Here is a 56316-nt window from a genome sequence, read left to right as displayed (position 1 = left end):
ATTTTCACCTTTTCGAGCCTTCGCAGAGGAAACATCGGCTAATAAAAGCCAGTTAAAGTCTTGCGGTGCGGTGGTTTGAGCCGACAATGTATTTTTGACCCAAGCCAGTGCGGATTCAGGATTTTGTTCCAGGATGCGATCGATATTGTAGTAGGAGATTGAGTCATAATCAAATAGGCGATCGGCATGAACTAGCAGTTTATATTTGCATTCACAATCTGACTGGCAATTTTTTTAGCAGTTCATTAACAATAATTTGAGCGATCGGACTGTTTTGAGAAAGAGTTTGCAAGCGTTTTAAAACATCAAGACTCATATCTAAATTTTCTTTGGCTGCATCAATCGATCTTAAAGAATCTGCCGCCGTGAGAGTAAGCTCATCATCCGGTATCTCAAGCATTTCTAGCAACAACGGAATTGCTTGTTGAGAGTCAGCATCGGAAATAATTTCGGCACAGCGCAATTGCCATTCTTGGGAACGATTACACCAACAAGATTTCAGTTCTTCCCAATCAGCAGGTGTAAGTTTTTGCACTTGTTCAATAGCATATATAACAGCATGATCTGACCAATTATCCGGCGAAAATTCTTGATTTAAATATTCATCTAGCTGTGCGAAACTCATCTGAGTAATATTGTGGAAGCTGGCATCGGAATCATAATTTTTACCAGTGCAGTGCTGTCCCCGCTCGCGATCGTCGTCGTGACTTCCGGGAGATTATCCCGGTGCGTCGCTATTGAATCGTTGTCAATAGCCAAAATAGTCACAGCGACGCACCCTACTTTAATTATAAAGCATTATATTATAGAGGCTGTGTAAGTCCCGATCGTCCAATTTGTTCCTATATTTACTAAAAAAATAGCGCCTGAGTTCCCCCAGACGCATACCATAAAATCTACAAATTGTCAACCCTAACTTAACCGTTTAAGGCTTCAGCACCGCCGGAAACTTCCAGAATTTCCTGGGTAATTGCCGCTTGCCGCGCCTTGTTATAAGTCAACGTCAAACTACGGATCAAATCGCTAGCATTCTCACTAGCATTATTCATCGCCGTCATCCGTGCAGCCAACTCGCTAGCAGCAGATTCTTGCAAAGCCCGCAGCAATTGGTTGTTCAAATACAAAGGCAAAAGTGCCTCCAGAATTTGCGCCGGATCTTGCTCGAAAATCATGTCGCGTGGCAAACTCTTCATAGGTGTACCAATCTTCTCCCGCGATACTTGAAACTGTCCGCCTTGCGATGTCAAGCGGAAGATTTCATCATCTGGAGTTTCCAAACCTTGAGGATCGAGGGGTAACAAGGTTTGAATTACTGGACGCGAACTAATTAGTGACACAAACTTGGTGTAAATTAGCTCAACTCTGTCCACAGTTCCCGACAGGAACAAAGACAGCAATTCGTCAGCAATTAGCGCTGCTTCCGGTGCTGTTGGGATTTGTTCTAAGTTAGTGTAAGTAGCATCGATCGGCTGTTCGCGACGTTGGAAATACTGAGTAGCTTTGCGTCCTACTAACACGAATTTGTAGTTTAAGCCTTCAGCTTTGATTTCCTTGGCGCGATTTTCGGCGTATCTAATGATGTTACCGTTGTAGCCACCGCACAAACCCCGATCGCCCGAAACAACCAAAATTCCCACTGTTCTGACTTCGCGTTTTTTCAGCAGCGGTAAATCCTGGCTTTCAAACTTCAAGCGTTCTGCCAAACCGTATAATACTTCTGCCAAGCGATCGGCAAAAGGACGAGTAGCAGTCACCTGTTCTTGAGCGCGGCGCACCTTAGCAGCAGCCACCAAGCGCATTGCTTCTGTAATCTTTTTAGTGTTCTTGACCGACTTAATGCGATCGCGAATAGTTTTCAGATTTGCCATAACTTTCTCCTTTTTCCTTAGCTTTTATTTCTGAGTAATTAGTTTCTAGCCATCAGTTTTTAAATTTAGCTACGGTAGAGACGGCATTTTCTATTGGTATCAATTTTAAGACTGAAACCAGATGTCTCTATCGTTTTTCTCAAAGTCTCGATCCCCCTAAATCCCCCTTAAGAAGGGGGACTTTGAACGATCTTGTCCCCCCCTTATTAAGGGGGGCTAGGGGGGATCTCCGGGTTTAAAACACGCCTAGGGGGGATCTGCGACTTAACTAATGACTAATCACTGATGACTAATGACTAATTACGCAGAAACCAAGAAAGTTTGCTTGTATTCTGTGATGCCTTCTTTCAGCAGCTTCTCAGCTTCATCAGTCAAAGCCTTACCGCCTTGAACGATTTCGCCGTACTTCGGCTTGCTAGTCCGCAAATAGTCGCGCAAACCAAGAGTAAACTTGGTTACTTTGTCTACATCGATGTCATCCATGTAGCCGTTAATACCGGCATAAATCACAGCAACTTGTTCGTTCATCGGCAGAGGAGAACTTTGCGCCTGTTTCAACAGTTCCCGCAAGCGTTGACCGCGGGCCAATTGATTTTGAGTAGCCTTATCCAAGTCAGAAGCAAACTGAGAAAATGCTGCCAGTTCTTCAAACTGCGCCAATTCCAATTTCACCTTACCGGCTACTTTTTTCATTGCCTTAGTTTGAGCCGCAGAACCTACCCGCGATACCGAAATACCGGGGTTTACTGCTGGACGCAAACCAGAGTTGAACAAGTCAGAAGAAAGGAAGATTTGACCGTCGGTAATCGAAATTACGTTGGTAGGAATGTAAGCAGAAACGTCGCCTGCTTGGGTTTCAATGATTGGCAAAGCTGTCATGCTGCCTTCGCCCAATTCGTCGCTCAATTTAGCAGCGCGTTCTAGCAAGCGAGAGTGCAGATAGAAAACGTCTCCAGGATATGCTTCGCGACCGGGAGGACGGCGTAGCAACAAGGACATTTGGCGGTAGGCCTGTGCTTGCTTGGAAAGGTCATCGTAAATGACCAAAGTGTGCTTGCCTTTGTACATGAAATACTCAGCTAAGCTGGCGCCTGTGTAAGGTGCCAAATATTGCAGGGTTGCGGGGTCGCTAGCGTTGGCTGCTACGACGATTGTGTAGGCCATCGCGCCCTTTTCTTGCAGGACGTTGACGATGTTAGCTACGGTAGAAGCTTTTTGACCGATCGCCACATACACGCAAATTACATCTTCCGATTTTTGGTTGATGATTGTGTCGATCGCGATCGCAGTTTTACCAGTTTGGCGGTCTCCAATAATCAATTCCCGCTGTCCTCTTCCCACAGGAATCATCGCATCAATAGCGGTAATCCCTGTTTGCATCGGTTCGTAAACAGAACGGCGAGAAACGATACCAGGTGCCGGAGATTCAATCAAGCGAGACTCAGTAGTTTTGATTTCGCCTTTACCGTCGATTGGACGGGCCAAAGCATCAACTACGCGGCCCAACATTGCTTCACCAACGGGGACTTCAGCAATTCTGCCAGTAGCAGTAACTGCCGAACCTTCTTGAATGCCTAGGCCTTGGCCCATCAACACTGCACCCACGTTATCTTGTTCGAGGTTCAGTGCAATACCCACGGTGCCGTCGGCAAATTCTAGCAATTCGCCGGACATAGCTTTATCCAAGCCATAAATCCGGGCAATGCCGTCGCCTACTTGCAAAACAGTACCGACGTTAGAGACTTTTACATCTTGGTCGTACTGTTCAATTTGCTGGCGAATAATGCTGCTAATTTCGTCAGGTCTGATTGCTGCCATGTCAGTTATTATTTGTCAGTTGTCAGTTGTCGGTCAGTCGATTTTAGATTTTAGATTTTAGATTTTAGATTTACTCGCAGCATTGAATCTGGGAGTTTGAACTCTTAGTCTAAAATTTTGATCTTTCCACGACTTTAAGTCTAGTGCTTGTACCCATTTTTGGGCGGGTGGATGTTTTTGGCAAGAAAGAATTGAGATTTGGCAGTAAGTATTTGGGACTAACAACTCAAAAACAGAAATTCATTGATTTCTGCCTCCTGTTTAATTCTTCCCTTATTCTTTCTTCCTTCTTCCTTCTTCCTTCTTCCTTAAATCAGGAACTCAAGCGAATTCCGAGACGGCGCAATTGTCCCCGCAGGCTAGCATCAATTACTTGAGAGCCTACTTTAATTACCACACCGCCGATTAAATCTGCGTCTATTTTTGTTTCAATTTCTACGCTACGAGCGCTGGTCATCGCCTGCACTTTCTCGCGAACAGTCTGCTGTTGAGCGTCTGAAAGTGGGACTGCCGATGTAACTTCAGCCAATACTGTTTGGTTGAGTTCTCGGAGCTTTGCCAAGTATTGTTGGCCAATCCCTTCTAAAAAAAGAATTCTTCCTTTGTCTACTAAAAGCTTCAGAAAGTTGTGCATCAAGGGGCTCATTTCTTCACCCGCTATTTGCTTAATTACAGCTTTTTTAGTATCCGCTTTGATCAGCGGATTGGCTAAAAATTGACGTAATTCTTCCGAACCTTCTAGCAGGCTAAGCAAAGAACGAATGTCTTCGCCGAACTTTTCTGAGAGATTGCTGGACTGAGCCAGTGACATCAAGGCAGATGAGTAAGGCTGTAAGACTGCTGTGCTAACGATACTCACTTTTTAGCCTCCCAGTAACGCAATGCTGCGATCGATTAAGTGGTTTTGGGCGTTGTCGTCCAAGCGAGTTTTCAACTCACCTTCCACTTTTGCTAATGCCAAAGATACAACCGTCGATCTCAGTTGGGCGATCGCTCTTTCCCGCTCCGCTTCCAACTCTTGACCTGCTGTTGCTTTCATGCGTTCAACTTCCTGCGCCGCTTGAGCTAGAATTGCTTCTTTTGCTACGATCGCATTTGCTTCAGCAGCGGAGCGAATTCGTTCCGCTTCTGCTTGAGCCTGAGTCAATTTTTGCTGTTGTTCTGCTAAAGCTGCCGCTGCATCTTTTTGGCGAGTTTCTGCATCTTTAATCGCCTCTTCGATGGCGGAGCGTCTTTCGCCTAGGATATTTCCTAAGAAGCCGCGCCCGAAGTAAAACAGCAATCCAATAACAATGCTCAGGTTAATCAGGTTGGTTTCTAAAATATCGAAATTTAAACCGAAACCACCTTCTGTGCTAGCTTCTGTGGCTAGCAATAAAACAGTCCCCATGATTCTCTTCCATAATTGCGCGTGCAGGTTGGATGAACCGATTTAAGATTTGAGAATTCACCCAAAATCTAAAACTGTTCGATCGAGCTATTTGGCCAGTGCTGTGCCCAATAGCTTTTCAAGAATTTGTCGGCTCAGAGTATCTACCTCTAGTTCTAGCGAGCGCATTGCCTCTTGTTTTTGCTGCTCAATTTCTTGGCCTGCCTTTTCTCGCGAAACTTGAGCTTCTTTTTGAGCCTCAGCTACTTTTGCCGACGCGATTTTTTTGGCATCCGCTTGAGCCGTAGCAATTACTGCCTGAGACTGTTTGCGAGTTTCTCCCAGTTTTTGGTCGTATTCCTGCGCTAATTTCTGGGCTTTTGCCAAGCGTTCCTGAGCTGACACTTGAGTGGTACGAATGTATTCGTCCCGATCGTCCAGAACCTTAGTCATGGGCTTATAGAAAACCGCATTGAGGACTACCGTCAAAACTAGGAACTGCAATGCCATAAATGGCAAAGTTGCATCAAAATCAAACACTTTTAGTTCCTCCTTGTTTTTGGGGCGGAAAGACATCCGCCCCTTTTTTGCAATCCTTCAATATTAAGCGAAGGGATTAGCAAACAGCAGCACCAATGCAATAACGAGACCGTAGATGGTCAAGGATTCCATGAATGCTAAGCTCAGCAGGAGAGTGCCGCGAATTTTGCCTTCTGCTTCCGGCTGACGCGCAATACCTTCTACTGCTTGACCTGCGGCATTACCTTGACCGATACCAGGTCCAATCGCGCCTAAACCAATAGCTAGACCGGCGGCGATAACAGAAGCAGCAGCAATTGTCGGATTCATGATAAATTTCCTTAATCTTTGTGTACAGAGTTCAAGAGAGATGTTGGGTAATTGGTCATTAGTCATTAGTCATTAGACCGCTGGCTTTTGACTGTTCGCTATTCGCCTTTACCCAATTTTAGAGAGTTAATCGTGATGTTCGTCGCCGTGTCCTTCCAATGCTTCGTGAATGTAAGCTCCTGCCAAGGTGGCAAATACCAAAGCTTGAATCGCACTGGTAAACAGACCCAACATCATTACGGGCAAAGGTACGAACAGGGGAACTAATAACACCAACACCGCCACCACTAATTCATCCGCTAAGATGTTACCAAATAAACGGAAGCTCAGGGAAAGAGGTTTGGTGAAATCTTCTAAAATCGCGATCGGTAACAAAATTGGGGTCGGTTCGATGTACTTACTAAAGTAACCCAAACCCCGCTTACTGAAACCTGCATAAAAATATGCCAAAGAAGTCAGCAATGCGAGTGCTACCGTCGTGTTGATGTCATTAGTCGGAGCAGCTAGTTCGCCCGCTGGCAACTTAATTAGCTTCCAAGGAACTAAAGCGCCCGACCAATTCGATACAAAAATAAACAGGAACAATGTGCCAATAAATGGCAGCCAAGGACGGTACTCTTTCTCGCCGAGTTGATTTCTAGCCAAGTCTCGAACGAATTCTAAGGCGTACTCCATGAAATTTTGCATTCCGCTCGGAATTCTCTGCACATTGCGAGTTGCCGCGAGGGAAGCTATCAGGAGGAGAGCAATCACAATCCAGGAGGTAATAAATACCTGTCCGTGAACTTTGAGACTGCCTATGTGCCAGTAGAAATGCTTTCCTACTTCCAACTCAGCGAGGGGAAAAGCATTAAAGGCATTTAAGACATTTAGCATTTCCATTCACAAGAAGTTCACACAGTGGAGGGTTCACCGACTGCCTGACCCATTGGCAGGGTCGGTAACAAACAGGCTTTGCAGCATATAAAAGACGATCGCGCCCTTATACGTCAGAAATCCCAAAAATATGGGCAAAATCTGTAGCTCTTTCAACTGAGTTGATACTACAATCAACCCAATAAATACAGCTAACCTATTTTTGCTCAGACTCGTTTTTTGCGGGCCGATGCGTTCAACGTCTTTAGCCAACATTCTCAAGTAAACCACACCGGCGATCGCCCCAAGCATATAATTTAGGGCAATGTTGAGTGAATAAAAAATCCACACCGAGATAAAAATTATTCCCGTGAAAGCGAGAGTGACCACAAACAACTGTTGTTGAAGTTTGTAGAAATCTTGCATAGTGTCGGTGGACTCCGGTTCGGACGAACCTGTCTGAGAGATGTCCCCCGTTTCAGCGATGGATGCGCGAGATTGATCTGACAAGGTTACTTGACTTTTAAAGCAGTCGGTGTTAGTTGACTCCCACTACAATTAATTCGGTTGAAACCGTCTTGTAGCGACAAGTGTGACAAAAGCTACAGCTCGTACACTTCAGATCGAATAATACCACGCGCAGGTAACATAACTTAAAAAAAAATGAATTTTTTGATTGGTTTCTGAGAAAAGTCTGGCTGAGTTACCGAACCCAGGTAAGCGTGCCGAACCTTTCCGAAACCAGAAGCTAGAAGGGTTTTATGCAGACAGCCGGAGATTCTCTGAATATTTATCATGTTGTCGTTGTCGAGCGACTCGGAAATCTTTTTGGTCGATCGACATAATTCTACATCTCCCACCGCCCGATCGCACCAACTCACACTTTATATCGCCTGAAGCGCACAAAATCTTTCTTACTTAGTATAAAAAAACGGGAGCTTTTTGGCGAATATAAAGATTTGTAACAAAGCCCAACATTTTGCATAAAAATCGAGTTTTGCACCAGATAGGTCAATAGAACAACAAATTTAACATCGATCTCGGTGCTTACTGTGAAAACTCAAAACCTAATTACATCAACGCTAACAGCCTTTGTGGCAGCAGCAGGTTTCAGTGGCAGCGCGATCGCCGGTACGATTCGGCACGATCGATCCGACGCCCAGTACATAAACTTCGCCAACCAAAACCAATTTGCCAGCGTCGGCCGCCTCGACATGAGATTTGCTAACAACACGTTCACCCTTTGTTCGGGAACCCTGATCAGTGCCAACTGGGTACTAACCGCAGCGCACTGTTTTGAAAACGGTCAACAAAGTCTTGCTGGTGCAGGTTTTTCAATTGGCGGGCGCAGCTATTCAATCAATTTGGGACTTCAGAACGGAGGATGGGCCAGTAGCAACCGGAACGCGAGTGCAGGCGCTGACATAGGCTTGTATCGGCTCAGCAGTTCAATCTCGAACATTAATCCGGCCACCCTGTACTCCGGTACTAACGAAGATTTGCAAGTCGGCAGCTACGTCGGGTTCGGAAATACAGGCAATGGCTTAAGTGGCGAAAATGTAGGAACATACAAAACAAAACGAGCTGGTCAGAATACGATCGGCCTGGGTAGTCGATTAGGTTATTCCAACGGAATACTCGTGTCAGATTTCGACGATCCTCGATCGGTCGATCCCTCACAGCCATTGACTCGCCCTCTCAACCTAGAATACCAATTAGCCCGGGGCGATAGCGGTGGAGCACTGTTCATCGGCGGACTCCTGGCCGGTGTCAACTCTTTTATTACCAGCCAGAACAACCAGAGGTTGGCTGACTACGGCGATATTTCTGCTACTACTCGCGTCTCGTCGCAATACAACTGGATTCGGAATGCCATCAGCGGATTAGCTGGAACAGGAGTGCTCAATAGCTTACCTAGAACTAGCTCAAACTTTGGCCCAACTACTCTCGCGGAGCTCGTAATCGATCAATCCGACAGTATCGGCGACTTGTCACAACCACTGGAAATAGTACAGGATACTTGGGACAACTCCGAAGCAGTACCGGAACCGACAACAGTAGTCGGCGGATTGCTTTCCTTGGGGGGTTTTATTTTAGCCCGCCGCCGCCAAAAGTTAGCTCAAAAACAAGCTTGAAGCTAGGAGTAGGTGGACGCAGTTAAACGTAAAATCCGCGGCTAGAACCTGCTAGAAGCCGGACTTATTCAATAATTCCGGCTTCTCATGCAACGAGGTGAAATTCTCGAACAGCGGGGAGAAAGTTTTTATTCTCGTGGCTCGATCGACTAAGTTTGATTAAAGCAAACCGCTGTAGCGGCTGCAAACCGCTCCACTGGGCATCGGTAACAGTCAATCCGAGCTCTTGCGCTTTTGCTGTGACGGATTCTGGTATGGTTGCAGCATCCATCCACGGGGGATTTTGGTCGATCGCCAAATCGGTTCCGCATTTTCCAGTATGTTGGATTAATATTTGGTTTAGCTGTTCTCGGTAATCTTGAATTTCTGCACTTGTCACACAAGGAAGCTCTACAAGTGTTTGGCGTTCTGCTTGAGTAAAATGATTCCAATCTTGCAACTTGAGTTTGATGCCGCAAGTATCTAACTTGAGGCGTACTTGCATTGGGATGCAGCGCAGGGCTTCTACAAAGTCAGCTTCAAATTTAAAAAATGTCATAGATATATGGATTTGCAAATTAGATTTTTTTTATTAACCGCAGAGGGCGCAGAGAGCGCAGAGTAAGAGATGAGGGAGAAATCGATGTCGTTTTTTTGCTTCTTGGGTGCATCTCATTTTTGCAAATATCTTCGTAGGGGCGAAGCATTCCGGCAGACGATTTATTAGCTATCGCCAGAGATTGACTACCGGAATGCTTCGCCCTTCCCAAATTGAGATGCACCCTTTTGCTTTCTATCAATAATTGCAGAAAATCGAGTCCGCATTTATAATTAAATAATATTACAAATCATTGACATGAATCCCGTAGACTACCTTCGGATTAGTTTGATAGACCGCTGCAATTTCCGCTGTCTCTATTGTATGCCGGAAGGTAGCGAGTTGGACTATGTGTTGCAGCAGCAGTTGCTAACTCACTCGGAATTGCTAACTTTGCTGCGGGAAGTTTTCATACCTGTGGGATTTACTAAGTTTCGGTTGACTGGTGGGGAACCGCTGCTGCGCCCTGGGGTGGTGGAGTTGGTTGGGTCGATCGCATCTTTGCCCGAAACACGAGATTTGTCAATGACAACTAACGGCTTTTTGTTGGCGGGAATGGCGGAAAATCTCTACAGTGCTGGTTTGCGCCGGATTAATATTAGTTTGGATTCCCTGGAACCGGAGACTTTTGATCGGATAATTGGTAGTCGGGGACGATCGCGCTGGATGCAAGTTTGGCAGGGAATTCAAGCGGCTTATGAAGCTGGATTCGATCCGCTGAAACTGAATGTGGTGGTGATTCCCGGTGTGAATGATGGCGAAATATTGGAGTTGGCAGAATTAACTATTAACCGGAATTGGCACGTTCGATTTATTGAGTTTATGCCGATCGGCAATGGCGATTTATTTGGCGATAAAGGTTGGGTAGCATCGGCAGAATTGCGGCAACAAATTAGCGATAAATATGGTTTAGCCGAGTCGGGAGTGCGGGGAAATGGGCCGGCGGATGTGTTTCAAATTCCGGGGGCGAAGGGGACTTTAGGATTTATCAGTCAGATGTCGGAGTGTTTTTGCGATCGGTGCAATCGGATGCGTTTGTCGGCTGACGGGTGGCTGCGGCCTTGTCTGCTGAACGAAACGGGGCAAATTGACTTAAAAACTGCTCTGCGGAATGGGGTGTCTACGGTTGAATTGCGCGATCGAGTGCAGCAGATATTGGAGATTAAACCGGAGATTAATTTCAAGCAGCGGGATTCGGGAACTACTCAAGGAAATTACAGCCGCACAATGTCTCAAATCGGCGGCTGAACTAACCGACATAGAGCGCTGAAGAAATAAAATACTTAAGGCAATACTTGAGTATAATTGTCACAGTATTCGATTCTCAACAAACTCGATGACCATCAAGCCGATTCGGTGGGTTGGCCCTGCCCGCGAAGAAATCCAATCTCTTCCTGAAGAGGCCCGAAAAGAAGCCGGTTTTTCACTTTGGACTCTCCAGCAGGGCATACAACCACCAGACTTTAAACCGATGTCGATCGTAGGTAAAGGCGTTGAAGAAATTCGGATTCGGACAGAAAATGCCTATCGGGTTTTCTATATTGCTAGATTTGAAGAAGCTATTTATGTACTCCACGCCTTCCAAAAGAAAACTCAGAAAACAGCCCAGAAAAATATCGAAGTTGGGCAGAAACGCTACCAAGAGTTGTTACAAAATCGTTTAAACTCAAGAGAACCGGAACAATGAGCGAAAATACTATTACCCAAGCAGTCGATAATATCTTTCTAGACCTCGGATTCTCATCTGAAGAAGCTGATAACTTACTAATCCGATCGCAACTAATTCTCGCCCTGACTCATCAGATTAAAGAGCGCGGTTGGACTCTCGATCAAACGGCTCAACATCTCCAACAGTCCAACGATCGAATCAAAGCTCTAACTCAAGGTAAAATAGGGCAGTTTTCCGTTGACAGTCTGATTGCAATGCTCAATAAAGTAGGTATGACTGTCAAAGTCGAAATTTGCCCCAAGGTAGCTTAGGTGAAAATTATGCAATTTGGCGCATTCTACAACTAAAACTCTCCTCCCAAAACTTGTCCAGCCGTCAAGTTCAACTGCGGAAAAGTCGGCGATATCAGCGCTTGTTCCCCTTGAAAAAACCCAACTTCGACATACTCACCTGATTCTAGTCGTAGTACCGCTACTATCTGCTCTTGAGGGTCAACAATCCAATATTCAGGGATACCCCGCGCTGCATATTGAGCTCGTTTACTAATGTAATCGCGATCGCGCCCAACTCTACCTGGACTAACAACCTCGACAACCAACTGAGGAGGCGGCATATCAAGGGTGATAGTTAGCCTAGATGCTGTCAGCAAGATGTGTTCGGGGCGCAAAACCACTAAGTCGGGGTAGCGGTTAGCTGCGTCGCCCTCCCGCAGGATCGGAACTTGGATTTCGCACAGGTGAAGTTTGATACACCGCCAAGGGATGCCAGTATTAACAAGCACTAAAAACAGATAGCTGACAATGGCGTTGTTGGGTTCGGATTCTGGCGGCAATGTTACTAAGTCTCCGTTAATTAGTTCATAGCGGTTGTCGGTGTCGTCCTCGTAGGCGAGGTATTCTTCAAAGGTAAGTTTTGACTGGTGGACTTGTATCATCTTTTGCCTTCCAGGATTGCTAAAGTTTTTAAGGCCATGCTTAAGTATAATTGTGACATTATTCGATTCTAACTCAAGGTAAAATTGAGCTATTTTCCGTATCTTCATTTCCTGTCAAATTAATCGGGCCAAAATCATCAGGAACCTCATCAAAAGATTGAATCTGCAATAGGCGCATCATCAGTTTCCACTGACGGGGTGTTGGTTTTGCTTCCGTTTCACCCGAAATCCAACGCTGGTAAGTACGCAGCGGAATCCCGCAATGCACGGCAAATTCAGCCTGAGATAGCTTTGTTCGCTCAATTCTCAAAGCCTCGATCGGCGATGCGCTCTCTTGTGGTCTTGTATCTTTTTTCGTCAAATATTGGCGCGTCATATTGACGTATTCTCCGAAATAACTCTATCATATCGGGTACGCCTTGGCGCAGTGCTCGAATCACTACACCAAAGCGATTCCCCCAATGTTGTCAACTCAACACTCGGAGTAATATCAATAATGCCAAAAAAACCAACTTGGTTGCGTTATGACCCAGATGAGGATATTTCCCGTCACGCAGCCGCCGATGATGAATGCTGCTACGAAATGGAGGCTAAATATGGATGGACACTCAAGAGGATAGAAAAACTTCAGGGTGACACCTTGAGGGCCGATTGCGTGTTCGAGGGTAAGACAGAATTTCCTCAGCCGTTTCACGAACAGGAAGATGACGACGATGCGTAAATACATTGTTTTTAGAGCCGAAGGGCGGCAACCGGGATGGGAAGATAGAATGCTATCTCACACTCATTCTCTGACTCGCATTCTTGCTGAATACTTTGATTCGTCCGATCGCCCGATCCCGCAACCAGGATACAGGCCAACTGAGTTTGTCAGGGTTGAAGCCGAACACGAACCAAATTTCCACGGTTGGAGTACCCATTACAAAACCGGAGATTGGGAAGTTGCGAGAGTGGAAACCTACACCTCTGATACTGAAGGTAGTTCGAGCGAATTCGGCACTGAAGGTAGTTCGAGCGAATTCGGCATGGTAGTTATCTGCTATTGTCGCTACAATCCGATCGGCTCACAGCTCAAACCAATGCCCGATCGCGAGGTGTCGATAGATAGTTTCGGTGGAGACAGGGTAGCCTACGAAACTTGGTTAGAATCTCAAAAAGATCGGCAACCTGCTGAAGTATAGTTAGGTAAATAGAAGAGCGATCGCTCACTCTTTGATTGACCAATTTCAGTCAAGGAATCTCGCCCTTCCACCAACCAATCTAACTGAAGGGCGATGATTGATTTTCAATTTGGGATTGGCGATTCGGTATGTCGGGCGATCGCTACGCACCTGATGGTGCTAACTAACAGTAGATACATTATTTCTGCGCTACAGCATACAAAACATTTACATCTAGTGCAGAAACTTCATTTGTCCGCAGAAATTGCAGATTTACTTGTCGCACGCGTTCCCTGGTAGCTGGATCGAGTTGGTCGATCGTACCCCGGAATCCTGCACCTAAAACTATTGTCCACCAATCCTCTGGAGAAGTCAGTTGGTGAGTGCCAACTTCTTCAAAAACTTTTACGTTTGTTGCACCACCTGATTCTAGTAGTGCTTGCAGCGAAGCAGAATTATTAATCCGATCCCACGGCGTAAATTTCCGATATAAATCTGGTCGTTCAGCCTCAATTGTACTCCAAAACATTTGATTGGCAGGTTCAAATACCTTTTCCCCCCAAGAGGTAATTGCGAGTTTCCCGCCTGGGCGAAGCATACGCCAAAGTTCTTGAACTGCTGCTAGCATATCTGGAACAAAGAAAATCCCGAAAACACAAACAATTGCATCAAAACTGGCGCTGGGGAAACCTAGATTTTCAAAATCGCCATATCGAAACTCAATATTTTCAAGCCCTTGTTGTTGTGACTTGTGACGTGCCAGTGCTAGAAGTGATTCGGCCAAATCTATTCCCAACACTTGTCCGTTAGCGCCTGCACATATGCCTGCTGGAATCGCAGAAGCGCCACTTCCGCAACAAACATCCAAAATGCGATCGCCCGGACGCAGCGAGAGTCGATCGATTGTTTGCTGTCCAAAGCGATTCCAGAAAGATAAAGCTGGAGCGTCAAAGCGATCGGATGCTGCATTAAAAACATTTTCTATTTTGGCGATCGTCTCTTGTTTGTTAAGCATTGATTAAACTGCTCCTTATTTTCAAGACTTGATTCTGTTTTCAGGATTTAATATATGTTGTCACATTCTGATAAGCTGTCGCGCATTTAAATTGCATATTCGGGACGCTGCTCAGAGCAACGTCCCACAATACTTTGATTATTTCTTGACATACATTTTAAATACAGAACAGCTTAGTAAACCAATTCTAGCATAACTTATTTTAGGAATGAGAATTAAATAACTTACAATTTTAATTATTGTGGGATGGGCGTCCCGCCCATCCCACTTTTAAGAGTGTAAGTTATTTAATTTTCGTTTCTTAGTAGCTGTAGGGTGCGTCGCCGTCGAAAATTTCTAAGAAAATAGCGACCATCTCTGAGTGACATACCTCACATAATCGTTAAAAACGATAACATTTTTTGGACGACAATATATTTGAGAAATTGTACTATTTTATCTTGGATATTACCTGAAGTTAATAACTGAAATTAGTGAGGTGCGTCAGTTCGGAAATTGTCGATTTTTAGCGGAAATTATCCAAGCTGACGCACCCTACGACTTAACGGTGTGTCAGTTCGGAAATTGTCAATTTTTAGCGGAAATTATCCAAGCTGACGCACCCTACGACTTAACTGGATTCTTTAATGGAGTAAGATGAAATGAACCGCGAAGACACGAAGGACACGAAGGAAGAGAAAGAAGAAGATGCAGTTCTTGCTTCGCGCTCTTCGCGTCTTCGCGGTTCGTTCAAATAATTAAAAAGCGCTATTAATTCGGTGTTAGCAAAATAAGCTGTTTTGATAAGATCGATCGCACTTCATCCAATCCCACCTCAACATCCGCCAAAATCTCCCCTATGCTTTTGCCAGACGGGCTTCCCTCTTTCTCCCCCCCTTGGTAAGGGCTTCCCTCTTTCTCCCCCCCTTGGCAAGGGGGGGCTGGGGGGGGTAAACAACCTTGCAAAAACTCAAATTCAGCACTTGACAAATTGAGCAATTGGTAGTTGCAATCAAACACTTGTTGACTCGGCCAACCGTGCATACAAACGCTCAACTCTGGAATTGCCGCCAAAAGTGCTTTATCATCCGACCAATCAATTTTATTAACAGGCTTTTTGCCCAAGAAAAACTCGTAATGAGTGATTTCCGTATCCAACAATTCAATTAATCGATAAAGCTCCCGTTCCGTCAAACCCTGAGCTCTTTCTATCAATTCCGGTGCTTTGCCCAAAAGTCTTTCTAACTGCCAATATCCCGGATTTGAGAAACCGATAAATTCTAATCCAGAAGCGTCAATTAACTCGAACAAAGTCTCGATGTTGTAGTCAATTTCCTGCGGGTGAACGTACATATCGGCAAAACATTCGTCTCGCAGATTTTCTCCCGCCCAACGCTGTTTTTCGTACTTGACAAGGCGGTTGGTTTCTGGTAGCGAAGCAAAGATTTCACGGCCGACTTTCACACCATCGGGATAGTCGCCTTTTTGAGTTCCTTGGAGAAGTGCGATCGCCCTTTGCATCAATTGAATTTCCCAGCGGCCCAATTCAGCATACACAAAAATGTGCATCAAGCCACCAGGAGCTAACTTCGCCGCCAGTGCTTGAATGCCACGAATCGGATCGGGCAAATGATGCAACACGCCCACGCAATTGATCAAATCGAACTCGCCTTCGAGTCGATCGGCATCGTACAGGCTGAGGTGCCGAAAATCTGCTTCTCGCGCGCCCGATCGCCTACAACGTTCTTGTGCTACCTTCAAAGCACCGGAACTAAGGTCGATCGCTGTTACCGACGCTTCAGGATTCAAGTGAATCAGATAATCCGTACTCGAACCCGTGCCGCAGCCAGCATCCAAAATCCGAACATCCAGTTTTGGCGGCTTTTGGCCAGTGCAAAAATTGTAAGCATCCGGCCAACTCCAGCGCCAGTTGTATCCCGGTGGTGGTTCGTCCGACAAAGGATCGGGCGGGAAAGGAAAAGTATCGTAAAGCCGACGCACGGCAGCACTGATATCAGGCGAAGTTTCCATAGATTAGGGAAGAGTTTTAAGTGTTGAGTTGGGCTTCGGGATGGGATTGGACTGACGGCTGACAACTGCCTACTGACAACTGAGGGCGGGCACTCTTGGCACCGCCCCTACCAACTGCCTACTGACAGCTTCCGCGTAATAAAACTTATCATTTTTTCTCATATAAGCTCTCTTAAATCTATACAATAAATCTCGGCAGGCTTTTTAACAAACGAGGACTGTCCATCACCCAATGCTGAGCTTTCGGGTAAGGCAGCGGCGTCTTTCGGCAGAAAGTAAAAAGCCCAGAAAAAGGCAGAAGAAAATTTTGGATTTTCTTTTTCCTGAATTCACGGCTCTTGCTGCGATCGTCGCAGGAGTCAGCTATCCTGCCTTTGTATTTTTTCCAGGAATGTACGGGCGAAGCAAGCGCGGAGGGAGTGCCCCGTCGGTGTCTTCGGGTCGGACATTTCCCGGCAGGACGAAAGATGAAACCAAAACATTTTAATCTAAGAAAGTAAGCGCCCTAACCTCGTGATAGGTCAAGGCAAAAAGTAAACAAAGCAAAAATACCTAATTTTACCTGCATGAGAAGGCAAGGTTAGTCTGGGTAAATGCTGCAACGATTTAGATAGGGAGCGAAGGAGTCTAATGACTGTAAAAGCAAGTGGTGGAAGCTCAGTTGCCCGTCCGCAACTATATCAAACTGTACCAGTCGCAACGATTTCGCAAGCTGAACAGCAAGACCGCTTCCTACAGCGGGGCGAACTGAGCGAACTGGCAAGTTATTTCAGTTCCGGTGCTCTTCGGATCGCGATTTCTGAGACGCTGACCAGAAACTCGGAACTCATAGTATCCCGCGCAGCCAACCGGATTTTTGTCGGCGGTTCCCCGCTGGCATTTTTGGAAAGACCAGCAGAACCAGTGATGGCTATGGCTGGCGCAACTCGCGGCGGCTCGGTAAATGTCTCTGAAGGCATGAAACTGGGAACTGTTACTTACGTTGAAGGTCGCGCAGGTGGCGGCGGCGGTAACGGCAAAGGCTCAGGTGGCGGCGGATTCTTGGGCTTGGGAAATCTGTTTTCCACTAACGGCGGCGGTGGCGGCCCAATTCCAGCAGGATTCCAGCCGATTAATGTCTCGCGCTACGGCCCGAGCAACATGACCAAATCTCTGCGGGATTTGAGCTGGTTTTTGCGTTACATTACCTACGCGATCGTTGCTGGCGACCCGAACATTATTTCGGTGAATGTGCGCGGATTGCGGGAAATTATCGAAAATGCTTGCTCGTCGGCGGCGACAATTGTGGCAATGCAGGAAATGAAGGCTGCATCCTTGAACTATTTCAAGAATGATGAGGCCGCACGCACGATCGTCGCACAGTATTTTGACGTAGCAATTACCGAATTTAAAGCTCCTACACCTTCACCGAAGGTGCGTCAGCGCGAAACCAATGACCAGCAAGGGCTGCAACTTCCTCAAATCTACTTCAACGCAGCGGAAAATCGGGCGAAATTCGTCATGAAGACGGGTCTGTCGTCGGCTGAAAAGATTGAAGTAATCAAAGCAGCTTACCGCCAAGTTTTTGAGCGCGACATTACCCGCGCCTACAGCCAAAGCATTTCTGACCTGGAATCTAAGGTCAAAAACGGCGAAATCTCCATGAAAGAGTTTATTCGCCGCCTTGGCAAATCTCCTCTGTACCGCCAGCAATTCTACGAGCCGTTTGTCAACAGTCGCGCTGTAGAACTGGCGGCCCGCCACTTCCTCGGCCGTGGTTTGAGCTCGCGGGAAGAATTTAGCAAGTATTTTGCGATCGTCACCAAAGGCGGCCTGGCAGCCCTCGTAGACGCGATGGTTTATTCTCAGGAATATTCCGACTACTTCGGCGAAGAAACAGTCCCTTACCTGCGCGGTTTGGGCCAGGAAGCTCAGGAATGTCGCAACTGGGGCCCGCAAATTGATTTGTTCAATTTCAGCGCTCCTTTCCGCAAGGTTCCTCAGTTCATCACCTTGTTCGCAGGCTACACTCAGCCTCTACCAGATCAGCACGTTTACGGTATTGGTAACGATCCGCTGGAAATTCAGTTCGGTGCGATTTTCCCGAAAGAAACTCGTAACCCTAAGAACCGTCCAGCTCCCTTTGGCAAAGACACTCGCCGGATCTTGATCCGTCAAGGTGCGGGGATTGACAATCAATTGAGTAACCCAGCGGCTCGCGGTGCGGCTCCTGGTTCTCTGGGCCCCAAGGTCTTTAAACTAGACCAGTTACCCAGCAACTATGTGGCTTCCAAGAAAACCGCTCGCGGTGCCTCCAGCAGCTACAGCAATGCTTCCAGTGTCAAATATACCGAAAGTTCGACTCAAGCGGTGATTCGGGCTGCTTACCTGCAAGTGTTTGGTCGCGATGTGTTCGACGGCCAGCGCCAAAAGGTGGCGGAAATTAAGCTGGAAAACGGCGACATCCCGATGCGCGAGTTTATTCGGATGTTGGCGAAATCCGATGTGTTCCGCAATATGTACTGGAGCAAGCTTTATGTTTGTAAGGCGATCGAGTACATCCACCGCCGACTCCTGGGACGCCCTACTTACGGCCGTCAGGAAATGAACGCTTACTTTGACATTTGTGCCAAGAAGGGTTTCTACGCGCTGGTCGATAGCATCATGGACAGCATGGAGTACAACGAAGCTTTCGGGGAAGATACAGTCCCCTACGAGCGCTATGTGACTCCGGCTGGTTTGTCGATGCGGACGATGCGATCGGGTTCCTTTGGTGAGAAAAAGGCCAACGTTGAGCCGACTCCTGAAACACCTCGGTTTATCGAATTGGGTACTGCGATCGATGGCGGAGATCTTCAGTTGCAAACTCGGATTGCTCAAGGTGTGAGCAAGCGCCGTGAACAAACTAAGGTGTTCAAGCTAACAACTACTTCGGATAAGGTAGCTTTGAAAACTTTAATTCAAGCTGTTTACCGTCAAATTTTTGAGCGTGACATCAACTCGTATGTTGTGAAGAATGAATTCACGGCGTTGGAAAGCAAACTTGGCAACAATGAAATCAATCTCAAGGAGTTCATTGAGTGTTTAGGTTGTTCGCCGCTGTACGTGAAACAGTTCTATGCACCTTATCCAAATACTAAGGTGATTGAGTTGGGTACGAAGCACTTCTTGGGCCGTGCTCCTCTGAATCAAGCGGAGATTCGGACTTATAACCAAATCTTGGCAAGTAAAGGGATTAAGGGCTTTATCAATGCGATGTTGCTGACTGTTGAATATGCTGAGGCTTTTGGTGAGGATACTGTTCCTTATCGTCGCTTCCCAACTCTACCGGCTGCTAATTTCCCGAATACTGAAAGGCTGTACAACCAGTTGACTAAGCAGAATTCTGATGTTGTGGTTCCGAGTTTTGAGCCTGCGACTGTTACTGACAGAAGTTAGATTAATTTGAGTTTTTGGATGTTAAATTACTGGTAATTTAACGTCTCAAATAGTTGAAGGGCTGGTATAGTTACCGGCCCTTTTTTGGATAATTTGGATTTTTTTAACCGCAGAGGGCGCAGAGAGCGCAGAGTGAGGAAAGAGAGAGTGTGGTAGTGGAAGTTGTTTCCTTTATCGCGTGTTCCTCAACGTGAAAGTGTCAATTACAATGGATAGAATAAATTGGTATAAAAATTGGGTTCTATAATATAAATTATGTGAATGCGCCCCGGTGAGTGAGGACACACTCAACCGAGACGACTTCTCCAAAGTTCGACTATCCGAACTAGGAGTAACTTAAGTATGACAAAACCCAGATACGACGAGGAGAAAGATGAAACCCGCCATGCGGCAGCGAATGAAGAATGCTGCGAGGATATGGCAGATAATTACGGGTGGACGCTGAAGCAGGCAGAGCTAGTCGCAACTGATGTTTTACCTGTGGATTGCGTTTTCGATGGCTACTGCGAGTTTCCACCCTCTCGCATGGATTTAACGCAAGGCGACTATTTCAAGGAGGACAAAGAAGATGCGTAAACTGATTCTGTTCAAAGCGGATAAAGGTGAAATTGAAAAGTATCGTCAGAAAACTGAGACACAAATCGGAAAGTCATTTTACCGCATTGCAAATGTGGATTCAGTACCTTCTTTAACTAACACCATTGCCGAACACTACGACTCTAGTGGCAAACCTGCTCCTGCGATCGGACACCGACTGACGGAAACAGTGCCAGAAAACCGGGACTCCTTTCGAGATAGTGGCTGGGAAGTTGTGCGGGTGGAAGAATACACCCCTGAAATCCCGCCTCCCTATGGTGCAGGATTTGATACAATTTGCATTTGCTACTGCGCCTATAAGCCTTTAGCACCTGAAAATGTCTGGATGAAAAAGGCTCATCGCTTTGCTCCATCCCTAGATTCCTTTGGTGGTGATGAAAAGGCTTATCAGGAGTGGCTAGCTACTCAGTCGGAGGACGTGCAGGCTGAATCGAAATCGGCAATGGAGTGGCTCAAGACTCAAGAAAAACAGCATTAAAACCAAGCTCGCAGGTCGCGTATTGCCGCAATTTCATCTTCTTTTGCCTGTTCTAGAAAAGCAATTAGCCTTTCTTTCGGCACTTGAGGAAAGGTAGGACTCGATTCAACCTCCATATACTCGCCCTCGTGCAATTGATAAATTCGCCACACTTTGCCATTGAACCGCCAAAACTCCGGTACACCAATAGCAGCGTAGAATTTGTTTTTCTCAATATCAGTATGAGTAATATCTACTTCTACCACTAAATCAGGCGGAGGATCTTTGGTAAAATCAACATTTCGGCCTTTGACGAGGGGTTGATTTTGAATATAGTAGGCATTATCTGGTTCGGCTCCCTTTTTCAGAAAAGGATAGTTCATAGTTGTTGAACCCATCGTTTTCATCCGCATCCCCATGAGTTCAATCAGCGTCCGAATAAAACACTCGATTAATCGACTTGAAAATTCGTGTTCTTCTAAGGGCATGGTGATTTCTAGAATCCCGTTGTCATAGATCAAATGACAGCCTCGTGACTGGGGTAAGGCATTGAGAATTTGTAGATAACCGTCCCAAGATAACCCCCAAATTACGACGCGCTGTTCGCCAATAGGTTTTTGCAGTTCTGCTGTAGCTTCTGGTGCAGATGTTACCACAAGTGACCTCCAAGTGGAATTGATATTGATGGTTTACTCTAAGGCTAACTTAGTTTACATTGATTTGGCAAATTTCTAACATCCGTTTGACTTTTGGCAACTGTCTTTCCGATTTCCGAAAAGCCAGCCAAATCCGATTGGTAACAGCCTGTGTAGGTTTTAGGACAAGTGTCAAGCGATTTTCTGTCACCGAATCTACACACAAGTAATCGGGAAGCACGCTAAACCCAAATCCGCATTCTACAGCTTGTCTAATTGCTCTTAAATCGGGGATAATTAGTTTGGGTTGAACGTCGATTCTTCTGCCAAACACGACGCGCCAAAAGCGGCGGGCGATCGGCAATTCTTCACTATAAGCAATCCAATCTTGGGTTAACAGCCATTGAGAAAGTGGGTTTAAATCTGCTTGACTGATTCCTTCCGCGATCGGAATCGCGATATTTGGCGGCCCGACTAGCCAGAAATTTTCCTCGAATAGTAGTTCATATTCAATGTCAGACAAGGTGATTTTTTGGGTGGCAATTACAATGTCTAGCTTTCCGGCTTTGAGTTGTTGGATCAACTCCGATGTTAATCCAAATTGGATTGTGTAAAAAGTGTGATCGTCTTGGGGTAATTGACTGAGGATGCGATCGGTAAAAAATTCTTGAGGGGTACCAATTCTGATGGTTTGTGGTGTTTCGGCGCTGGAGTTTTTGTGGGGAATTGATTCGAGTTTCTCGATCGCACTTGCAACTTGACTATACAGTCTTTTTCCCGCATCCGTCGGCACCATCCGTCTCGGAGTTCTTTGAAACAACGGATTTCCCAAAGCTGACTCTAGGGCTGCGACGTGTTGGCTGACAGCCGGTTGTGTTAGGTGCAAAACTTGGGCTGCCCCGGATACGGTTCCGACGCGGTAAACCTCGATAAAGCTGCGATACCACTCAAAGCTAATCATAAATAAGGCAGTTCGGCAATGGATTTTAGGAACGGGCAAGATGCCCATTCCACAAGAAATGCACTTTTTGTGGAACAGGCCGGAAAGCCTGTTGCTAAGCCCCCACAAGAAATGCACTCTTTGTGGAACAGGCCGGAAAGCCTGTTGCTGACAATGGTGAAATATCTCAGATTTAACGGATGTTAGGAAGTTCGGCATTGGGATTTGGTATAACTAGATTTATAGTTACACGAAACTTTCATAATTTGTATTTTAGATGAATTCGACCTAGGATAAAAACAACGAGCACAAAGACACCCACAACAGGAATCGAATATGACTAGCCAAAAAGTTCTGATTGTTTTAACCAGCCACGATACTCTTGGTGACACTGGTAAAGAAACTGGTTTCTATCTCCCAGAAGTAACCCATCCCTTGGACGCATTTACTAAAGCCGGATTAATGGTAGATTTTGTCAGTCCAAAAGGCGGCAAAGCTCCAATGGTTGGGATTGATTTGGAAGACCCGCTAAATAAGGCTTTTTTAGACGATTCCGAGCAGGTTTTGCGAGTCGAAAATACTCTGAATCCTGCACAAATTAAACCCGCAGAATATGCTGCTATTTTCTATGCTGGCGGACATGGAACCATGTGGGATTTTGCTGATAACCAGGAACTTGCTGAGATTGCGGCTGCGATTTATGAAGCAGGCGGAATTGTCGGTGCTGTCTGTCACGGGCCTGCGGCGTTAGTCAATATTAAGCTGTCTGACGGTACATACCTGGTTGCTAACAAGACTGTGGCTGCTTTTACTAATGAAGAGGAAGCGGCTGTGGGATTGACTGATATCGTGCCGTTTTTGCTGGAGGCGAAGTTAATTGAGCGTGGGGCTAATTTTACTAAGGTTCCTAATTTTCAAGTTTGTGTTGTGGCGAGCGATCGACTCGTCACAGGGCAAAATCCCGCTTCCGCCGCAGGTGTAGGCGAACGAATGGTAGAATTAATTAATGCAAAATAGCACTTTGAAATCTGGTGAATCGGTACAGCCAACAGTTTCGGCAAATTAATCTTGCTCGGTGATAAATCTGTTACGGGATTCGCTGATGCAATTAGATTTGAGGTTGGAGATCCCCGCCAATCTTAACTGGATAATCCATCGGGGCGAGTGCAAGTGCTCGCCCTTTCTGCATTCGGTTAACCCTACTCAAATACCCAATTTTACTGGAGAACATTACCGCCCACAGTTCGTCTTTGATTTTAGCAGACAAATTCGCGATCGCCTGTGTCAGATGCTGTTCGGCAAATTCTCCGCAATCAATCTGTTAGTTGTGATGACTTGAGTCCTCTGATTTTGGAGAGAACTCAAGTCCTCACGCTCGAAGCAATCAAGTTATTACTGACTTTTGTTCATTCCGTGACTGCAAAAAATAAGTGGGATTTGTGATTGCGGATTCCGATCTACATTTAGATATTGAAAGACCAATAAAACATCAAAACAACTAGCAATTTGTGCGGAGCGGTCAAATTGCTCAATGAAGAAGCTCTTAGGGCATAATATTATAAAACAGAGAACAGGGTATGGAACTAAATTTACAGAAATTTTATACGGCCTGCAATCCCAGCTACACCCTGGCAGTAGCAAATCAAGAAGACCGACAATACTATATCGATTTTTCGTCAGTGCGGGGCGGCACAATCGTAGAACAATTGGAGCGCACCATCAGCCGTCTCTCGCCCGATGTACCTACCTGTCAATTATTTACCGGTCACATCGGCTCGGGGAAATCCACAGAATTGCTGCGGCTGCAAGCTCAATTGCAGGAGCAAGGTTTTCATGTGGTTTATTTTGAGTCGAGTAAAGATTTAGACATGGCTGATGTCGATATCACTGACATTTTGTTGAGCGTGGCGCGTCAGGTGAGCGAAAGCATTGAGAAAATGAAAATCAAGCTGCAACCGACGGGTTTTAAAGCTTTGCTCAAGGGCGTTGCTGATGTTTTTCAAACTCAAATAGATCTGAAAGCGGGAGCTTCTGTCCCCGGTTTGGGTGAGGTAAATGCTAGCACGGATGGAGAGTTTTCTTTGTCTTTGGGTATTGGCAAAATTACTGCTAAGGCGAAGGATGCTCCGAATTTGCGATCGGAGTTGAGGCAATATTTGGAGCCGCGGACTAATGTAATTTTAGATGCGCTCAATAAGGAGTTGCTGGAACCGGCTAATCAAGAACTCAAGCGCCAAGGTAAACAGGGACTTGTGGTAATTATCGACAATCTCGATCGCATACACCTGTGCGCGAAACCAACGGGGCGGATGCAGCCGGAATATCTGTTTGTCGATCGCGGGGAGCAGTTGGCAAGACTGAACTGTCATGTCGTGTATACAATTCCTTTGGTGCTGATTTTCTCTAACGACTTGGGTCAGCTTAGCAATCGCTTCGGGGTAGATCCAAAGGTTTTGCCGATGGTGCCGGTGCAATTGAATGACGCTTCTGAGTGTGCAGAGGGTGTCGAATTGCTGCGACAGATGGTTCTGGCGCGCGCTTTTCCAACAGTGGAGGCGTCGCAGCGCTATGCTTTGGTTGGCAAAATTTTCGATTCTGCCGAAACTCTCGATCGCCTCTGTCGAGTTAGCGGGGGTCATGTTCGCAATTTGTTACAACTACTCTATAGCTGTCTGCAAAAACAAGACCCTCCTGTGTCGCGGGAAACTTTGGAAAATGTGATTGTCCAACGCCGTCACCAGCTTACTTTGGCGATCGAACCTGATGAGTGGCAATTACTCCGCCAAGTATCTGCTACCAAAACAGTGAATGGTGAAACTAAATACCAAATTTTGCTCCGCAGTCTTTGGGTATTTGAGTACCGTTACGGCGAGGATTACTGGTTTGATGTCAATCCGATTTTGGCTGACGCGAAGGAGTTTCGGGATACCGAAAATGCGGCCAAATAGCTTTGATTTGTAAAAGATTAAAGATGTATAGCCTTCTCAGAAAGATGAGGTACTCATGGGCATAGGGCATAGGGCATAGGGCATAGGGCATAGGACATACCTCACCCCGCTTGAGAACCGCTATAAATTACTTTCAAATTATCTGCGTCGATCTGCCTTAAATCTGCGGCTTCTGCATAAATCTTTGATTGATACAATAAGTTTCTTACTTCTTCCTGATGACAACTGACAACTGACAACTGACAACTGACAACTGACTTCAAACTATGATTAAAGGCACTACTAAACTGCTCGGAGTAATTGGTCATCCGATCGCACATTCTCTGTCCCCGGTGATGCACAATGCTGCCATTTCTCACTTGGGTGTCGATTTTGTTTACCTGCCGTTTCCGGTAAAACCAGAGGATTTAAAGGCTGCGCTGGCAGGATTTGCCGCGATCGACCTTCGGGGATTTAGCATCACGATTCCTCACAAACAGGCAATCTTACCGCTGCTGGCGGAGGTTTCTCCCATTGCTAGGGCGATCGGCGCAGTCAACACCGTCTACCGCACTGACAAAGGTTGGTGCGGCACAAATACCGACGTAGAAGGCTTTCTCGCGCCGTTGCAAACAGAGGGTTTTCCCACTTTCCGATCAGATTCCGATCCCCCCCAGCCCCCCTTAAGAAGGGGGGAGAATTCACTCAAAGTCCCCCTTCTTAAGGGGGATTTAGGGGGATCTCCGGGTTTAAAAACCCCCCTAGGGCGGGCTTCCGATTGGAGTCAGAAAGTAGCGGTAATTTTGGGGAATGGCGGGGCGGCGAGGGCTGTTGTGGCTGGATGCGCTCAATTGGGATTTGCAGAGATTCACGTTGTCGGCCGCAACGCCCCCAATTTAGCGGAATTTCAACAGAGTTGGGTGAATTCTCCGATGCCGATGCAGAATTTGCAGGTGCATACTTGGGATAATTTGTCAATGTTGATTTCGCAGGCCGATTTGCTGGTGAATACAACTCCTGTGGGAATGCACCCGCACGGGGAAAAGTCGCCGGTTGCTGCTGCTGCGCTCGATCGAATTTCCGCAGGTGCGATCGTTTACGATCTGATTTACACCCCGAATCCTACTCAGTTGCTCAAAGATGCACAGCTTCGCGGTGCAATACCGATTGACGGACTAGAAATGCTAGTTCAACAAGGAGCAGCAGCCTTGAAAATTTGGCTGGACACAGAATATGTCCCTGTGGATGTAATGCGCCAAGCCTTGCGCCAGCATTTAGGTTTAGACTAATGCCGTCTCCTCCTGGAGCCGGACACGGCAGTGCCGTTTCCCGGAGGAGGTTAAGAATTTGACCTTGAATTCGCGCTAAGCTGAGTAAAATATATTTACGCTGCAATTGTTATGAAATTTCGAGCTATCAGTCTTCTTTTTGCCACTTGGGCGATCGCAATTTTGAGTTTGGTATTCACTCCACCAGCTTGGGCTACCACACAGATTAAACTTTCCGATCTTTCCTATCACGAATGTCCCGCAGAAATGGCAGAAGGAACAGTCACCAGCGGCAGTTCTATGGAAGCTAATTGCTTTTTGATTACTGGGAAAGCTGAAAATACTAGCGGCAAACCTGTTTTTGATGCTGATATTTTCGGTCGTATTTATGATGCAGATGAAAATCCAGTGATGCAAAACCGGACTCGCTTAGGTTCTATCGAAGAAGTTCCTCCCGGAATTAGCGATTTTCAGCTCAGAATTTCGGTTGCAGCCAATCAACGAACACCTTTGCAGCTCAAGCAGTTTAAAGCTACAGGTTTTACTGGCGTGGTTCGCCGTTAGTGAAACTATAGCCTTTCGAGCGAAATATGAGGTGCTCATGGGCATAGGGCATAGGGCATAGGGCATAGGGCATACCTCACTTTTTCGAGAACGGCTATAAATGTAAATTCCCCCTATAAGGGGGAAGTTTTAAACCCTATTTTTCTGATAACTAAAAAGCGGTTTGCAAGCTGCCCAAAAGACCGATCAGAAATTGCGAGCCAAACTGAAGTACAAAAAACGCAATCATTGGAGAAAAGTCAATACCTCCCAAGGGGGGAATAATTGAGCGGAAGAGATTGAGGTAAGGATCTGTTAACTGACTCAAAATCGAAAACGGGGGGTCGTACCAATTGATGTTGGGGAACCAGCTTAACAGTACCCTAATAATCATCAGGACTAGATAGATTTGCAGAAATGTCGCTAGCGTGTTTGCCAAAAGGCCTATTGAATAACTCATAAATTTTGGTTGTCGTTTGAGTAAAGTTTACAGACACTTTAACTTTGAGTTTAGCATAGCTGCGGAAGAGGGAAGGCACTGAGGGTAGAGGCTGAGCAATTTTGTGGTTCCTTTTTACTTTTGCCTTGGTTTTTAATGGGAAAGTTGAACAGAGAAATGTGCGACAGTTGGTCGATCGCCCGCATTCTACTCCCCGACTGCTCTAAAATCTTCAATCTTATTCAGGAGTCAGGGGCGATCGAACCCTCGCTGTTGTGGGCTGGCGCGTTCCCGTTGACATCGCCGAGTTGCAGCCGCACGTCATCAATTGCCTGATTTAGCTGGGCAATTTTATCTTCCAAACTCAGCCTTGCTACTTCCATCCCTTCGGCTTCGAGTTGGCTGGCTTTCCTCTGGCGCATCTTTCTGATCTTGGCATCGGAAGGATCGCTCAGCAAAGCTTCAGCAGCGCGCCTCGACAGCACCGCACCCAAAACTGCCCCTACCAAGCCCCCAACTGCGGCTCCCGCAATAAATCCGCCTGTAAAACCCTCTCGATTGCTCATGGCTCAACTCAACTGCGCGATATTTCCTTGATTTGTCTATTTTTACACTCTCTGGAGCGATCGACCTGGAGAGGATTTTAGATTTTAGGTTTGAGATTTTAGGTTTGAGATTGAAATACGATCTCGAAAAATGCTTCGGAAGCACAAAGCCCACAGGGACATCAAGTCGGTTAATTGTCGGGTAAGGCGATCGTTCCAACTTCAGAGTTGAAGCGAATCATCTCCAAAGATCGATCGCCATACATATCTTCAATGTGCTCCAAACAGCAGTCGATCGCAAAATCGTTCAACTCAGCAGGCTCAATCCCGTACATATCCTGAAACACTTCCTCGTCTACCCGACAAAAGCGCGGGCGATCGGCATAAATTCCGCATTCCCTCGTTTCTTTGTCAAAGTTTATACACCAACCGTCATCTCCCACTAAGCTCAAGTAGAGCGCCAATTGCTCGGTAGATAAATACTCGTCCAGGTCAGGGCGCTCTGTTGGTTCTAGGTAACAACAAGCACCGCACTGCTTTACGCAACGCCAAGTAGCCATAATTTGATTTTAGATTTTAGATTTTAGATTTTAGATTTGGAGCATTATCTGGAAAATGCCCAACTTTAAGAGAGATTAAAGCCTTTCAAGTATACCAAGTGCCAGCGCCGCAGAAGGAGTTCGCGAAAAGACGGTTCGATTTTTGATTGCGAACACTCTCCGGTAAAGGCATCCAGCCCTGGTTCCTGTACGGATGACTGTTTTATGCTTGGGGCTGGCTCTTTTTTGGCTGTGAGCTTTATCAAAATCTACAAGTACATCACTTGTCAAGTATGATGTACCTGATGGTAAATTGAAGCCTCGGTAGACAGTCGCGGATAATGTTGATATGTATAGACAACCGCGCGATATGGCTACCAAGCGACCAAGAACTACCATCAGCTTTGACTTTGACGAGTACAAGGAGTTAAAAATTTGGGCTGATTCTGAATTTCGTTCCATTCCTCAACTGGTTCTTGTCTTGGTCAAGAAAGCCTTGATAGAGAGGAATAAACGATCGTCAGATCCAGCCAGCGCACCTCCGAGTGAACCTGATAGCTCCGGACTCACATAAACCAAACCCCCGCCAACTACCAAAGCTAAGCGGGGCAAGGAAAGTAAGGAAGCTGGCTAATATCTAGTATAAATCTAGCAAAGGAGGAACAACACCATGATCCAAGCCCAAACAATCCCCAAAACAGTCACTTTTGATGAGTTCGCAGCCTGGTATCCAGAGAACTCAGTTCACCGCTACGAACTACACAATGGAGTAATTGTCGAAATGCCTCTAGGAACTGGCCGCCATTCCGGTGTTACAGGTTTTATCAGCTTAAAAGTAGGAGTTGAAATTGACCGACGCGAATTACCTTACTGCATCCCTGGTGACTGCCTGCTTAAACCCACTCGCGATGAGGCTGGTTATCAGCCCGATGTAATTGTCCTAGATCAAGCATCTCTGGCAAAGGAACCGCGCTGGGAAAGGGAGTCCATCATCACGATGGGGTCTTCGATCCGACTGGCTGTAGAGGTCGTCAGCACGAACTGGCGAGATGATTACCATTTCAAATTTGCTGATTACGAAGAAATTGGCATCCCTGAATACTGGATTGTGGACTATTTGGGTTTAGGTGGCCGCAAGTTCATTGGGAATCCCAAACAACCCACCCTTTCAGTTTGCCAGTTAGTAGATGGGGAGTATCAGGTAAAGCAGTTTCGGGGCGATGACACTGTTGAATCGCTGGCTTTCCCAGAATTGAGGTTGACTGCCGAGTTGATTTTTCGGGCAGGTTTGCCTCCAAGCAGCCCCATGGATGAACCGGACTAATTACGATCGCCCAAACTCAGGGTTTTTTAGCCGAATTTGCGATCGCCCGCAGGTCGATCGTTCTTTACATTTTGTTGAATTTTGTAAACTTCCTTAAAAAAGAGGGCCGATCGCCCGGTAAAATCAGAAGCGGATTTTCTCATCAATCTAGACTTACTCACTACAGTCAGGAGGACACATGGACTTTATAACGGATCTTTTTAACGGCGGAGGCCCTGTAAACTTGCAACTTATTGTTCAGGTAGCTTTACTGGCAGCAGTCGTGCTTTCTGGCCCGATCGTGATTTTTCTGTTGGCAGCTAAAGGCGGCGACCTGTAATTATACCACGGCTGGCGATCGATAGTTGAGAGTTTTGCATAATTTAAAATTCAAAATTCCCAAAGCTCGATATAGTTAGGACGGGCTAGAAGCCCATCCCACAAAAATCTTTTTTCTTGTGGGATGGGCTTCTAGCCCGTCCCAAAATTTGATTAAAAGGACTTTTGCAATCTTGTCTATTGACTTGCAGCGCAGTAAATCTGCGACGTTGAATTTTGGTCTCAAATTGTCGATTCGATCCTAACCTTCGTGTTGGGGGCTTGTACCTGTTTTTGTGCGGGCGAATTTTCCCTAAATTTCACCCCGATGAATTAGGTTTACCAGAAAGAATTGGTTGAAAGCCGGAACACGAGTGAGGGAGAAATTAAAATAAGACTATTCATTGCTTCAATCCTCGGACTGACCGGAAGAGGTAGCTGTCAACTGTCAACTGTCAACTGTCAACTGAAGATCAAATACCGAGGGCGTGTTTAGCCGTTTGAATCAAATTCTCGAAAAAAGGTAGAGATACATCGACTTCCCTAGCATCCTGGCGGGAGTTACCCAACAAACCCATGCTTTGTCCAGGTTCAACAACCAAAACTTGCCCTTGAGAATTGCGAATTCTCAATTCCTCTTGAGAACCGGCGGGAGACAGACTACAAGAATAAGTGCGATCGCAATAATCAAACTCAACTTTTCCAAACACCGACGGCCTCGAACTAGCAGCACTGGCCACTAAGCGGACACCCAACAATTCCAACTCAACCGAAGTCTTGCCATTAAAACTATTTTCCCGCAAGCGGTACGCAATATCAACCCGCCGAGGCAACGGAAAATATTCACCCCAACGCCACGCAATCCCCTTCAAACTAGCCGAACCTTTTTCATCTTGAGTTGCAGTTAGTTTAACATGACCTCCCTTACCAACAATTTTTTGTTCAGTAATACAAACATTAGGCGTCCAAAATACAGGAGCCTTATTTTCAATCCCGCAAGGTTCTAGAGCATCAATTTGTCGGTAAAGGTCAAGATTAATCTCAGCCAAATCCGCTCGCACATCTACTGAAACCAACGGCTTGAGGTGTTCCGGCTGCAAACATTGATTCGCAAAAATTGACAGTTGCTTGCGGAATTGTTCAAGATTCTTGGCAGGCATCGAAAAACCCCCAGCCGCCTTATGTCCGCCAAATTTAGTTAATAAATCCGCGCAAAAATTCAGCCCGTCAAATACATTAAATTCAGGAATTCCCCTCGCCGAACCCCGGATGATATTACCCGTTTCGCCACCCTCATCCTCAAAAGTACCGATAAAAACGGGTACGCCGTAACGTTCGAGCAACCGAGATGCTACAATCCCAATCACCCCGTGGTGCCAACCGGGCTGCACGACAACTAAAACTCGTTCCTGCTGTAAATTGAGCGCACTTTTCTCGCACCAAGCAATCGCTTCCTGCTCAATTTCCTGACACAACTCCTGACGGCGCTGATTTATTTGTTCGCACTGCATCGCGTTTTTGAGTGCCAATTCGCGATCGTCCGTTGTGAGCAACTCTATCACAATTTGAGGGTCAGCCAGCCGCCCCACAGCATTAATCCGCGGGCCCAGCCGAAAACCAATATCTTCAGGCTTTAAGGTATTGTTAGCTTGAGTTTTTGAATTAAAAAGAGGTAAATTTTCCGCACTTGCAGGCTGCACTCCCGCCACCTGAATCAAAGCTTGAACTCCGGCTAATTGCGAGTGAGGCAAAAGTCGCAAACCCCGCTTTACCCAGCGGCGGTTAACTCCTGTCAGAGGCGCCAAATCTGCAATAGTTCCCAAGGTAAATAATTCCAGCAGCGGATTCACCAACCCGCCAACTTTCTTCAAATCTTGAGCCAAAGTAATCGCCAAAACATAGGCAACGCCTACTCCAGCCAAACCGCGATAGGGCGAAGATTCCGCAATTAATTTTGGGTTGAGAATAGCATCAGCCGGGGGCAGTTTTGGCGGCAAATCGTGGTGGTCTGTAATAATAACTTTTACACCGAGTTCTCGCGCTCTGGCAACTGGGCCATAGGCTGCAATCCCGTTGTCTACCGTCAGAATCAGAGCCACACCTTCGGCATGAAATTCTTCTACAATGCGATCGTTAATCCCGTAACCTTCGTGCATCCGGCTGGGAATCGCATAATCAACATTCGCGCCCAAAGCCCTCAGAGCTCGCAGCAACAAAGCCGTGCTCGTCATCCCGTCAGCATCGTAGTCGCCGCAAATCGCAATTTTCTGACCTGTTGAAATCGCCTCCCGCAACAATTTGACACTCGCAGCCAAATCGGGAAATTCATCCAGTGGCGCCGGCAAAACCAGAGATTCCGGTTCGATAAACCCTTGCACTTCTTCGAGAGAATCGATACCGCGATTAATAAGTACCTGTGCTAGCAAGCATGACAAACCGATTTCATTGGCAAACTGTTCGGCTTGCTGTGGTTGAGGCGAATAAATTTGCCACCGTTGGTTCGGCAATCGGGGAGAATGCGGGGGTACAGATGTCGGTAGCTCTGGCACGGAAGCTGAGGTCTAAAGATACATAACCAATCTTACCTAATTAAGTGTCTAATGAAATCAATATTAGATTGGCGATCGATCGCAAAGATGAGTTTTTTCGGTAAAATCCGAAGGTTGTGCGGATAAAAGCAGCGTGGTGAACAGTTGACAGTTGACAGTTGACAGTTGACAGCGAAGTGATAATAACGGAGATTTAAACTCGGTTCTTATCACAATCTGCCGACCTGAGTAAGGGCTTCAAACCCTTGCTATTCGGTGAAAGTGCGATCGCATCTGAAAACAATGTCTAGCAGGCATTTGTCACGCCCATACAGTCCCCAGTGCTGGATTTTATTTTAACAGGAGATTGTGATGATTACAGAAAAGCGGCCCTGGTTTAAAGTTGCCTTCCAGTTTCAAGGGTCGATCATTTTTTTCATTTGGCCCCGCGTCATGCTGTGCGCTGGTTTTGGGTTGTTGATTTCGGTGATGTACTTTTTTAAACTCCCAGTATCGTTGCCCATCTTATCAAGCATTGTTCCCAGTATAGTCCTCGGCTTATTATTAGTGTTTCGGACAAATACAGCTTACGATCGATTTTGGGAAGGCCGGAGGTGCTGGGGAACCTTAATTATTGCAGTCAGAAATTTGGCACGTCAAATCTGGGTATCTATTAGCGATCGAGAACCGGATGATTTAGCGAAAAAAAAGTCTACTTTGCGATTATTAGTGGCTTTTGCCATAGCAATGAAATTGCACTTGCGCCAAGAACCAATTAGCTCAGAAATAGAGCCTTACGTACTACCCCAACAGTATGAGAATCTCAAAAAAATGAACAATCCTCCCCTCGAAATTGCTTTTTGGATTGGGGATTATTTGACGATACAGTACGAGGCAAATAACCTCGATGTCTATCGGCTAACTGCGATGAATCAGTTAGTAAATAACATGATTGAGGCCTTGAGCGGTTGCGAGCGAATTTTGAGAACTCCGATGCCTCTTGCTTACGCGATTCATCTCAAACAGCTACTCTTGCTTTACTGCTTGGCACTGCCTTTTCAAATGGTGAAGGAGTTAACTTGGGGGACAGGCCCTGTGGTAGCTTTAATTAGTTTTGCTTTGTTCGGTATCGAAGAAATCGGCATTGAAATTGAAAATCCTTTTGGACACGATGCCAATGATTTGCCTTTGGATAATATTTGTGCTACTATGCAGCGCAATATCAACGATTTAATTACTTTATCTCCTAGCGTTCATGCTCGGGCAAAAGAGCATTAAAGTCATTAGTGATTAGTCATTGGTTATTGGTTATTGGTTATTAGTTATTGGTTATTGGTCATTGGTTGTCGATCGTTAGTCATTGGTGATTGGTTACGCTTTTGTGCATTTAAATTGTATTTTTACGGCGGGCAGGATTCCCGCCCCACAAAAGTTTAACTTTATTCGGACGTGCAATTTAAATGCCTCGGAGCTTATTTGTCTTATGTTTCTTGTTCGTTCTAATAACCAATAACCAGTAACTCATGCCCTATGCCCTATGCCCATGAGTACCTCATATGGAGATCGAAATGCTATAGCTTCCGCCTAACGTTAATTTCTAGCAATTAACCACATTAACCCAGCTAAAACCAACAATAAAGGCGTCAGCCAATCTCCCCACCGCACGTACAAAGTCCGAGTTTGCCGCCGATAAATAGTAGCATCTCGGACTTCATAGGTATTAATTCCAGACTTCCAAATCGTCTCGCCGCGAGGATTTACAAAAGCAGAATAACCTGTATTAGTTGCGATCGCAGCCCATCTATCAGTTTCAATGGCCCGCATCACATCCAAAGCATGATGTTGAGCCAGCATCGGCGGTTTGTAATGGGCATTGTTGGAAGCTGTGAGTATAAATTCACCTCCATTTGCCGCCTGATATCGGAAAACTTCAGCAAACGCTGAATCGTAACAAATTCCGACAATAGCGTGGCCAAACGGCGTATTAAACCATTGTTTTGAGTTCCCTGGTACTAAATGAGTATCTAAGGGAGACAGCCGATTAATAATGCCGCCTAAGATTTCGTAAAAAGGGATGTATTCGCCTAAGGGCACTAGCTTGAGTTTATCATACCGGCTGACAATTTCTCCTGTTTTGTCGATCGCCAATAAGCTATTAGTCATGCTATCTCCTTCCTGTCCGAATCCTCCAACCCAAGCCAGAACACCGCGTTGGAGAATCGCTTGGTAAAAAGAAAGAGTAGAACGTTGATACTCGTTTGTCCAGATAAAAGGCAAAGCCGTCTCTGGAAGCAACACAGCATCTACTCCTCTGTCAGCTAACTCCTTATATCCAGCCGTGTAACCTTCCAAAGCGCGCCGCCAACCACCTGAGTCAAACTTAATCTCGTTAGGAATATTGCCTTGAATAATCCCAATTTGTAAAGCTGTTCCCGCCTCTTGAATTAACGGGCGATTGTAGAAACTCCAGCCGACAATATGCAAAACTAAAAACAAACCCGCAGGCACAATATAAGCAATCCAATTCTTCCCTCTTCCTTCTTCCTTCTCTCCTTTTCCCTCTTCCTTCTTCCCTCTTTTTACCTTGAGCGAAGCCGAAAGGCCTTCTTCCTTCTTCCTTCTTCCTGCGATAAAAGCTTCGGCAATTAAGCCATTTACTGCTACAACTGCCGCTGTTACTGCGCTGGGCCCGGAGAGTTGACCGAGGTGCAATATGGCTAAGTTGTGCGGGCTTTGGGTGTATGATAGTGATGTCCACCACAGCGAGCCTGTACTCCAAATACTTTCTAAGGCACACCACAAAGCTGTACCAATTAACACGCGGATCGCAGGCAAGATGCCTGTGCCACTAACAAGATGCCTGTGCCACTAATTTTTTGGGAAATCACAGGCAAGATGCCTGTGCCACTAATTTTTTGGGAAATCACAGGCAAGATGCCTGTGCCACTAATGTGGGAAGTTACGATCGCAAATAACCATGCCCAAAGGGTGACTAATGCACTTCCCCAGAAGGTGATGAATATCCAGCAAAAAAGTGCGATCGCCAAACTGGGCCACCAAGGAACTCCCAACCAAGTCATTGGGTGTATTCCCATAATCCAAGATATGGCTAATCCGTGATAGCCAATTCCCCAAAGAGCAGGAAGAAGGAAGAAAGAAGAAGGAAGAATGAATAAGAAAGAAGGAAGAACTTTTGGTTTTTTTTCTGTGATTATTGGTCGTTCATAACTGACAACCAAAACCCACAGGGGAGCTAATACTACCCAAGCCAACAGCCAAGCATTGAATGGTGCTGTTGTCAATGCCATCAAAATGCCGCTGAAAAATGCGATCGCCCCGCCTAATATTTGAGATTTCTCAATCGCGAGTTTTTCAAATTTAAGTCTTTTAAATATCGCCACTTTGATGATTGCCAATTAAATATAATAATTCTTAATCAATATATCATATCATAACGGTTTGTAGTGAGGACTTTAGTCCTTTCTTGAATGCGGACTAAAGTCCTCACTACAAACCAATTTGATTCTGGTCATTGTAGCGGAAACAATATCAAAAATAAATCTCTTAATTTATACTTGCCAAAACAAAAAGCGCCCTCATTTGGAGAGAGCGCTTTTTGTCAATCAAAAGCTAAATTTAGCCGTTGATGGAAGGAGCAACCATTGCTACTGGGGTGACTTCACCAGCGGCCAAGTCGAGCGGGAAGTTGTGAGCATTGCGCTCGTGCATTACTTCCATACCCAAATTAGCGCGGTTGATGACATCCGCCCAAGTGTTGATGACGCGACCTTGCGAGTCGATAATAGATTGGTTGAAGTTGAAACCGTTGAGGTTGAAAGCCATCGTGGAAATACCTAAAGCGGTAAACCAGATGCCGACAACTGGCCACGCACCTAATAAGAAGTGCAAGGAACGGCTGTTGTTAAAACTTGCATATTGGAAGATCAAACGACCGAAGTAGCCGTGGGCTGCAACGATGTTGTAGGTTTCTTCTTCTTGACCAAATTTGTAACCGTAGTTTAGCGATTCGCTTTCACTTGTCTCGCGAACCAAAGAAGATGTTACCAAAGAACCGTGCATGGCAGAGAACAAAGCACCGCCGAAGACACCAGCTACTCCCAACATGTGGAAGGGGTGCATCAGGATGTTGTGCTCGGCTTGGAACACGATCATGAAGTTGAATGTGCCGCTGATACCCAGGGGCATACCGTCAGAAAAGCTGCCTTGTCCGATCGGGTAAATCAAAAATACTGCGGTAGCAGATGCCACAGGTGCAGAGTAGGCTACGCAGATCCAAGGACGCATTCCTAAGCGATAGCTCAGTTCCCACTGGCGGCCCATGTAGCAAAAAATGCCGATGAGGAAGTGGAAAATGACGAGCTGGTAAGGGCCGCCGTTGTACAACCATTCGTCTAAAGAGGCTGCTTCCCAGATGGGATAGAAGTGAAGCCCGATCGCATTAGACGAAGGAACAACAGCACCACTGATCAGGTTATTGCCGAACATCAAGGAACCAGCAACTGGTTCGCGGATGCCGTCAATATCCACAGGAGGAGCTGCTACAAAGGCAATGATGTAGCAGGTGGTTGCGGTCAGCAGAGTTGGGATCATGATTGTCCCAAACCAACCAACATAAATCCGGTTATCGGTGCTAGTTACCCACTCGCAGAACCGTTCCCAAACGTTGCCGCTTTCGCGACGCTGTACGGTTGTTGTCATTTGTTTTATGATTGCTTAATTGAATTTTCAACGTTCTGTTGTGGAAATCTCCACGCTTATATTAGTAACACTATTCACAACAGTTTGCAAAGGGATTAGTGCTTATATTTGAATAAATTTATAATCCTTTACATAACTTGATTCTTGATGAATTTTTGTGGCTGTTTGCAAAGTAATATTACAGAATAAATACGGTTAAAATAAAGCGGGCAGAAGAGCTGAATCTTTATTCTGTAGGTTGGTTCAGCAGTTAAGTCAAATTATTTTTGTTGAGGTCAAACTTCTTTATAGTTAAACATATCTTAATTGGCGATTGAGCAGATGAATTTTAATATTTGTTTACATATCCTAGGTGGATTGACTGTTGACAGTTGACTGTTGACGGTTGACTGTTGACGGTTGTAGAACGAGAATCAAATCATTGATGCTTGAGGAGTATCGGCTCTATTCAAGAAGTTATTTATGTTCTCACGGATGTGGCGATCGCACTAAATTCTCCAGAATCCGCAATCAACCGGATTCATCAACTAAAAACCCGGTTCATAAGGCGCTTTGCAATTGCCATAAACCGGGTTTCTGAGGATGAGTTCGTAAATTGTGCCTAAAAATTAGCCTTTAGCCTGGGGGCCACTTCATGTGCCGTCCGCCGAGAATGTGAAGGTGCAGGTGATCTACGGTTTGGCCACCGTCATTGCCGGTATTAATCACGACGCGATAGCCGTTACTGAGTCCGAGTTGTTCGGCTACCCGTTTTACAGTCAGCAGCAGGTGTCCCATGAGGGCATGATCTCCCGATTCGGCATCGGCTAATTTGGGAATAGGTTTTTTGGGAATGACGAGGATGTGGACTGGCGCTTGCGGATTGATATCTCTGAAGGCGAGGGCTAAGTCGTCCTCATAAACGATGTCTGCGGGAATCTCTTTGCGGATGATTTTGCTGAAAAGCGTTTCTTGGGTTGTCATGGGTGTTAACGAAGTTCGGCAACGGGCAATGTACGGGATGTAACGGATAAATTTTCAGGGAAGGGGGAAGGCGGAGGGGACAAGGGGAGGGAGGAAGGGGGAAGAGGCAGGAGGAGAGAAGGAAGAGAAGAGGAGAAAAGGAAGAGGCAACGAAAAGTTTTTCTTGCCTCTTCTGATATTCATTAGTCATTGTTAATCATAATAGATGATGGATCGAAGACAGGCAAATTGAGGATAAAAAATAATGCTTGCGAGGGTTTGGAGTGCATCTATCGTAGGAATTGACGCGGTAAAGGTGGGTGTGGAGGCTGATGTATCGGGGGGACTGCCGAAAATTGTGGTTGTGGGGTTGCCGGATTCGGCGGTGCAAGAGGCTAAAGAAAGGGTTAAGGCTACGCTCAAAAATTCGGGATATGGTTTTCCGATGCGGAGTATTGTGATTAATTTGACTCCGGCGGATTTGCGTAAGGAAGGCCCGAGTTTTGATTTGCCGATCGCCATTGGCATTTTAGCAGCATCCGAACAGGTCAGCGCCGAGCTGTTGGGAGATTATTTGTTTTTGGGGGAACTCTCTTTGGACGGGAGTTTGCGGCCTGTGGCGGGGGTTTTGCCGATCGCCGCTGCTGCTGCCAAAATGGGTATTTCGGGGTTAATTGTACCAGCAGCCAATGCAAAGGAAGCGGCTTTAGTAAAAGGAATATCTGTTTACGGTTTTGAAAATATATTTGCAGTTACTGATTTTTTGAACAATCCTCAAGTTTATTCACCGATACAAGTAAACGGTAGAGAAGAGTTAGGAAAAACTAGGTTTCAGGGTCTAGATTTAAAAGACGTAAAGGGGCAAATTCACGCGCGGCGGGCTTTGGAAATTGCGGCTGCCGGTGGACACAATTTGATTTTTGTGGGGCCGCCAGGAAGCGGCAAGACGATGCTGGCGAGACGTTTGCCGGGTATTTTGCCACCGCTGACTTTTGATGAAGCTTTGGATGTGACTCAAATTCATTCGGTGGCTGGTTTGTTGAAGGATAAGGGTATGCTGGTGAGCGATCGACCTTTTCGCAGTCCTCACCATTCAGCATCCGGGCCTTCTCTCGTTGGCGGGGGCAGTTTTCCGCGTCCGGGTGAAATTTCCTTAGCACATCGCGGCATACTTTTTCTGGATGAATTAACTGAATTTAAAAGAGATGTTTTGGAGTTTTTGCGACAGCCTTTAGAAGACGGTTATGTGACGATTTCTAGAACCAGACAATCGGTGATGTTTCCGGCACAATTTACATTAGTTGCTAGTACGAATCCTTGCGCTTGCGGTTACTATGGCGACTCGATCCAACAGTGTACTTGTTCGCCCCAAAAGAGGGAACAATATTGGGCAAAACTTTCGGGGCCTTTGATGGATCGGATTGATTTGCAAGTGGCGGTTAATCGTTTGAAACCTGAGGAAATTACCAGACAGGCGACGGGGGAGGAGTCGGAACCGGTGCGGGTGAGGGTGCAGCGGGCGCGAGAGATGGCGACTCGCCGTTTTCAGTCAGAAGCTGGCTTGCGGTGTAACGCGCAGATGCTAAGCAGCCACATTAACCAATGGTGTCAGTTGGATGATGCTTCGCGGAATTTGTTGGAGATGGCGATTCGGAAATTGGGGCTTTCGGCGCGGGCTAGCGATCGCATTTTGAAGGTTGCTAGGACTATTGCGGATTTGTCGGGGGATGACAGCTTGAAGACTAATCACGTGGGGGAGGCGGTGCAGTATCGGACGATCGATCGGATGCAGTAAGGAGGATTTGTGCGATCGGGCGTAGGGAAAATGAGACATTAATTCATCTAAAATATCAGAATAAACGTTGATATAACCCTTCTCAGATAAGTGAGGTATGTTGTTGGGCTTCAGCCCTCTTATACTAATTGTATACTAAGGATCGCGAATTAAATAATTTACACATATTTGTGGGACGGGCGGGACGCCCATCCCACAAGAACAGTAAAAATTGTAAGTTATTTAATTGTCATTCCTAAGCGAGGTCGCATCAAAAAAAACATTGGGAGCATCTCATTTTTGTAAAAAGCATTTTTTATTATAGTGCTGTCCCCGCTCGCGTATTATACGATACGCGAGCGGGGACGCTCGCACTATAGCAATCCTAATTGATTTTCTAGATATGGAAATCCTAAAATCCTTGCTATATAAGGAGTCTACTAAGACAATTGGGTCGTTATCTTGTGCCAATCAGATCGGACAGCACTATAAGAAAAAAATGCTTTTTACAAAAATGAGATCCACCCTGGATTTGGGAATTATACCAAGCACAAACAAATATTGCTACAACACAATTATTTAGTGGAATGAACGTCCAAGTTGTTTCCTCAAATATTCTCGCCTGTGCGTCGTTAGCTCGATTTTAGATTTTTTCGGGTACGAGCGATAACGACACACCCTACAAAATAAATTTGGAAAATTGCTATTATTTACGACCAGTCAACAAATAAGTAACCATGTATCCCTTGCCCTTAACTTGAATCGCCCCTCGCTTCTGAAAAGTGTATTTATTCTTTAATATTTCGTAGGTTTCGGCGGTGACTTGAATGCAGCCGGTAATCCCGTGGGATTCCATGCGCGAAGCAATATTTACTGTGTCGCCCCAAAGGTCGTAAATAAACTTTTTTAAGCCGATGACGCCGGCAACTACAGGGCCACTGCTAATTCCGATCCGAATGCTGAATGGTTCGGAATGATTTAAGCTCAGAAACCGGATTTCTTGTAGCATATCGATCGCCATATTCGCCACCGCCTCGGCATGATCCTCTCGCGGAGTAGGTAAACCGCCGACAACCATGTAAGCATCACCAATAGTCTTAATTTTCTCCAAACCGTGGCGATCGGCTAAATGATCAAAAGCTGAAAAAATATCATTGAGCACGGACACTACCGCAGTCGCTGAAATTCTCGACGAAAGCTCTGTAAAGCCCACAATGTCGGCAAACATCACCGTTACTTCCCCAAAACTTTCGGCGATATTATGTTCATTATCTTTCAAACGCAGGACGATCGCCGCCGGCAAAACATTCAGCAACAGTTGCTCGGATTTCGCTTGTTCCACTTCCAACTGTTGGTAAGCAGCCTGCAACTGTTCGGTTTGGAGAATTCTTTCTCGGGCTAGCTTTTCGATTTGGGCGGTGCGACTCAACGCTGTCAGCATATATGTCACCGGCAGCAGAGTCCACAACATCCCCATACTCAGAGTTCCCCAAGAACGCCAGTGCTTGCGAGTCTTCCGAATTTCCGGCGTTGCAGACACGTATAAAGACCACTGGCTGCCGCTAATTTTCAGCACCCTTTGGCAAGCCGCATACTGCGGGCCTGGATTGTCCAGAATCGGGCAGTTTGACCTTTGAGTTACTTTCGCAGCGGCCGATGCGGTGAACACTTGTTGGGTGGAGGATTGGAACAAAGCCGCAAATTGCGGAATTTGCCCGTCAGCAGCCCGATTTTGCAGAACGGGGTCGGGCGTTGGCGGTAACAACGGCAGTGCTTCTGGCTTGTCTGGAGGCTCGCTGGCGAGATAAATGGTGAGGTAGTCGGTATTGCGTCCTTTTAAAGAGGTTTGGAAAATATCTTTGCCTTGAAATACGCCCAGAACAAATCCTTGTAGCAGTTGGCGGCGGGATTCCAGGGTAGTCGGTTTAGTGCTGTTTTCGTAAATCGGAACTATTACCAAAAGACCCACTTCCGGCGAATTGCGCTGAATTAGACCGTCGTAGCTGGTGACAATCATTTCTCCAGTATCCCGCGCGCGATCGATCGCAGCGCGAATTTCTGGGTGGGAAGTGAGGTCAAATCCCAATGCTGTCTCGTTTCCCGCTGTTGGTTCGACGTAAAAAGCTGGGAAATATTCGGAACGCTGGCCGGCCTTGCGGAGTTCTCCCTGGGGGCCGCGCTCTGTAATCTGGAAGCTGGAGTCAGTTTCGGTTCTGGCTTGGGCTTCGTAGTTGGCGCGCTGGGAATTGGGAACGCGGGGGGCCCAAGCCAGCAGTTGCAGGCTGGGGTGAACGGATAGGGGACGGCCGACAAACCGAGCAAAAGAAGAACGTTCGACGACGCTAAACGCTTTCATGTAGTCGCTGAGGGCGAGAACTGCGTCTAAGTCTGAGTTGAGTTGGCGTTCAATGCCGATCGAAATATCGTCGATGCGGCGGTGCATTTCGTAGTCGTGGCGCCTGTCTTCCCAGTCCCAAACCAAGGCAAATGCCAGGGCCGAGAATCCGACACCCAAAACAAGTGTCAACCCGGCTGGAATGTAGCGAGACCAGGATAAAGGTAGTTTTTTCAGCATAATTGCCTAGCGAATAAGGGCAGCAGATGAGCACACCGCACAAATGAGATTAATTTCGGCGTCTCAGTGCCGTTAATTCAAAACCCTGATAACTCAAGCACCGACGGCAATTGGGGATTAAAAGAAGACCGTACGTTTTATCTAAATTTCCATCCTTTACCAGAAAGAATTGGTTGAAAGCCCGCCCGCCGGAGCGGGAGAAATTAAAATCAGAGTATTCATTACTCCAATCCTCGGACTTAAGGGTAGAGGTCGCTCTCAAACTGTCAACTGTCAATTGTCAACTGTCAACTGTTGAAACCGGAATTTCAATCCAGAATTCTGCTCCTTGTCCGGGCGCTGAGATGCACCGCAGACTTCCCTTATGTTTTTCTACCACAATCTGATGGCTGATGGACAATCCCAAACCTGTTCCAGACCCAACCGGTTTCGTGGTAAAAAAGGGGTCAAACAGGCGCTTGCTAACGTCTTCGGTCATTCCAGGGCCGCTGTCGGCGATGCAAATGACCACGCGATCGCACTCGCCGACATTGCTTTTACTATTGTTCAACCCAGCTTTTTTCATTTCAGTACGAATCACGATCGTCCGGGGTTGTTTGCGGTTTTCCACAGCGTCAATTGCATTGCTGATAATATTAAAAAACACCTGATTTAACTGCCCCGCACAACAGTAAATTTTCGATATAGTTCCGTAGTCTTTAATGATTTCAATTCGTTTTTCTTGAGTGTCGTGGTGCAATCGATGCTGCACAATTAACAGCGTACTCTCAATTCCTTCGTGAAGGTCTGCCAACTTTATTTCTGATTGATCTAATCGCGCAAAATTCCTCAGCGACAATACAATATCACTAATTCTTTCTACTCCTACTTTCATAGAATTTAGCATTTTTGGCAAGTCTTCCTTGAGGAAATCAAACTCTATTTGCTTCAGTGTTTCGGTAATTTGCTGAGCAGGAGACGGGTAATAGTGCTGGTAGAGATTCAAAAGTTCTATTAAGTCGTTAAAATAGATGTTGGTGTGAGAAATATTGCCGTTAATAAAATTTGCAGGATTGTTGATTTCATGGGCGATACCAGCCACCATCTGCCCGAGGCTAGACATTTTTTCTGATTGAATTAATTGGATTTGAGTATGTTGGAGTTGTTCGTAGGCTTCTTGCAATTGAGTTGCTTGTTTTCTCAATTGAGATTCCGAAGCTTGGAGTGCTGCTGCGGAAATTTTGCGGTTAGTAATATTTTCAATCATCCCTAAGTTGTAAATAGCTTTTCCTTCCCCGTCTCGGATCAAAGTAGCTGTCACATTTACCCAAACAGTTTTACCTGTAGCCGAAATATGGCGAATTTCGATTTGATAGCTCGGAATTTCTCCCCGATTGAGAGCGGCAGCAGCTTCGAGATTGTTTTGACGATCTTCGGGATGCCCAATTTCTATGAATGTTGTACTCAGCAATTCTGCTGCTGTATATCCCAGCATTTCGCAGTAAGTTTTATTGACTCGCACCAACTGGCGATCGTCTAAATTGGCTAAATAGATACCGATGGGTGCATCTTCAAATATTTTGCGAAATAGTTCCTCGCTGGCCCGGACTTTAGCTTCAAGTGAAAGCCGATCGGTGATGTCTTCCAAAGTACATAAAATGCCGACGACATTGCCGTAGTTGTCGTGCAAAGGTATTTTATTTGTATCCATCCAGCGCTGGGTGCCGTCGGCTTGCATTTGAGGTTCAATAATGTGATATTCAGCGGTATTTTTTGCCATGATCCGGCAATCGCAATCTCGGAAAAATTTTGTTTCTTCTGGCTTCCAGGGCATATCGTAGTCCGTGAGACCGGTGATTTCAGTGGGATGATTTAAACCTGCGATTGTGGCAAAGTTTTTGTTACCTCCCAAGTAAACTGAATCTAGATCTTTCCAGGCGATTAACTGAGGGATGTTGTCGATCACCAACCACAGCATTTTTTTGGATTTTTGCAAAGCTTCTGTGCGTTCTAGGACGCGCTTTTCTAGTTCTTGATTGGCTTGTTCCAGGGCAACTTTTGACTCGCTGAGGGCGATTTCTGCTACCTTGCGATCGCTAATATCGATTGTCACCCCTTCCCAAAGTATCTCGCCGCCCGGTTGCAGTTCGGGGCGAGCAATGGCGCGAATCCATTTCAGTTTTCCCGATCGCGTAACGATCCGCCCTTCATATTTCCAAGGTTGTAAATTTTTCCCGCAAATTGTGAGTGACTCTTGCATCGGTTGTAGGTCTTCTGAATGCACCAACGACCACATTGAATTTGAGTTTTTTTGAACTTTTTCTGGAGTTAATTCATAGAGTTCCCAACAGCCGGGACTGACATAAATGAATTCATTGGTACCGTCGAGATGCTGCAAGTATTGATAAATCATTCCCGGCAGGTTGCCGGCCATTTTTTGGAATCGGGCTTCGCTTTGTCGCAGTGCTGATTCGGCAAGTTTGCGATCGCTAATGTCGATCAACAAACCATCCCAAATAATGTCACCTTTTTCGCTCAGTTCGGGTCTGGAAGCCCCGCTAACCCACTTGATGCGATCGCCCGGTAACACTAATCTGCCTTCCCACCGCCAAGGATCTAAAGTTTTAGCTGAGATGGCCAGAGTTTCGTGGAAGTTTTGTGCATCCTCTGGGTGAATCATTTCGATCGCAGGAATAGCTGACTTTTGCAGCACCTCTGGTTCTAATTCGTAGAGTTCGCGACAGCCAGAACTGATGTAGGGGAATGACACAGCGCCGTCGGCTGCTAGCTGAAATTGATAAATCATTCCCGGAACGTTGGCGGCTAGTTTTTGCAACCTCGCTTCGCTTTGGCGGAGTGCGGTTTCTGCTTCTACGCGATCGGTAATATCATAAAATGACGATAAAATTGATGCTTCGCCCTTAAAATTAATCGCTCGCATCGACATCTTTGCCCAAAAGCAACTGCCATTTGCTTTCTTGAGGCAGATTTGATCGCTGTCGCTAAAGCCGTGTTTTTTGACTGATTCTAGCAATTGATGGCGATCGCCCGCATTAGCATAAAAGTCGATCTTTTTGCTAGCGATCAGCTTGTCTGAACTCAAACCGAAAGTTTCTCCGAGGGCAGAATTTGCGTACAAAATTGTGCTGTCTGAGCGGCGCGTAATGATCGTAGGAATGGGAGTCGCAGTAGCGATCGCCCGCAATCTTTCTTCGCTTTCTTGCAGGGCTGTTTCGGCTGCGACTCTTTGGGTAATATCGTTCTGAACTCCGATAAAATGAGTGAGGTTTCCGTCGCCATCGAGGACGGGGGAAACAGTTAATTCGTTCCAAAAAGGTGTTTTATCCTTGCGGTAATTCTTGAGAATTACCTTAACTTCTGTTCCCGATCGCAAACTGCTGCGGAGTCTGTCTAATTCGGCGCGATCGGTATCCGGGCCTTGCAAAAACCGGCAGTTGTGTCCAATGACTTCTTCCCGGGTGTAGCCAGTCAGTTTCTCAAAAGCAGGATTGCAATATATAATAGGTCTGTCGAGCCTGCCAGCATCTGCGATCAGGATGCTGTTGCTCGACGCTGCGATCGCCCTTTCTAGGAGAGACAGGTGGAAAGAGTCTGTTGTCATCGGTGGCAATACACACACTCCGAGGGAGCGGACATGAAAATAAAAAAAATATAAATAGCTTCAGGCATTCTTATTTTATTATCTTATTTTTAATTTAGCCTAACAAACTCAGGAGCTCCAAAAAGCCGACGGGGAAATTAAGAGCGGGCGAATCAAACAGCGGGCGAATCAAAGAGCGGGCGAATGGATGAGTCCGAGCGGGCGAATCGGGAACAGCGAATCGATCGGGAACAGCGAATCGATCGGGAACAGGAACAGCGGGCGAATGGAATTCGCGCCTATACAAACAAAACCCGCCTCCGCGGGTTGAAGAGCGGGCGAATGGAATTCGCGCCTATACAAGAATACGCTTGGGTTAACGTTTTTTTATCATTGCGAGCGTCCCGAGTATTGCAATCGCAGCCTATACAAACGAAGTCCGCCTCCGAGGTGTCAAGAAAATAACATAATTTTAACCGTACGTCCGATCTTCAACCCGCGGAGGCGGGTTTCGTCTGTGTAGACGCGGTTTCAACCGCCGTCCGATCGCCAATCGCCAATCAAAAATCGAAAATCGAAAATCGAATAATCAATCTAGATTGACAAGGCAAGGCTAGAACCCTGAGCAGTTTTGGTGACTTCTATCCTGGCTTGAAAAGCTTCTTTGAGGTGCGGCATATGGGTAACGGTGAGGATGCAGGCGAAGTCAGAGGCGATCGCATTAATGGCAGCAATTAGGCGATCGCACCCTTCCGCATCCTGAGTCCCAAACCCCTCATCAATAATCAACATTTGCAAAGCCGTACCCGCCCGCTGAGACAGCAATCTCGCCAGCGCCAGCCGAATCGCAAAATTAATCCGAAAAGCTTCGCCACCCGAGTAAGTTTCATAGGGACGAGTACCGCGAGCATCAGCAATGAGAATGTCTAAAGTGTCAATCAATTTAGTTGCTTTTTTAGAAGCAGCCGCCCGCTGAGTAATAAATTGTACGTGCAACTGATTCGCGCTCAATCTCGACAATATCTGATTGGTTTCAGCTTCCAGTTGAGGCAAAACATTTTCAATCATCAAAGCTTGAATCCCGTTCTTGCCAAAGGCTTGACCCAACTCTTGATAAACTTTGTATTGGCGTTTAGCAACCTGCATTTGCTCTTTTTGAGCGACTAACTGAACTTGCAAATCTTCTAGATTTTGCTGCTGTTGTTGGAGGCGTCCGAGACTTCCCAAATGTTGGTCTAGCTGCTGGCGGCGGCGGCCCATTTGTTGTTCGATCGCACTTATTTGAGCAGTCGGATCGGGATGTTCTTGCAACTGCTGGTTCATCGCTGAACTTTGAGCGGTGACAGCTTGCAAATCGCGATCGCGCACGGCGATCGAACTGGCGATTTCATTAACCCGCTGCTGCACTTGCGGGAATTGCTGAGTTGCCGATCGCAATTTTTCAGCACGGGCGATCCAAAACTGCGTTTTACGCATTTCGCTACGGACGTGTTCGTGCTGTTCCAAGTTATAGCCAACTTCCGCGATATATCTATTTAAAGACAGAATTTGCTGCTGAATTTCCGAGCTATTTTTTTGCTGTTCAAACTGTTGCTGTACGGCGGCTAATTGAGTTTGCAAATCCGGGCGGCGGCTGTTAATTTTATTAAGTTTCTGCTGAGCGTCTTTGATTTGAGCTTGCTTAATTTCCGCCCAGCGCAAACGCTTTTCATCGCTGCGGGCGAGGGAGTGGCTGCGATCGCTATAATTGAGCTGTTGCAGTTGCTGTTCAATTTGCTGAAGTTCCCTCAAATCATCAGATCCATACTCGCCAGTACGCAACAACCGCTCGATTTGGGCAGCATCTTGACGCATACTTTGCAGTCGAGTTTCATCTTGGCCCAGGCCATCCAATTGAGCTTGCAAATGGCTGCGGCGTTCCCGCAATTCTTGGTAAGGCGCTAATTCCTGTTCTAGTTCGCGGTATTCGTGTCTGAGGACTTGAATTTCGCGCTCGGAAACTGCCAACTGTTCGCGGACAACCCACAGTTGATTCCAGATTTCTTGCTGTTGGGAGTGGTGCTTGGTGACTACCAAATTCCAGTAGTGTTCGTCTAAAGGTCGATCGCACAAAGGACAGGCGCCAAAACCCGAATCGCGCACAATTAAAGGCGAATTCGCTTCCTGAGTTTCCCCAAACTGGGCAGCTTTACCTTCCCCCGCGCTAGTTTCTGCTTCATTTTTCCGCAACAGTTGGAGTTTTTGGTCAATTTCCGCGAGTCGGGTTTGATAGTCGCGGCTTTTAGCTTGCAGATTTTCTAGAAAGCTGTGCCTTTCTTGGCCTTTTTCGCGGACTCGTTCCTGATAAACTCGCTTGTTTTCCAACTGGACAATTTGATGGGCGATGGCCGAGATTTCCTGCTGCAATTTCGGCTGTCGCTGCTGTTGCTGAACTTGCACCTGTCGGTTGATTTCGGCTAAGCGGGCGGTTAAACCGGCATGGGCGCGATCGAGCTTAGTTTGCGCCTGCTGCTGCTGTTGGAGTAGCGGCGAAACTTGCAGTTGCAGTTGTTCTAGTTCGTTAAGGCGCGATCGGGCTGCTTGCAACTGTGCGAGTCCTTTGTCAACCTCCGGCTGCTGCTTGAGAACATCTAGAACATCTTTTTCATCTTGTTCTAAGACATCTAATTGAGCTTGCAACTGCTGAATTTTGTTTTGCAAAAGGCTCAATTCTTGCCGTTGCTGTTCTTGCAAGTTTTGGCGCTGATTTTGCGCTTGTTGGTGAGCTTTGAATTTTCCAGCCTGCGTCTCTTCTGTGGATTGTAAACTCTGAAAATAGGCAATTCCTGCTGTTATCTCATTTTCTTGGGCGAGCAGGGCTTGCAGCTCGTGTTGCTGCCGCTTGGCGGCTGCGAGTTCTTGCTGCAAGCGACGGCATTCTTGAGAGATATTATAGTGTTGTTGCTGGTGGCCGGCGAGGAGTTTTTGCCAAGTTTGGCGGTTGTGGTGCTGGAGTTGCAGTTGCTGCAAATGTGCTGTGTCGGCTTGCTGCTGCGAAGAGAGCAAATCGGTTGCTTGCTGCAATTGAATTTGTTCGGATGCGATCGCTTCTTTTTGTTGCAGTTGCTCTTGGGTTGTCTGCAAGCCGTGTTTTAGGACTTCGACTTTGGCTTTAAAATCTCTGGCTTTTTCCTTGGCTTGTTCGGATAAAGTGTCGTATCGATCGAGTTTGAGGAGGTTGGCTAAAACTTGCTTGCGCTCGATCGGCTTTTTGAGCATAAACTCATCAGCACGCCCCTGCCGCAAATAAGCCGAGTTAATAAAAGTATCGTAATCTAGCTTGATATGTTCGAGAATTTTCTGCTGAGTATTTCTCAGCCCCTTGTCAGTGAGAGTGCGAAAACTGAGTCCATCCTGAGTTTCGGCGCAATTCAAGCTAACTTGAAATTCCAAACTTCCCGATTGTCCGCGCCGGCGGTTGCGAATCACCCGGTAGATTTGGCCGCCCGTAGAGAAAGTGAAATCAACTCGGACATCAATTTCGCCGATATGGATGATATCGTCTTCTGTATCGCTGCGACAACTGCCCCAAAGCGACCAGGCGATCGCCTCTAGGAGAGAAGATTTACCAGCACCGTTAGGCCCGCAAATGCAAGCAGTGTGAAGTCCGCGAAAGTCTAAAGCAGCTTCGCGATAGCTGAGAAAATTTTTGAGTGTAAGTTGTATAGGAATCATTTAAGGCCATCGCGCCATACAATCTATTTATAAATAACACTATTTGTACGCTGTTGGCTAGTTATTCAATCCAGATCCAGCACAATTGTCAGTGTATCTGCAATTTCTTCCATAATTGTTTCCGAAAGGCTTCCGAGTTGTCGGACAAATCTTTGTTGGGAAACGGAACGGACTTGAAAAGTGTCGGCGGCTGAGAGTTTAGCCAAGCCATTTTCGCTACTTGGTTCTAGTCGAACCATCCAATTTCTCTCTGTATATCGTTCTTTCCAGTCAGTGATGGGGACAATCACTTCAAGCAGCAAAATTCCCACCGTCTCATCGCTGACAATAACTGCGGGACGGGTTTTGCCGATTTCTGCACCAACAGTAGGTTCAAGTGTAACCAGCCAGATTTCGCCTCTACGCATTAGTTTTTATCCCAGCGTTCAGGTATTCTTCCTCGGATTCAAAATATGGTTCGCTGTCTGGCGACCACAAATCATGTAAAGCACCTCCCGGCATATAATCCTTGACTGCTGCTTCTGCTGCGGCTCTGAGTTGGCGCTTTTTCTCGGCTTTGCGCTGGGCTTTTTGTTCTATGTCGTCGCGCATCATCCGCGAAGCTGTTTCGATGATTTCTAGGCGTTCTTCTGCTGTCAGATTTTTGAGTGCTGCTAAGATTTCTGTTTTGGTCACGGTTTTTTTGGGTGGTGGGTAAGAAAGTGCGATCCAACCATCATTATATCTTTGAGGAAAATCCATATCGGCGATCGCACTTCAATTTTCACCTCATCCTGCGAATTTCCGTGTCCTCCGAATAGCTAGGGTATGAAAAAAATAAGTTAAAAATCCCCAAGCTTTGTCGATACTGGTTTCTATGACTGGCATATTTAGCCTTTCATACCGTAAATCAGCAACGCCCGCAATAGTTCGTTGCTGGACGAAAGGCTCGATCGGATTTGTCAAACCACTGTTCTTGGGTATGATAGCGTTCTCGCTGGTAGACTTCCAAGGCACTCCAGTTTTCCTTTTCCCTAGGTAAGAATGTGCCGCGTTCGAGAATTAAGATCTTTTTACCGCTAGGAGCCAGATGATGTGCCAGCGTTCCACCGCCTGCACCAGTGCCGATAATGATAACATCGTAATGTTGGTTAAGCATGGTTTTCATCTCTATTGTTCTTGATAGTTCCACAACAAACCACCATCAACGACTACTGTCGAACCAGTGATATACCGAGCGTCATCTGAAGCTAGAAAAGCAACTACCGCCGCAATATCATCTGGTTTTCCAAATCGACCTAATGGAATATTTTTAAGCAAAGGTTGCAATTGAGCGGGGTTATTTAGTAGCTGTTGATTGATTGGCGTTTCGATCGCACCTGGAGCCACATTATTGATAGTAATACCCAATCTTCCCAGCTCTACCGCCAGATTTCGCATCATCATTTTCACGGCACCTTTACTAGCACAGTAAGTAGTGAAGTGTGGAAATGGTAATTCTTCATGAACGGAACTAATATTAATAATACTGGCGCGATTTTTGCCCGCATCGATTTGATGTTTGACGAAAGACTGTGTAGCAAAGAAAACTCCTTTGAAATTGATATTCATAACCGCATCAAAATCTTGCTCTGTTATATCCCAAAAGTCAGAATGTTTTTCAATCCCAGCATTATTAACCAAAATATCGATCGTGCCAAAATGTTCGATACTTTCAGCAACTAAACGCCGTACATCATCAACCATTCCCAAATCTGCACCGATACTATAACCCCGATCTCGATCGCAAAATCCATCAGCCATCAAGCAATTACCGCCGATCTCATTAATTGCCTTCAGCGTTTGTTCCGCGCCTTCAGGATTGGAACGATAATTGACAACAACTTTCGCGCCTTCCTGTGCCAATCGAATTGCAATACCTTGACCGATACCGCCACTACTACCAGTGACTAAAGCAACTTTTTCATTCAGTTTCATCATTTTTATTGTGAATTGATAGTTTGACAACAAATCTGATTAATACAATCAGTAGTATGATTCGGACAAAGCTTACTGCAAATAGACCTTTCTACCTTCCGCTCCCCACTTCGTAAAAGCTGGTCAAGCTGCAATAAATTTCATTGCCACCCCATTCATGCAATAGCGTTTACCCGTCGGTTTGGGGCCATCTGCAAAGACATGCCCCAAATGTCCGCCACAGCGACGACAATGTACCTCAGTTCGAGTCATTGCAAAAGCTCGATCGATCGTCGTTCCAATAGCACCCTCGATCGGGGCATAAAAGCTCGGCCAACCCGTACCACTGTTATATTTAGTAGTAGAGGTAAATAGTGGCAAATTGCAGCCAGCACAGGCAAAAGTGCCGTTACCATGCTCCAAATCCAGGGGGCTACTACCCGCACGTTCGGTGCCATGCTGACGCAACACTTCAAATTGAGCTGGTGTCAAAATCTTCCGCCATTCTTGCTCTGTTTTCATAATTTCAAACTGATGATTTTCAGCTATTTTTATGGTTTTTCCTTGAACTTTGTTCGGTAAATAATCCGACAACCAAATCGAACCGATCGTCGCAATTCCAGCAGATAAAAAATAACGTTTTTTCATAGGATTAATCTACAGATCGAGAACTACCCTTGCCGTTTTGGGATGAGAAATACAGATGAGTACCGAACCTCGCTCTACAGTCGCACTTGGTTGTTCTTGATACTCCACTTCTCCTTCAGCAATCTTGCACGTACAGGTACCGCAAATCCCTGCACGACAGCTATATTCAGGTCGCAGACCATTTGCTTCGGCAAACTCTAAAATCGTCCCATCGGCAGGATTCCAAGTATGAGTTCGACCAGATTTACTGAAGACAATTTCTTTAGTATTGCTAGTTGCTGTGGTTACAGATTCACCCGCTTTTGCTGGTTTTGGCATTGCCTTGGCAAAGGATTCAAACATTACTCGCTCGTCTGCTACCCCCCACGTTCTCAATCCATTTCTAATCGCATCCATAAATGATGCCGAGCCACACAGAAAGTAATCTGCTTCAGTGGAACCACACAATTGCTGCATTTCTGGTGCCACTATATTTTGAATCAGAGCAGCATCGACATATCCACGCTGGTGATAATGTCCGATATCTGTTGCCATCGGTTGGCTATAGCAGTAGATAATATGTAAATTAGAATGACTGGCAGCGAGGGCATTAATTTCATCGCGAAAAGCATGATTTTGGCTATCTCTAGCACCATGTAAAAACCAAATGTGTCGCAATGGATTTAGTTGCATCGCCGCTTTTGCCATACTAATCATCGGCGTAATTCCCACACCATTACTAATTAAGATCGCAGGTTGGGGATGGTGAAGATTGAGTACGAATTTGCCAGCCGGAGGTTTTACCCAAATTATCGAATCTTCTTGGATGCGATCGTGCATAAAATTAGAAGCAATTCCTGGAGGTAGATCGGTACCGACTGGTGCAATTTCTCGCTTAATCGACAGGCGATAATAAAGTGGAGATTGATGATAATCGGATAGAGAATAAGTGCGGATTACTGGCTCGGCTCGCTCTGGCAAATCGAGTTTTATCGTCAGAAATTGTCCCGGCATAAAAGCCGGAATCGGCTCGTTATCTTCAGGATGTAAATAGAAAGATGTAATATTATCGCTTTCGCTTACTTTCCGCATGACGATAAATTTTCGCCAATCATGCCATCCCGAATTTAATGATTCTCGATCGCCTAAATCGTTAGACTCAATTTCATTATCTTTATTACGCTTACCCGAACTCAAACCGATCGCCGCACCGATAACAGAACTCGCTAACGAGGTGTAGACAACTAGCTTACTTGCAGATTCGGGAGTTGTCTGCTTTGGAGATTTGAGTAATTCTAAGGCAAGTCCAGCAGGAATTGTGACTAAACTGCCTAGAAAGATACCAGCAGCGATCGATCTAATAATGGGATTGGAAATTTTTTGTATATTTTCTAGCATTTTCTAATTCCTCGTTGGTATAGCTTCTTTCCAATAGAATCAAATTAATGGGCAAATATTTGACTGAATTCTATTTTGGTTATAGATATTACTTGTTGGCATCAACGATCTTCAGAGCAGGTTTATCCAAGTTTTCATGGCAGTAAATTTTGCTAAAATATAGATAGTGGGCAACAGCTCCCGCTCGTCGGAAAACCCGATGATTTTGGTTAAGATAATGCCCACCATCCAGTTCGATCGAGAGATTAAGAATACTAAATTCTAGAATCGATCGCAGAGGATATTACTTAACTTCACTGGGATTGAACCTAGCAATTTTGCCTTTTTTGACTGCCACAACCACATCGTAAACAGTACAGAGTGAGAGTGTAGTGTCATTGTTTTTACTGTAAAGATTAACTACCATGCCCGCACCACCTGGTTGCACGCCAATTGGACTGAGATCTTTGGGATATAGTTTGCGGAGTAAGTCTCCACTACCTGGTTTACCTTTAACCGCTGTAATTTGGTCGATCTTTTCTTGCGTAGTTTCAGTTTGAGCGATCTTAACTTCTTGGGCAGATGCTTGGAGAGAATTAGGAGCGAATGATTGGAAGGGAACGGTGGCGATGGCGATCGTACCCAGAGCGATTGTTGTCAGCAGAAAAGAAGTAGCTTTCATGTTGTAAATCCTAGAATTGGGTTGTAAAAATTAGAAGTGAAGTCGAGTATAAAGATCGACTATTTTGGGATCGATGGTGCAGACTGAGGTTGTACCAGACAGGTTTGTTTGTCACATTCATATTTGTATAGCGATTCTACATAGGGCTTTTGCCAACTCAGCGGAATTTCCAACAAATCTCGCGTGCCAGTAAACCCCTGACCGATAAATAATAGTAGTGCCAAGCAGTTGAGAATGATATGGACGTTGCGCCAACGATTGCTGCGATCGCGATAAATATCTTGAATAATCGCTAATGAAAAAATCATTAACATCGCAGCAACGATCCCATAGTAATAATGGGAGACATACCATTCAGATTCGCGTCGATAGATCTCTGGTTGAGAACCGATCACTACTAAGCCCATTCCCGTTAATGTGGCAAATATGCCCAGCCAAATCTTTTCGCTCGATCGATATAAAAAGAACAGCGCTCCGCTAGTGGCGACGAACATCATCAGGATAAATACCACCCGAAATGGTTCTTTAATCCAAGCTTGTTGTTCGAGTATTTTTGAGAAGATCGGATGTGCCAGTCCAATTAAGGACAGCACTACAACCGAGCCGCTCAGCCATCGACCCAAATCTACGTGCTCTTTGCCTACAACTCCAGGAATTTGACTTTTCCCACCAGTTGCCACAGCTAGCCGTCGTTGGCGGGTTTGCCATGCCATTCTCACTACCATGCCGATGAGGGGGAAAACTACGGCAACGGCGAAAAAAGGATGCAATAGCAAGAATAGATCGTTGGCATTCATAAAAATAAATCCACAGCAGAAGATCGACTATTAACGTCAGTTAGCAGTTCGTTTTCGACTGGCGGACTGGGGAACATAGATGCTCCCAAAATCCCAACTTCTCACTCGAAAAATGCTACTAGCAACTTGGGTTATTAGTATCATCGCAATGGTTTTTTAAGCACGCCTGAAATGAACTTAATAATTTCCTGAATTTTTGGGTATAGATCTTTCAGCCGATTCTCAGCTAATTCTCAGTAACTGTCACGACACGTCAATTCACTGACATCTAACATCTAATCCTCGTCACGATCTAAGATTGCATCAGCCAGCGTCTTTGCCGCCTTACCCTGCAAGGCATCACCGTGCCGGTAGTGCCCTGAAGGAAAGGATCGACAGAATAAAACTGAATTCAAATAAAAGTAGACATTTAGAGTTGTAAATTATCATTGTAATGATGTACAAAGCGCCAAATTGCAGCAATATGATTTTCTAATTTTTTAGAGAAGGCTAAGCTCTTTCTTACCAACCCTTGATACTCGTTGTCGAATAGTACAGTTGAAGCGCTCGATATAGCTAGTAAAACCACTATCTTTATCTACACGGCGTGATGACGTTTGCTGGGCAATACAGAATCATAAGCACAAAGCGTGATCGGTATAAAATACTGCACATTGACGGTACACTGGTGGCATTGAATTCCATAAAGATTGAGCCGATACTGCGCTACGATCTCCAATATGTACACCAACAATTTCCCTAGTCTGGGCATCCAATGCCAGCCAGACACACTGCTGATTTCCTTTACTATCAACGAATGACCATAACTCATCCATCTGAACATTCAAGCGCTTTTTTTCTTTGGGAGTCACTTCCACTTGCTTCTTAACAGCAGCCGCT

At 45.9% G+C, this 56316-nt stretch carries 61 protein-coding genes and 1 pseudogene (1 of these 62 only partly in view); 22 read left to right on the top strand and 40 right to left on the bottom strand.

All coding sequences use genetic code 11. The annotated features are described in order from the left end of the window. The 11 genes from JGK16_RS13940 to JGK16_RS13890 all read right to left on the bottom strand — a co-directional run. Positions 1 to 87, bottom strand: the start of a protein-coding gene (locus tag JGK16_RS13940) for a hypothetical protein (protein WP_293190983.1). 402 nt of this gene lie to the left of the window's left edge; the window shows 87 of its 489 coding nt (coding positions 1-87); it begins with the start codon at positions 85 to 87; its stop codon lies off the left edge, out of view. A 124-nt stretch (positions 88 to 211) separates the two neighbouring features. Then, a complete protein-coding gene (locus JGK16_RS13935; RefSeq protein WP_293180377.1) occupies positions 212 to 625 on the bottom strand; it encodes a hypothetical protein in 414 nt (137 codons plus the stop codon). Then, the gene (locus tag JGK16_RS13930; protein ID WP_293203184.1) at positions 622 to 768 is read right to left on the bottom strand and encodes a hypothetical protein; all 147 of its coding nucleotides are present in this window, start codon (positions 766 to 768) and stop codon (positions 622 to 624) included. Before JGK16_RS13930 ends, JGK16_RS13935 begins: the two co-directional genes overlap by 4 nt. A 149-nt stretch (positions 769 to 917) precedes the next feature. Continuing rightward, positions 918 to 1868, bottom strand: a complete 951-nt coding sequence (locus JGK16_RS13925) for a F0F1 ATP synthase subunit gamma (RefSeq protein WP_293190981.1) — start codon at positions 1866 to 1868, stop codon at positions 918 to 920. A 300-nt stretch (positions 1869 to 2168) separates the two neighbouring features. Continuing rightward, a complete protein-coding gene (atpA, locus tag JGK16_RS13920) occupies positions 2169 to 3686 on the bottom strand; it encodes a F0F1 ATP synthase subunit alpha (protein ID WP_293180383.1) in 1518 nt (505 codons plus the stop codon). Positions 3687 to 3999: 313 nt separating this feature from the next. After that, positions 4000 to 4545: an ATP synthase F1 subunit delta gene (atpH, locus tag JGK16_RS13915; protein ID WP_293180386.1), complete on the bottom strand. Its 546-nt coding sequence runs from the start codon at positions 4543 to 4545 to the stop codon at positions 4000 to 4002. A 3-nt stretch (positions 4546 to 4548) separates the two neighbouring features. Next, complete coding sequence (locus JGK16_RS13910) at positions 4549 to 5076, bottom strand: F0F1 ATP synthase subunit B (protein ID WP_293180389.1); 528 nt, start codon at positions 5074 to 5076, stop codon at positions 4549 to 4551. An 87-nt stretch (positions 5077 to 5163) separates the two neighbouring features. Beyond that, positions 5164 to 5631 carry a F0F1 ATP synthase subunit B' gene (locus JGK16_RS13905; RefSeq protein ID WP_293180392.1) on the bottom strand — a complete coding sequence of 156 codons (468 nt, stop codon included), beginning with the start codon at positions 5629 to 5631 and terminating at the stop codon, positions 5164 to 5166. A gap of 27 nt (positions 5632 to 5658) precedes the next feature. Next, entirely contained in the window at positions 5659 to 5904 is a 246-nt protein-coding gene (gene atpE / locus JGK16_RS13900; protein ID WP_193972048.1) for an ATP synthase F0 subunit C, read from the bottom strand. A 126-nt stretch (positions 5905 to 6030) separates the two neighbouring features. Beyond that, the gene (gene atpB, locus JGK16_RS13895) at positions 6031 to 6786 is read right to left on the bottom strand and encodes a F0F1 ATP synthase subunit A (protein WP_293154916.1); all 756 of its coding nucleotides are present in this window, start codon (positions 6784 to 6786) and stop codon (positions 6031 to 6033) included. A gap of 27 nt (positions 6787 to 6813) precedes the next feature. Continuing rightward, positions 6814 to 7185 carry an ATP synthase subunit I gene (locus tag JGK16_RS13890; protein ID WP_293180536.1) on the bottom strand — a complete coding sequence of 124 codons (372 nt, stop codon included), beginning with the start codon at positions 7183 to 7185 and terminating at the stop codon, positions 6814 to 6816. A 626-nt stretch (positions 7186 to 7811) separates the two neighbouring features. On the opposite strand from JGK16_RS13890, the gene JGK16_RS13885 reads away from it, so the two are divergent. Beyond that, the gene (locus JGK16_RS13885) at positions 7812 to 8894 is read left to right on the top strand and encodes a trypsin-like serine protease (RefSeq protein ID WP_293180395.1); all 1083 of its coding nucleotides are present in this window, start codon (positions 7812 to 7814) and stop codon (positions 8892 to 8894) included. Between the two features lie 85 nt (positions 8895 to 8979). Here the strand turns inward: JGK16_RS13885 and JGK16_RS13880 are convergent, their stop codons facing one another. Continuing rightward, complete coding sequence (locus JGK16_RS13880) at positions 8980 to 9432, bottom strand: nitrate reductase associated protein (RefSeq protein ID WP_293180399.1); 453 nt, start codon at positions 9430 to 9432, stop codon at positions 8980 to 8982. Between the two features lie 297 nt (positions 9433 to 9729). Here JGK16_RS13880 and moaA point away from each other — a divergent pair, with 297 nt between their 5' ends. The 3 genes from moaA to JGK16_RS13865 all read left to right on the top strand — a co-directional run bounded on the left by moaA (position 9730) and on the right by JGK16_RS13865 (position 11451). Further along, positions 9730 to 10719 (top strand): GTP 3',8-cyclase MoaA, encoded by a 990-nt coding sequence (moaA, locus tag JGK16_RS13875; RefSeq protein ID WP_293180402.1) that lies wholly within the window; start codon positions 9730 to 9732, stop codon positions 10717 to 10719. A gap of 88 nt (positions 10720 to 10807) precedes the next feature. Next, on the top strand, positions 10808 to 11158 hold the full coding sequence (locus JGK16_RS13870) for a type II toxin-antitoxin system RelE/ParE family toxin (protein WP_293190979.1): 351 nt from the start codon (positions 10808 to 10810) through the stop codon (positions 11156 to 11158). After that, complete coding sequence (locus tag JGK16_RS13865) at positions 11155 to 11451, top strand: XRE family transcriptional regulator (protein WP_242717105.1); 297 nt, start codon at positions 11155 to 11157, stop codon at positions 11449 to 11451. Before JGK16_RS13870 ends, JGK16_RS13865 begins: the two co-directional genes overlap by 4 nt. 32 nt (positions 11452 to 11483) lie before the next feature. Here the strand turns inward: JGK16_RS13865 and JGK16_RS13860 are convergent, their stop codons facing one another. Both JGK16_RS13860 and JGK16_RS13855 read right to left on the bottom strand, forming a co-directional pair. Next, a complete protein-coding gene (locus tag JGK16_RS13860; RefSeq protein ID WP_293180410.1) occupies positions 11484 to 12074 on the bottom strand; it encodes a Uma2 family endonuclease in 591 nt (196 codons plus the stop codon). A gap of 73 nt (positions 12075 to 12147) precedes the next feature. After that, on the bottom strand, positions 12148 to 12450 hold the full coding sequence (locus JGK16_RS13855; protein WP_293180413.1) for a helix-turn-helix domain-containing protein: 303 nt from the start codon (positions 12448 to 12450) through the stop codon (positions 12148 to 12150). Between the two features lie 120 nt (positions 12451 to 12570). Here JGK16_RS13855 and JGK16_RS13850 point away from each other — a divergent pair, with 120 nt between their 5' ends. Beyond that, positions 12571 to 12795, top strand: coding sequence for a hypothetical protein (locus JGK16_RS13850; protein ID WP_293180416.1), 225 nt, complete (start codon positions 12571 to 12573; stop codon positions 12793 to 12795). After that, the gene (locus JGK16_RS13845; RefSeq protein ID WP_293180419.1) at positions 12788 to 13255 is read left to right on the top strand and encodes a hypothetical protein; all 468 of its coding nucleotides are present in this window, start codon (positions 12788 to 12790) and stop codon (positions 13253 to 13255) included. The genes JGK16_RS13850 and JGK16_RS13845 overlap by 8 nt, the downstream gene beginning before the upstream one ends. Before the next feature lie 178 nt (positions 13256 to 13433). Here JGK16_RS13845 and JGK16_RS13840 read toward each other — a convergent pair whose 3' ends face one another. After that, on the bottom strand, positions 13434 to 14249 hold the full coding sequence (locus tag JGK16_RS13840) for a class I SAM-dependent methyltransferase (RefSeq protein WP_293180422.1): 816 nt from the start codon (positions 14247 to 14249) through the stop codon (positions 13434 to 13436). 478 nt (positions 14250 to 14727) lie between these two features. Between JGK16_RS13840 and JGK16_RS13835 the strand changes: the two genes are divergently transcribed. Then, positions 14728 to 14889 (top strand): hypothetical protein, encoded by a 162-nt coding sequence (locus tag JGK16_RS13835; RefSeq protein WP_293190977.1) that lies wholly within the window; start codon positions 14728 to 14730, stop codon positions 14887 to 14889. Positions 14890 to 14999: 110 nt separating this feature from the next. On the opposite strand, the gene JGK16_RS13830 is transcribed toward JGK16_RS13835, so the two are convergent. Beyond that, entirely contained in the window at positions 15000 to 16259 is a 1260-nt protein-coding gene (locus tag JGK16_RS13830) for a class I SAM-dependent methyltransferase (protein ID WP_293180425.1), read from the bottom strand. 307 nt (positions 16260 to 16566) lie between these two features. On the opposite strand from JGK16_RS13830, the gene JGK16_RS13825 reads away from it, so the two are divergent. The 4 genes from JGK16_RS13825 to JGK16_RS13810 all read left to right on the top strand — a co-directional run bounded on the left by JGK16_RS13825 (position 16567) and on the right by JGK16_RS13810 (position 20751). Then, positions 16567 to 16746: a hypothetical protein gene (locus JGK16_RS13825; protein WP_293180428.1), complete on the top strand. Its 180-nt coding sequence runs from the start codon at positions 16567 to 16569 to the stop codon at positions 16744 to 16746. Between the two features lie 143 nt (positions 16747 to 16889). Continuing rightward, positions 16890 to 19676, top strand: a complete 2787-nt coding sequence (locus tag JGK16_RS13820; RefSeq protein WP_293180431.1) for a phycobilisome rod-core linker polypeptide — start codon at positions 16890 to 16892, stop codon at positions 19674 to 19676. Between the two features lie 342 nt (positions 19677 to 20018). Then, a complete protein-coding gene (locus tag JGK16_RS13815; RefSeq protein WP_293180433.1) occupies positions 20019 to 20252 on the top strand; it encodes a hypothetical protein in 234 nt (77 codons plus the stop codon). Continuing rightward, positions 20245 to 20751 (top strand): hypothetical protein, encoded by a 507-nt coding sequence (locus tag JGK16_RS13810; protein WP_293180435.1) that lies wholly within the window; start codon positions 20245 to 20247, stop codon positions 20749 to 20751. Before JGK16_RS13815 ends, JGK16_RS13810 begins: the two co-directional genes overlap by 8 nt. Here JGK16_RS13810 and JGK16_RS13805 read toward each other — a convergent pair. Both JGK16_RS13805 and JGK16_RS13800 read right to left on the bottom strand, forming a co-directional pair. Then, positions 20748 to 21386: a Uma2 family endonuclease gene (locus tag JGK16_RS13805; protein WP_293180438.1), complete on the bottom strand. Its 639-nt coding sequence runs from the start codon at positions 21384 to 21386 to the stop codon at positions 20748 to 20750. The genes JGK16_RS13810 and JGK16_RS13805 overlap by 4 nt on opposite strands. 49 nt (positions 21387 to 21435) lie before the next feature. After that, a complete protein-coding gene (locus JGK16_RS13800) occupies positions 21436 to 22326 on the bottom strand; it encodes a LysR family transcriptional regulator (RefSeq protein ID WP_293190974.1) in 891 nt (296 codons plus the stop codon). An 18-nt stretch (positions 22327 to 22344) separates the two neighbouring features. Here JGK16_RS13800 and JGK16_RS13795 point away from each other — a divergent pair, with 18 nt between their 5' ends. The 6 genes from JGK16_RS13795 (at position 22345) to JGK16_RS13770 (ending at position 27064) form a co-directional block, all read left to right on the top strand. After that, complete coding sequence (locus JGK16_RS13795; protein WP_293180444.1) at positions 22345 to 22512, top strand: hypothetical protein; 168 nt, start codon at positions 22345 to 22347, stop codon at positions 22510 to 22512. Positions 22513 to 22641: 129 nt separating this feature from the next. Then, entirely contained in the window at positions 22642 to 23322 is a 681-nt protein-coding gene (locus JGK16_RS13790) for a type 1 glutamine amidotransferase domain-containing protein (RefSeq protein WP_293190971.1), read from the top strand. Positions 23323 to 23407: 85 nt separating this feature from the next. Then, positions 23408 to 23644, top strand: coding sequence for a hypothetical protein (locus JGK16_RS13785; RefSeq protein WP_293180450.1), 237 nt, complete (start codon positions 23408 to 23410; stop codon positions 23642 to 23644). A 238-nt stretch (positions 23645 to 23882) separates the two neighbouring features. Continuing rightward, a complete protein-coding gene (locus JGK16_RS13780) occupies positions 23883 to 25253 on the top strand; it encodes a P-loop NTPase fold protein (protein WP_293180453.1) in 1371 nt (456 codons plus the stop codon). Between the two features lie 266 nt (positions 25254 to 25519). Then, positions 25520 to 26521 (top strand): shikimate dehydrogenase, encoded by a 1002-nt coding sequence (locus JGK16_RS13775; RefSeq protein WP_293180456.1) that lies wholly within the window; start codon positions 25520 to 25522, stop codon positions 26519 to 26521. A 111-nt stretch (positions 26522 to 26632) separates the two neighbouring features. Continuing rightward, positions 26633 to 27064: a hypothetical protein gene (locus tag JGK16_RS13770; protein WP_293180459.1), complete on the top strand. Its 432-nt coding sequence runs from the start codon at positions 26633 to 26635 to the stop codon at positions 27062 to 27064. A 151-nt stretch (positions 27065 to 27215) separates the two neighbouring features. On the opposite strand, the gene JGK16_RS13765 is transcribed toward JGK16_RS13770, so the two are convergent. From JGK16_RS13765 to JGK16_RS13755, 3 genes are all read right to left on the bottom strand, one after another. Then, a complete protein-coding gene (locus JGK16_RS13765; protein WP_293180462.1) occupies positions 27216 to 27503 on the bottom strand; it encodes a YggT family protein in 288 nt (95 codons plus the stop codon). 221 nt (positions 27504 to 27724) lie between these two features. Further along, positions 27725 to 28048, bottom strand: a complete 324-nt coding sequence (locus JGK16_RS13760; protein WP_293180465.1) for a hypothetical protein — start codon at positions 28046 to 28048, stop codon at positions 27725 to 27727. Between the two features lie 170 nt (positions 28049 to 28218). After that, complete coding sequence (locus JGK16_RS13755; protein WP_293180468.1) at positions 28219 to 28587, bottom strand: YkgJ family cysteine cluster protein; 369 nt, start codon at positions 28585 to 28587, stop codon at positions 28219 to 28221. Positions 28588 to 28915: 328 nt separating this feature from the next. Between JGK16_RS13755 and JGK16_RS13750 the strand changes: the two genes are divergently transcribed. Beyond that, positions 28916 to 29140: a hypothetical protein gene (locus JGK16_RS13750; RefSeq protein WP_325315843.1), complete on the top strand. Its 225-nt coding sequence runs from the start codon at positions 28916 to 28918 to the stop codon at positions 29138 to 29140. 96 nt (positions 29141 to 29236) lie between these two features. Then, positions 29237 to 29890: a Uma2 family endonuclease gene (locus JGK16_RS13745; protein ID WP_293180471.1), complete on the top strand. Its 654-nt coding sequence runs from the start codon at positions 29237 to 29239 to the stop codon at positions 29888 to 29890. 26 nt (positions 29891 to 29916) lie between these two features. Here the strand turns inward: JGK16_RS13745 and JGK16_RS13740 are convergent, their stop codons facing one another. Continuing rightward, positions 29917 to 30051, bottom strand: a complete 135-nt coding sequence (locus JGK16_RS13740) for a hypothetical protein (protein ID WP_293203180.1) — start codon at positions 30049 to 30051, stop codon at positions 29917 to 29919. A 17-nt stretch (positions 30052 to 30068) separates the two neighbouring features. On the opposite strand from JGK16_RS13740, the gene JGK16_RS13735 reads away from it, so the two are divergent. Next, positions 30069 to 30209, top strand: a complete 141-nt coding sequence (locus JGK16_RS13735; RefSeq protein WP_293180474.1) for a photosystem II reaction center protein Ycf12 — start codon at positions 30069 to 30071, stop codon at positions 30207 to 30209. Between the two features lie 451 nt (positions 30210 to 30660). Here JGK16_RS13735 and recJ read toward each other — a convergent pair whose 3' ends face one another. Further along, positions 30661 to 32736 (bottom strand): single-stranded-DNA-specific exonuclease RecJ, encoded by a 2076-nt coding sequence (gene recJ, locus JGK16_RS13730; protein WP_293180477.1) that lies wholly within the window; start codon positions 32734 to 32736, stop codon positions 30661 to 30663. A 351-nt stretch (positions 32737 to 33087) separates the two neighbouring features. Between recJ and JGK16_RS13725 the strand changes: the two genes are divergently transcribed. Beyond that, positions 33088 to 33993, top strand: a complete 906-nt coding sequence (locus JGK16_RS13725) for a bestrophin family ion channel (protein WP_293180480.1) — start codon at positions 33088 to 33090, stop codon at positions 33991 to 33993. A gap of 312 nt (positions 33994 to 34305) precedes the next feature. Here JGK16_RS13725 and lnt read toward each other — a convergent pair. The 4 genes and pseudogenes from lnt to JGK16_RS13705 form a co-directional block, all read right to left on the bottom strand. Next, positions 34306 to 35541: pseudogene (gene lnt / locus JGK16_RS13720) on the bottom strand (apolipoprotein N-acyltransferase); the annotation flags it as partial. After that, on the bottom strand, positions 35529 to 36131 hold the full coding sequence (locus JGK16_RS32735; RefSeq protein ID WP_366517162.1) for a hypothetical protein: 603 nt from the start codon (positions 36129 to 36131) through the stop codon (positions 35529 to 35531). The gene JGK16_RS32735 and the pseudogene lnt, both read right to left, overlap by 13 nt. Before the next feature lie 220 nt (positions 36132 to 36351). Continuing rightward, the gene (gene psbA, locus JGK16_RS13710) at positions 36352 to 37434 is read right to left on the bottom strand and encodes a photosystem II q(b) protein (protein ID WP_293190964.1); all 1083 of its coding nucleotides are present in this window, start codon (positions 37432 to 37434) and stop codon (positions 36352 to 36354) included. 615 nt (positions 37435 to 38049) lie between these two features. Then, a complete protein-coding gene (locus tag JGK16_RS13705; RefSeq protein WP_293180488.1) occupies positions 38050 to 38397 on the bottom strand; it encodes a histidine triad nucleotide-binding protein in 348 nt (115 codons plus the stop codon). Positions 38398 to 38641: 244 nt separating this feature from the next. Between JGK16_RS13705 and JGK16_RS13700 the strand changes: the two genes are divergently transcribed. Further along, the gene (locus tag JGK16_RS13700; RefSeq protein ID WP_293190961.1) at positions 38642 to 40171 is read left to right on the top strand and encodes a YifB family Mg chelatase-like AAA ATPase; all 1530 of its coding nucleotides are present in this window, start codon (positions 38642 to 38644) and stop codon (positions 40169 to 40171) included. Positions 40172 to 40856: 685 nt separating this feature from the next. Here JGK16_RS13700 and JGK16_RS13695 read toward each other — a convergent pair. The 13 genes from JGK16_RS13695 to JGK16_RS13635 all read right to left on the bottom strand — a co-directional run. Further along, positions 40857 to 42725, bottom strand: coding sequence for an adenylate/guanylate cyclase domain-containing protein (locus JGK16_RS13695; RefSeq protein WP_293190959.1), 1869 nt, complete (start codon positions 42723 to 42725; stop codon positions 40857 to 40859). A 280-nt stretch (positions 42726 to 43005) separates the two neighbouring features. Beyond that, entirely contained in the window at positions 43006 to 46326 is a 3321-nt protein-coding gene (locus tag JGK16_RS13690; protein WP_293190957.1) for a PAS domain S-box protein, read from the bottom strand. Between the two features lie 94 nt (positions 46327 to 46420). Next, complete coding sequence (locus JGK16_RS13685; protein ID WP_293180499.1) at positions 46421 to 46612, bottom strand: hypothetical protein; 192 nt, start codon at positions 46610 to 46612, stop codon at positions 46421 to 46423. 287 nt (positions 46613 to 46899) lie between these two features. After that, positions 46900 to 50019 carry an SMC family ATPase gene (locus JGK16_RS13680; RefSeq protein ID WP_293190955.1) on the bottom strand — a complete coding sequence of 1040 codons (3120 nt, stop codon included), beginning with the start codon at positions 50017 to 50019 and terminating at the stop codon, positions 46900 to 46902. A 65-nt stretch (positions 50020 to 50084) separates the two neighbouring features. Continuing rightward, positions 50085 to 50426, bottom strand: coding sequence for a type II toxin-antitoxin system PemK/MazF family toxin (locus JGK16_RS13675; protein WP_293180505.1), 342 nt, complete (start codon positions 50424 to 50426; stop codon positions 50085 to 50087). After that, positions 50419 to 50694, bottom strand: a complete 276-nt coding sequence (locus tag JGK16_RS13670) for a hypothetical protein (protein WP_293197033.1) — start codon at positions 50692 to 50694, stop codon at positions 50419 to 50421. Before JGK16_RS13670 ends, JGK16_RS13675 begins: the two co-directional genes overlap by 8 nt. Before the next feature lie 214 nt (positions 50695 to 50908). Beyond that, positions 50909 to 51157: an NAD(P)-binding protein gene (locus JGK16_RS13665; protein WP_293197031.1), complete on the bottom strand. Its 249-nt coding sequence runs from the start codon at positions 51155 to 51157 to the stop codon at positions 50909 to 50911. An 11-nt stretch (positions 51158 to 51168) separates the two neighbouring features. After that, positions 51169 to 51978 (bottom strand): glucose 1-dehydrogenase, encoded by an 810-nt coding sequence (locus JGK16_RS13660; RefSeq protein WP_293190951.1) that lies wholly within the window; start codon positions 51976 to 51978, stop codon positions 51169 to 51171. 120 nt (positions 51979 to 52098) lie between these two features. Beyond that, positions 52099 to 52602 (bottom strand): peptide-methionine (R)-S-oxide reductase MsrB, encoded by a 504-nt coding sequence (msrB, locus tag JGK16_RS13655; protein ID WP_325315842.1) that lies wholly within the window; start codon positions 52600 to 52602, stop codon positions 52099 to 52101. A gap of 9 nt (positions 52603 to 52611) precedes the next feature. Further along, positions 52612 to 53979 (bottom strand): 2Fe-2S iron-sulfur cluster-binding protein, encoded by a 1368-nt coding sequence (locus JGK16_RS13650; RefSeq protein ID WP_293180518.1) that lies wholly within the window; start codon positions 53977 to 53979, stop codon positions 52612 to 52614. Positions 53980 to 54262: 283 nt separating this feature from the next. After that, positions 54263 to 54640, bottom strand: coding sequence for a hypothetical protein (locus JGK16_RS13645; protein WP_293180521.1), 378 nt, complete (start codon positions 54638 to 54640; stop codon positions 54263 to 54265). A gap of 59 nt (positions 54641 to 54699) precedes the next feature. Then, positions 54700 to 55437, bottom strand: coding sequence for a DUF4079 domain-containing protein (locus JGK16_RS13640; protein ID WP_293180524.1), 738 nt, complete (start codon positions 55435 to 55437; stop codon positions 54700 to 54702). Positions 55438 to 56051: 614 nt separating this feature from the next. After that, positions 56052 to 56316: IS1 family transposase (locus JGK16_RS13635; protein ID WP_293190949.1), on the bottom strand; the 265-nt coding region annotated here is incomplete at its 5' end.

The sequence above is a fragment of the Microcoleus sp. PH2017_09_SFU_O_A genome (genome assembly GCF_020738625.1).
GTDB lineage: Bacteria > Cyanobacteriota > Cyanobacteriia > Cyanobacteriales > Microcoleaceae > Microcoleus.
This window is presented reverse-complemented; position numbering and strand designations above follow the sequence as displayed.

Excerpts from the sequence above, each read along its gene's own strand:
- JGK16_RS13935 (WP_293180377.1), bottom strand. The coding sequence starts at position 625 with ATGAGTTTCGCACAGCTAGATGAATATTTAAATCAAGAATTTTCGCCG.
- JGK16_RS13925 (WP_293190981.1), bottom strand. The coding sequence starts at position 1,868 with ATGGCAAATCTGAAAACTATTCGCGATCGCATTAAGTCGGTCAAGAAC.
- atpA (WP_293180383.1), bottom strand. The coding sequence starts at position 3,686 with ATGGCAGCAATCAGACCTGACGAAATTAGCAGCATTATTCGCCAGCAA.
- JGK16_RS13910 (WP_293180389.1), bottom strand. The coding sequence starts at position 5,076 with ATGGGGACTGTTTTATTGCTAGCCACAGAAGCTAGCACAGAAGGTGGT.
- JGK16_RS13905 (WP_293180392.1), bottom strand. The coding sequence starts at position 5,631 with ATGTCTTTCCGCCCCAAAAACAAGGAGGAACTAAAAGTGTTTGATTTT.
- atpE (WP_193972048.1), bottom strand. The coding sequence starts at position 5,904 with ATGAATCCGACAATTGCTGCTGCTTCTGTTATCGCCGCCGGTCTAGCT.
- atpB (WP_293154916.1), bottom strand. The coding sequence starts at position 6,786 with ATGGAAATGCTAAATGTCTTAAATGCCTTTAATGCTTTTCCCCTCGCT.
- JGK16_RS13890 (WP_293180536.1), bottom strand. The coding sequence starts at position 7,185 with ATGCAAGATTTCTACAAACTTCAACAACAGTTGTTTGTGGTCACTCTC.
- JGK16_RS13880 (WP_293180399.1), bottom strand. The coding sequence starts at position 9,432 with ATGACATTTTTTAAATTTGAAGCTGACTTTGTAGAAGCCCTGCGCTGC.
- moaA (WP_293180402.1), top strand. The coding sequence starts at position 9,730 with ATGAATCCCGTAGACTACCTTCGGATTAGTTTGATAGACCGCTGCAAT.
- JGK16_RS13870 (WP_293190979.1), top strand. The coding sequence starts at position 10,808 with ATGACCATCAAGCCGATTCGGTGGGTTGGCCCTGCCCGCGAAGAAATC.
- JGK16_RS13865 (WP_242717105.1), top strand. The coding sequence starts at position 11,155 with ATGAGCGAAAATACTATTACCCAAGCAGTCGATAATATCTTTCTAGAC.
- JGK16_RS13860 (WP_293180410.1), bottom strand. The coding sequence starts at position 12,074 with ATGATACAAGTCCACCAGTCAAAACTTACCTTTGAAGAATACCTCGCC.
- JGK16_RS13855 (WP_293180413.1), bottom strand. The coding sequence starts at position 12,450 with ATGACGCGCCAATATTTGACGAAAAAAGATACAAGACCACAAGAGAGC.
- JGK16_RS13850 (WP_293180416.1), top strand. The coding sequence starts at position 12,571 with ATGCCAAAAAAACCAACTTGGTTGCGTTATGACCCAGATGAGGATATT.
- JGK16_RS13845 (WP_293180419.1), top strand. The coding sequence starts at position 12,788 with ATGCGTAAATACATTGTTTTTAGAGCCGAAGGGCGGCAACCGGGATGG.
- JGK16_RS13840 (WP_293180422.1), bottom strand. The coding sequence starts at position 14,249 with ATGCTTAACAAACAAGAGACGATCGCCAAAATAGAAAATGTTTTTAAT.
- JGK16_RS13830 (WP_293180425.1), bottom strand. The coding sequence starts at position 16,259 with ATGGAAACTTCGCCTGATATCAGTGCTGCCGTGCGTCGGCTTTACGAT.
- JGK16_RS13820 (WP_293180431.1), top strand. The coding sequence starts at position 16,890 with ATGACTGTAAAAGCAAGTGGTGGAAGCTCAGTTGCCCGTCCGCAACTA.
- JGK16_RS13815 (WP_293180433.1), top strand. The coding sequence starts at position 20,019 with ATGACAAAACCCAGATACGACGAGGAGAAAGATGAAACCCGCCATGCG.
- JGK16_RS13810 (WP_293180435.1), top strand. The coding sequence starts at position 20,245 with ATGCGTAAACTGATTCTGTTCAAAGCGGATAAAGGTGAAATTGAAAAG.
- JGK16_RS13800 (WP_293190974.1), bottom strand. The coding sequence starts at position 22,326 with ATGATTAGCTTTGAGTGGTATCGCAGCTTTATCGAGGTTTACCGCGTC.
- JGK16_RS13795 (WP_293180444.1), top strand. The coding sequence starts at position 22,345 with ATGGATTTTAGGAACGGGCAAGATGCCCATTCCACAAGAAATGCACTT.
- JGK16_RS13790 (WP_293190971.1), top strand. The coding sequence starts at position 22,642 with ATGACTAGCCAAAAAGTTCTGATTGTTTTAACCAGCCACGATACTCTT.
- JGK16_RS13785 (WP_293180450.1), top strand. The coding sequence starts at position 23,408 with ATGCAATTAGATTTGAGGTTGGAGATCCCCGCCAATCTTAACTGGATA.
- JGK16_RS13780 (WP_293180453.1), top strand. The coding sequence starts at position 23,883 with ATGGAACTAAATTTACAGAAATTTTATACGGCCTGCAATCCCAGCTAC.
- JGK16_RS13775 (WP_293180456.1), top strand. The coding sequence starts at position 25,520 with ATGATTAAAGGCACTACTAAACTGCTCGGAGTAATTGGTCATCCGATC.
- JGK16_RS13770 (WP_293180459.1), top strand. The coding sequence starts at position 26,633 with ATGAAATTTCGAGCTATCAGTCTTCTTTTTGCCACTTGGGCGATCGCA.
- JGK16_RS13765 (WP_293180462.1), bottom strand. The coding sequence starts at position 27,503 with ATGAGTTATTCAATAGGCCTTTTGGCAAACACGCTAGCGACATTTCTG.
- JGK16_RS13760 (WP_293180465.1), bottom strand. The coding sequence starts at position 28,048 with ATGAGCAATCGAGAGGGTTTTACAGGCGGATTTATTGCGGGAGCCGCA.
- JGK16_RS13755 (WP_293180468.1), bottom strand. The coding sequence starts at position 28,587 with ATGGCTACTTGGCGTTGCGTAAAGCAGTGCGGTGCTTGTTGTTACCTA.
- JGK16_RS13750 (WP_325315843.1), top strand. The coding sequence starts at position 28,916 with ATGTATAGACAACCGCGCGATATGGCTACCAAGCGACCAAGAACTACC.
- JGK16_RS13745 (WP_293180471.1), top strand. The coding sequence starts at position 29,237 with ATGATCCAAGCCCAAACAATCCCCAAAACAGTCACTTTTGATGAGTTC.
- JGK16_RS13735 (WP_293180474.1), top strand. The coding sequence starts at position 30,069 with ATGGACTTTATAACGGATCTTTTTAACGGCGGAGGCCCTGTAAACTTG.
- JGK16_RS13725 (WP_293180480.1), top strand. The coding sequence starts at position 33,088 with ATGATTACAGAAAAGCGGCCCTGGTTTAAAGTTGCCTTCCAGTTTCAA.
- psbA (WP_293190964.1), bottom strand. The coding sequence starts at position 37,434 with ATGACAACAACCGTACAGCGTCGCGAAAGCGGCAACGTTTGGGAACGG.
- JGK16_RS13705 (WP_293180488.1), bottom strand. The coding sequence starts at position 38,397 with ATGACAACCCAAGAAACGCTTTTCAGCAAAATCATCCGCAAAGAGATT.
- JGK16_RS13700 (WP_293190961.1), top strand. The coding sequence starts at position 38,642 with ATGCTTGCGAGGGTTTGGAGTGCATCTATCGTAGGAATTGACGCGGTA.
- JGK16_RS13695 (WP_293190959.1), bottom strand. The coding sequence starts at position 42,725 with ATGCTGAAAAAACTACCTTTATCCTGGTCTCGCTACATTCCAGCCGGG.
- JGK16_RS13690 (WP_293190957.1), bottom strand. The coding sequence starts at position 46,326 with ATGACAACAGACTCTTTCCACCTGTCTCTCCTAGAAAGGGCGATCGCA.
- JGK16_RS13680 (WP_293190955.1), bottom strand. The coding sequence starts at position 50,019 with ATGATTCCTATACAACTTACACTCAAAAATTTTCTCAGCTATCGCGAA.
- JGK16_RS13675 (WP_293180505.1), bottom strand. The coding sequence starts at position 50,426 with ATGCGTAGAGGCGAAATCTGGCTGGTTACACTTGAACCTACTGTTGGT.
- JGK16_RS13665 (WP_293197031.1), bottom strand. The coding sequence starts at position 51,157 with ATGCTTAACCAACATTACGATGTTATCATTATCGGCACTGGTGCAGGC.
- JGK16_RS13660 (WP_293190951.1), bottom strand. The coding sequence starts at position 51,978 with ATGATGAAACTGAATGAAAAAGTTGCTTTAGTCACTGGTAGTAGTGGC.
- msrB (WP_325315842.1), bottom strand. The coding sequence starts at position 52,602 with ATGAAAAAACGTTATTTTTTATCTGCTGGAATTGCGACGATCGGTTCG.
- JGK16_RS13650 (WP_293180518.1), bottom strand. The coding sequence starts at position 53,979 with ATGCTAGAAAATATACAAAAAATTTCCAATCCCATTATTAGATCGATC.
- JGK16_RS13645 (WP_293180521.1), bottom strand. The coding sequence starts at position 54,640 with ATGAAAGCTACTTCTTTTCTGCTGACAACAATCGCTCTGGGTACGATC.
- JGK16_RS13640 (WP_293180524.1), bottom strand. The coding sequence starts at position 55,437 with ATGAATGCCAACGATCTATTCTTGCTATTGCATCCTTTTTTCGCCGTT.